The organism is Leptospira borgpetersenii serovar Javanica, assembly GCF_003046425.1.
In the GTDB taxonomy this organism is placed as follows: domain Bacteria; phylum Spirochaetota; class Leptospiria; order Leptospirales; family Leptospiraceae; genus Leptospira; species Leptospira borgpetersenii.
In genome coordinates this window covers 107,501-165,171 of the sequence record NZ_QAJG01000008.1, presented here as the reverse complement: position 1 = coordinate 165,171, position 57,671 = coordinate 107,501, and the positions used below count along the sequence as shown (strand labels likewise).

Annotated in this window: 52 protein-coding genes and 4 pseudogenes (2 of these 56 running past the window's edge); 29 read left to right on the top strand and 27 right to left on the bottom strand. The window is 38.6% G+C overall.

Annotated elements, in window-relative coordinates:
• From CLV95_RS08685 to CLV95_RS19325, 9 genes and pseudogenes are all read left to right on the top strand, one after another.
• Positions 1–189: the final stretch of an NAD(P)(+) transhydrogenase (Re/Si-specific) subunit beta gene (locus tag CLV95_RS08685; protein WP_002721262.1), read on the top strand. Its footprint begins 1,212 nt before the window's first position; only the last 189 of its 1,401 coding nucleotides appear in the window; its start codon lies beyond the left edge, outside the window; its stop codon occupies positions 187–189.
• Positions 190–285: 96 nt separating this feature from the next.
• Positions 286–471, top strand: a pseudogene (locus tag CLV95_RS19775) (hypothetical protein); the annotation flags it as partial.
• A gap of 107 nt (positions 472–578) precedes the next feature.
• The gene (locus tag CLV95_RS19340; protein ID WP_016749259.1) at positions 579–1,115 is read left to right on the top strand and encodes a hypothetical protein; all 537 of its coding nucleotides are present in this window, start codon (positions 579–581) and stop codon (positions 1,113–1,115) included.
• A 183-nt stretch (positions 1,116–1,298) separates the two neighbouring features.
• Positions 1,299–1,457, top strand: a complete 159-nt coding sequence (locus CLV95_RS19335; RefSeq protein ID WP_002727500.1) for a hypothetical protein — start codon at positions 1,299–1,301, stop codon at positions 1,455–1,457.
• 535 nt (positions 1,458–1,992) lie between these two features.
• Complete coding sequence (locus CLV95_RS08665; RefSeq protein WP_002727492.1) at positions 1,993–2,478, top strand: DUF4240 domain-containing protein; 486 nt, start codon at positions 1,993–1,995, stop codon at positions 2,476–2,478.
• A 339-nt stretch (positions 2,479–2,817) separates the two neighbouring features.
• Entirely contained in the window at positions 2,818–3,468 is a 651-nt protein-coding gene (locus CLV95_RS08660; protein ID WP_002734913.1) for a hypothetical protein, read from the top strand.
• Positions 3,469–3,649: 181 nt separating this feature from the next.
• Positions 3,650–4,978, top strand: coding sequence for a WGR domain-containing protein (locus CLV95_RS08655; RefSeq protein WP_002727507.1), 1,329 nt, complete (start codon positions 3,650–3,652; stop codon positions 4,976–4,978).
• A 278-nt stretch (positions 4,979–5,256) separates the two neighbouring features.
• Positions 5,257–5,503: pseudogene (locus CLV95_RS19065) on the top strand (WGR domain-containing protein); the annotation flags it as partial.
• A gap of 250 nt (positions 5,504–5,753) precedes the next feature.
• The gene (locus CLV95_RS19325; RefSeq protein ID WP_002735065.1) at positions 5,754–6,071 is read left to right on the top strand and encodes a hypothetical protein; all 318 of its coding nucleotides are present in this window, start codon (positions 5,754–5,756) and stop codon (positions 6,069–6,071) included.
• A gap of 84 nt (positions 6,072–6,155) precedes the next feature.
• On the opposite strand, the gene CLV95_RS08640 is transcribed toward CLV95_RS19325, so the two are convergent.
• Together CLV95_RS08640 and CLV95_RS08635 are read right to left on the bottom strand one after the other, a co-directional pair.
• Entirely contained in the window at positions 6,156–7,148 is a 993-nt protein-coding gene (locus CLV95_RS08640; protein WP_002734839.1) for a glycerophosphodiester phosphodiesterase, read from the bottom strand.
• An 830-nt stretch (positions 7,149–7,978) separates the two neighbouring features.
• Positions 7,979–8,386: a GFA family protein gene (locus CLV95_RS08635; protein WP_002735030.1), complete on the bottom strand. Its 408-nt coding sequence runs from the start codon at positions 8,384–8,386 to the stop codon at positions 7,979–7,981.
• A gap of 469 nt (positions 8,387–8,855) precedes the next feature.
• On the opposite strand from CLV95_RS08635, the gene CLV95_RS08630 reads away from it, so the two are divergent.
• From CLV95_RS08630 to gcvP, 5 genes are all read left to right on the top strand, one after another.
• Positions 8,856–9,185: an ArsR/SmtB family transcription factor gene (locus CLV95_RS08630; RefSeq protein ID WP_016749267.1), complete on the top strand. Its 330-nt coding sequence runs from the start codon at positions 8,856–8,858 to the stop codon at positions 9,183–9,185.
• Positions 9,172–9,654 (top strand): SRPBCC family protein, encoded by a 483-nt coding sequence (locus CLV95_RS08625; protein ID WP_002727494.1) that lies wholly within the window; start codon positions 9,172–9,174, stop codon positions 9,652–9,654. The genes CLV95_RS08630 and CLV95_RS08625 overlap by 14 nt, the downstream gene beginning before the upstream one ends.
• A gap of 599 nt (positions 9,655–10,253) precedes the next feature.
• Complete coding sequence (gene gcvT, locus CLV95_RS08615) at positions 10,254–11,369, top strand: glycine cleavage system aminomethyltransferase GcvT (RefSeq protein WP_002730945.1); 1,116 nt, start codon at positions 10,254–10,256, stop codon at positions 11,367–11,369.
• Between the two features lie 17 nt (positions 11,370–11,386).
• Positions 11,387–11,779, top strand: a complete 393-nt coding sequence (gene gcvH, locus CLV95_RS08610; RefSeq protein WP_002727504.1) for a glycine cleavage system protein GcvH — start codon at positions 11,387–11,389, stop codon at positions 11,777–11,779.
• 36 nt (positions 11,780–11,815) lie between these two features.
• Entirely contained in the window at positions 11,816–14,710 is a 2,895-nt protein-coding gene (gene gcvP, locus CLV95_RS08605; RefSeq protein WP_107694917.1) for an aminomethyl-transferring glycine dehydrogenase, read from the top strand.
• 462 nt (positions 14,711–15,172) lie between these two features.
• Here gcvP and ppnP read toward each other — a convergent pair whose 3' ends face one another.
• Positions 15,173–15,487, bottom strand: coding sequence for a pyrimidine/purine nucleoside phosphorylase (gene ppnP, locus CLV95_RS08595; protein ID WP_002727510.1), 315 nt, complete (start codon positions 15,485–15,487; stop codon positions 15,173–15,175).
• 204 nt (positions 15,488–15,691) lie between these two features.
• Complete coding sequence (locus CLV95_RS08590) at positions 15,692–16,369, bottom strand: response regulator (protein ID WP_002734827.1); 678 nt, start codon at positions 16,367–16,369, stop codon at positions 15,692–15,694.
• A 1,085-nt stretch (positions 16,370–17,454) separates the two neighbouring features.
• Here CLV95_RS08590 and CLV95_RS08585 point away from each other — a divergent pair.
• Complete coding sequence (locus tag CLV95_RS08585; RefSeq protein WP_002724141.1) at positions 17,455–18,558, top strand: sensor histidine kinase; 1,104 nt, start codon at positions 17,455–17,457, stop codon at positions 18,556–18,558.
• A gap of 151 nt (positions 18,559–18,709) precedes the next feature.
• Here CLV95_RS08585 and CLV95_RS19320 read toward each other — a convergent pair whose 3' ends face one another.
• The 5 genes and pseudogenes from CLV95_RS19320 to CLV95_RS08555 form a co-directional block, all read right to left on the bottom strand.
• A complete protein-coding gene (locus CLV95_RS19320; RefSeq protein ID WP_369746712.1) occupies positions 18,710–18,835 on the bottom strand; it encodes a hypothetical protein in 126 nt (41 codons plus the stop codon).
• Between the two features lie 564 nt (positions 18,836–19,399).
• Positions 19,400–20,728 (bottom strand): phosphatidylinositol-specific phospholipase C domain-containing protein, encoded by a 1,329-nt coding sequence (locus tag CLV95_RS08575; protein ID WP_002727588.1) that lies wholly within the window; start codon positions 20,726–20,728, stop codon positions 19,400–19,402.
• 605 nt (positions 20,729–21,333) lie between these two features.
• Complete coding sequence (locus tag CLV95_RS08570) at positions 21,334–21,669, bottom strand: hypothetical protein (RefSeq protein ID WP_002727559.1); 336 nt, start codon at positions 21,667–21,669, stop codon at positions 21,334–21,336.
• A gap of 146 nt (positions 21,670–21,815) precedes the next feature.
• A complete protein-coding gene (locus tag CLV95_RS08565) occupies positions 21,816–22,097 on the bottom strand; it encodes a hypothetical protein (RefSeq protein WP_002727578.1) in 282 nt (93 codons plus the stop codon).
• Positions 22,098–23,285: 1,188 nt separating this feature from the next.
• Positions 23,286–24,361 (bottom strand): annotated as a pseudogene (locus CLV95_RS08555) (ankyrin repeat domain-containing protein).
• A 380-nt stretch (positions 24,362–24,741) separates the two neighbouring features.
• Between CLV95_RS08555 and CLV95_RS08550 the strand changes: the two are divergent.
• Together CLV95_RS08550 and CLV95_RS08540 are read left to right on the top strand one after the other, a co-directional pair.
• A complete protein-coding gene (locus tag CLV95_RS08550; protein WP_002735072.1) occupies positions 24,742–25,716 on the top strand; it encodes a dienelactone hydrolase family protein in 975 nt (324 codons plus the stop codon).
• 654 nt (positions 25,717–26,370) lie between these two features.
• Positions 26,371–26,787: a YbaN family protein gene (locus CLV95_RS08540; protein ID WP_002727570.1), complete on the top strand. Its 417-nt coding sequence runs from the start codon at positions 26,371–26,373 to the stop codon at positions 26,785–26,787.
• 137 nt (positions 26,788–26,924) lie between these two features.
• Here CLV95_RS08540 and CLV95_RS08535 read toward each other — a convergent pair whose 3' ends face one another.
• From CLV95_RS08535 to CLV95_RS08515, 5 genes are all read right to left on the bottom strand, one after another.
• A complete protein-coding gene (locus CLV95_RS08535; RefSeq protein WP_002734874.1) occupies positions 26,925–28,076 on the bottom strand; it encodes an MBL fold metallo-hydrolase in 1,152 nt (383 codons plus the stop codon).
• Between the two features lie 4 nt (positions 28,077–28,080).
• Complete coding sequence (locus tag CLV95_RS08530) at positions 28,081–28,890, bottom strand: fatty acid desaturase family protein (RefSeq protein WP_002734972.1); 810 nt, start codon at positions 28,888–28,890, stop codon at positions 28,081–28,083.
• 677 nt (positions 28,891–29,567) lie between these two features.
• Complete coding sequence (locus tag CLV95_RS08525) at positions 29,568–30,620, bottom strand: tetratricopeptide repeat protein (protein WP_002734820.1); 1,053 nt, start codon at positions 30,618–30,620, stop codon at positions 29,568–29,570.
• A 35-nt stretch (positions 30,621–30,655) separates the two neighbouring features.
• On the bottom strand, positions 30,656–31,354 hold the full coding sequence (locus tag CLV95_RS08520) for an LIC10301 family lipoprotein (RefSeq protein WP_002736339.1): 699 nt from the start codon (positions 31,352–31,354) through the stop codon (positions 30,656–30,658).
• Between the two features lie 102 nt (positions 31,355–31,456).
• A complete protein-coding gene (locus CLV95_RS08515) occupies positions 31,457–31,747 on the bottom strand; it encodes an STAS domain-containing protein (RefSeq protein ID WP_002727566.1) in 291 nt (96 codons plus the stop codon).
• 121 nt (positions 31,748–31,868) lie between these two features.
• Here CLV95_RS08515 and flgB point away from each other — a divergent pair, with 121 nt between their 5' ends.
• From flgB to fliE, 3 genes are all read left to right on the top strand, one after another.
• A complete protein-coding gene (gene flgB / locus CLV95_RS08510) occupies positions 31,869–32,300 on the top strand; it encodes a flagellar basal body rod protein FlgB (RefSeq protein ID WP_002730962.1) in 432 nt (143 codons plus the stop codon).
• Positions 32,301–32,365: 65 nt separating this feature from the next.
• Positions 32,366–32,827: a flagellar basal body rod protein FlgC gene (gene flgC, locus CLV95_RS08505; protein WP_002627830.1), complete on the top strand. Its 462-nt coding sequence runs from the start codon at positions 32,366–32,368 to the stop codon at positions 32,825–32,827.
• Between the two features lie 2 nt (positions 32,828–32,829).
• The gene (gene fliE / locus CLV95_RS08500; RefSeq protein ID WP_002727580.1) at positions 32,830–33,213 is read left to right on the top strand and encodes a flagellar hook-basal body complex protein FliE; all 384 of its coding nucleotides are present in this window, start codon (positions 32,830–32,832) and stop codon (positions 33,211–33,213) included.
• A 245-nt stretch (positions 33,214–33,458) separates the two neighbouring features.
• Here the strand turns inward: fliE and CLV95_RS08495 are convergent, their stop codons facing one another.
• Entirely contained in the window at positions 33,459–35,129 is a 1,671-nt protein-coding gene (locus CLV95_RS08495; protein WP_002734823.1) for a P83/100 family protein, read from the bottom strand.
• 158 nt (positions 35,130–35,287) lie between these two features.
• Between CLV95_RS08495 and serC the strand changes: the two genes are divergently transcribed.
• From serC to CLV95_RS08475, 4 genes are all read left to right on the top strand, one after another.
• Positions 35,288–36,379: a 3-phosphoserine/phosphohydroxythreonine transaminase gene (gene serC / locus CLV95_RS08490; protein ID WP_042716709.1), complete on the top strand. Its 1,092-nt coding sequence runs from the start codon at positions 35,288–35,290 to the stop codon at positions 36,377–36,379.
• Positions 36,379–36,966 carry a hypothetical protein gene (locus CLV95_RS08485; protein WP_002727636.1) on the top strand — a complete coding sequence of 196 codons (588 nt, stop codon included), beginning with the start codon at positions 36,379–36,381 and terminating at the stop codon, positions 36,964–36,966. The genes serC and CLV95_RS08485 overlap by 1 nt, the downstream gene beginning before the upstream one ends.
• A 152-nt stretch (positions 36,967–37,118) precedes the next feature.
• A complete protein-coding gene (gene rpiB, locus CLV95_RS08480; RefSeq protein ID WP_002727586.1) occupies positions 37,119–37,556 on the top strand; it encodes a ribose 5-phosphate isomerase B in 438 nt (145 codons plus the stop codon).
• A gap of 11 nt (positions 37,557–37,567) precedes the next feature.
• Entirely contained in the window at positions 37,568–39,340 is a 1,773-nt protein-coding gene (locus CLV95_RS08475) for a hypothetical protein (RefSeq protein ID WP_002735033.1), read from the top strand.
• Here the strand turns inward: CLV95_RS08475 and CLV95_RS08470 are convergent.
• Genes CLV95_RS08470 through CLV95_RS08450 form a run of 5 tightly spaced genes read right to left on the bottom strand, consistent with a single transcriptional unit; the run spans position 39,302 to position 43,567 of the window.
• Positions 39,302–39,718 carry a hypothetical protein gene (locus tag CLV95_RS08470; protein ID WP_002727640.1) on the bottom strand — a complete coding sequence of 139 codons (417 nt, stop codon included), beginning with the start codon at positions 39,716–39,718 and terminating at the stop codon, positions 39,302–39,304. The genes CLV95_RS08475 and CLV95_RS08470 overlap by 39 nt on opposite strands.
• Positions 39,715–39,909, bottom strand: a complete 195-nt coding sequence (locus CLV95_RS08465) for a hypothetical protein (protein WP_002627857.1) — start codon at positions 39,907–39,909, stop codon at positions 39,715–39,717. Before CLV95_RS08465 ends, CLV95_RS08470 begins: the two co-directional genes overlap by 4 nt.
• Positions 39,909–40,511, bottom strand: coding sequence for a hypothetical protein (locus CLV95_RS08460; RefSeq protein ID WP_002727637.1), 603 nt, complete (start codon positions 40,509–40,511; stop codon positions 39,909–39,911). The genes CLV95_RS08465 and CLV95_RS08460 overlap by 1 nt, the downstream gene beginning before the upstream one ends.
• Before the next feature lie 18 nt (positions 40,512–40,529).
• Positions 40,530–42,638: a hypothetical protein gene (locus tag CLV95_RS08455; protein ID WP_002734865.1), complete on the bottom strand. Its 2,109-nt coding sequence runs from the start codon at positions 42,636–42,638 to the stop codon at positions 40,530–40,532.
• Complete coding sequence (locus tag CLV95_RS08450; protein ID WP_002727606.1) at positions 42,635–43,567, bottom strand: hypothetical protein; 933 nt, start codon at positions 43,565–43,567, stop codon at positions 42,635–42,637. Before CLV95_RS08450 ends, CLV95_RS08455 begins: the two co-directional genes overlap by 4 nt.
• Before the next feature lie 58 nt (positions 43,568–43,625).
• On the opposite strand from CLV95_RS08450, the gene CLV95_RS08445 reads away from it, so the two are divergent.
• Both CLV95_RS08445 and CLV95_RS08440 read left to right on the top strand, forming a co-directional pair.
• Entirely contained in the window at positions 43,626–44,600 is a 975-nt protein-coding gene (locus CLV95_RS08445; RefSeq protein WP_002727630.1) for an alkaline phosphatase family protein, read from the top strand.
• A gap of 266 nt (positions 44,601–44,866) precedes the next feature.
• A complete protein-coding gene (locus CLV95_RS08440) occupies positions 44,867–45,256 on the top strand; it encodes a pentapeptide repeat-containing protein (protein WP_002734859.1) in 390 nt (129 codons plus the stop codon).
• 495 nt (positions 45,257–45,751) lie between these two features.
• On the opposite strand, the gene CLV95_RS08435 is transcribed toward CLV95_RS08440, so the two are convergent.
• Together CLV95_RS08435 and CLV95_RS08430 are read right to left on the bottom strand one after the other, a co-directional pair.
• Positions 45,752–46,888: a tetratricopeptide repeat protein gene (locus CLV95_RS08435; protein ID WP_002727590.1), complete on the bottom strand. Its 1,137-nt coding sequence runs from the start codon at positions 46,886–46,888 to the stop codon at positions 45,752–45,754.
• Complete coding sequence (locus tag CLV95_RS08430) at positions 46,885–48,474, bottom strand: tol-pal system YbgF family protein (protein ID WP_016749278.1); 1,590 nt, start codon at positions 48,472–48,474, stop codon at positions 46,885–46,887. Before CLV95_RS08430 ends, CLV95_RS08435 begins: the two co-directional genes overlap by 4 nt.
• A 238-nt stretch (positions 48,475–48,712) precedes the next feature.
• Here CLV95_RS08430 and CLV95_RS08425 point away from each other — a divergent pair, with 238 nt between their 5' ends.
• Positions 48,713–49,375 carry a class I SAM-dependent methyltransferase gene (locus CLV95_RS08425; protein ID WP_002727610.1) on the top strand — a complete coding sequence of 221 codons (663 nt, stop codon included), beginning with the start codon at positions 48,713–48,715 and terminating at the stop codon, positions 49,373–49,375.
• 61 nt (positions 49,376–49,436) lie between these two features.
• Here CLV95_RS08425 and CLV95_RS19315 read toward each other — a convergent pair.
• Positions 49,437–50,219 (bottom strand): annotated as a pseudogene (locus tag CLV95_RS19315) (prohibitin family protein).
• A 150-nt stretch (positions 50,220–50,369) separates the two neighbouring features.
• On the bottom strand, positions 50,370–51,707 hold the full coding sequence (locus CLV95_RS08410) for a sugar transferase (protein WP_002734943.1): 1,338 nt from the start codon (positions 51,705–51,707) through the stop codon (positions 50,370–50,372).
• Between the two features lie 75 nt (positions 51,708–51,782).
• Here CLV95_RS08410 and CLV95_RS08405 point away from each other — a divergent pair, with 75 nt between their 5' ends.
• Both CLV95_RS08405 and CLV95_RS08400 read left to right on the top strand, forming a co-directional pair.
• A complete protein-coding gene (locus tag CLV95_RS08405) occupies positions 51,783–52,541 on the top strand; it encodes a response regulator transcription factor (RefSeq protein ID WP_002734997.1) in 759 nt (252 codons plus the stop codon).
• Positions 52,531–54,597 carry a sensor histidine kinase gene (locus tag CLV95_RS08400; protein WP_002735035.1) on the top strand — a complete coding sequence of 689 codons (2,067 nt, stop codon included), beginning with the start codon at positions 52,531–52,533 and terminating at the stop codon, positions 54,595–54,597. The genes CLV95_RS08405 and CLV95_RS08400 overlap by 11 nt, the downstream gene beginning before the upstream one ends.
• 804 nt (positions 54,598–55,401) lie before the next feature.
• Here CLV95_RS08400 and CLV95_RS18815 read toward each other — a convergent pair.
• The 3 genes from CLV95_RS18815 to CLV95_RS08390 all read right to left on the bottom strand — a co-directional run.
• On the bottom strand, positions 55,402–55,551 hold the full coding sequence (locus CLV95_RS18815; RefSeq protein WP_016749281.1) for a hypothetical protein: 150 nt from the start codon (positions 55,549–55,551) through the stop codon (positions 55,402–55,404).
• A gap of 75 nt (positions 55,552–55,626) precedes the next feature.
• Complete coding sequence (gene mtaB, locus CLV95_RS08395; protein WP_002736333.1) at positions 55,627–56,943, bottom strand: tRNA (N(6)-L-threonylcarbamoyladenosine(37)-C(2))-methylthiotransferase MtaB; 1,317 nt, start codon at positions 56,941–56,943, stop codon at positions 55,627–55,629.
• Positions 56,921–57,671 carry the 3' portion of a tetratricopeptide repeat protein gene (locus tag CLV95_RS08390; protein ID WP_002729236.1) on the bottom strand. Its footprint extends 41 nt past the window's final position, so only the last 751 of its 792 coding nucleotides appear in the window; its start codon lies beyond the right edge, outside the window — the gene reads right to left on this strand; the stop codon is at positions 56,921–56,923. Before CLV95_RS08390 ends, mtaB begins: the two co-directional genes overlap by 23 nt.

Below are 57,671 nucleotides of genomic sequence, written 5' to 3'. Positions count from 1 at the left end.
AGCCCGATCGCGGGAATGCCTATTTTGGACGTGGACAAAGCAAAAACTGTCATCGTTATTAAACGAAGTCTAAGCCCTGGGTTTGCGGGAGTTCCCAACCCGCTCTTTATCCAAGACAACGCTCTTATGTATTTCCAAGACGGTAAAAAAGCGACTCAGGAAATCGTAACAGCTCTGAAAGATACCTAAAAGGTTCGTTTTTTTCAAGAACACACTAAAAGCCGGGCTGTAAAGTTCGGCTTTTTTATTCTGACAAATCTCTCCTTCACTAAAATAACTCTTACTATGAGCTATGAAAAACAAAAAATTGAAGCGATTTTGAAAGAAATTTTTGATAATTTCATAACGGAACCGGAAATAAAATTTGGAGCGTGGGACAACTCAAAGGATGACGAAAGACCTTTTAGCTCTGAAAGAAAATTTTATAGCGAAGCTGTTCGGCATTCTGAATTTCATCCATTGATTCTAAAATAGAGTTGTTGAAAAATTAATTCTTCATCTGTTTCCGTTTCATGAAAACGGTCGATTAAAGCAGTTTTGTTAATCTGAATTATGGAATTTTTCAACAACTCTAATATGTGAACACAATTATCGATTATAATATTCAATATTCGATCCTTTGGTCTAGCGAAGAAGAACACGCGGGAACGCATGCTATCATGGCATTAGCTCTTTTTGACAAAAAAAATATCGAAAATTATATCAACTTTTTACGTTCGAACGATCTGAACCATGAAGTGTATCAAAGCGACGATATTAACGCCCTTGTTGAAAAATGGGGATGGTGTCAGGAAACTTTATCTTTAATGGCTGTGCGTTGTTTTCGAGGTCAATTCGGAACCGATCAATTCCATGAAATGATGGAAGCGGGACTTTCCGAATATTTGAATTTGCCCGGCAATATGGATTATTTTTTGCTTAGATTGTGTGAAGAAATAAAAAACGAAATGTGGCATGAGAAACTGGATGTTTCCGAACTCGTATCACAAATCTCTAATATATTTGAAGATTTGGATCTGCGCTATCCCGCAAAAAAAATCCGAATACTGGCGAAAGAGATAGTTCGGCAGAAAAAACTCATCAAGCTCGTTCTCAAAGCGTGCGCGATCGAGTAGAACGGGGTTGGGAGCATGTTCGAAAAGAAGAATATACTCAAGCGGAAGAATCGGTTCGATCCGCTCTTTCGGAATCGCTGCGCTTTACAATTTGATCGGATGTAGTTTTTCCAAGAGCTTTCTCGCAATGAAGAAGCGATCCAAGCCATTGAAAAAGCGACCAAAATTGTCCCGAACGAATCGATGTATATAGCCAATCTTGCAGAGATACATTGGAAAATCGGAAATAAACAAGCTGCAATCGAATACGCTCAAAAGGCGAAAAGATTGGGAAAAAAATCCGAGTTGATTGATGGGATACTCAAAGAGAGTTTAAATGCGAATCTATACAAAAACAATTAAATCTATAAAATAATTTCGTATTTCTGTCAGAACCTGTCCACCAACAGGGCCGGAGTAGAGCTGAACCTTTTGACACAGTAAAATTGAATTTTGGGGCACGTGGTAAAACGTCAACTTCAAACAAAAGATAGATGCAAAATTGACATTTGCAAACAAAGAGAAATGAGCAACTTCCATAGCCTTCCAAAAAACATTTCAATTTCGAAAATTCGATATAAATCCTCAAGTCATTTGGATCAAGTTTGATTTGACAATTCTATTTGATATCAAATTTTTAGTTAGCGTGCGTTTCGTACCCATCCTCCTTAGGAGCACAATTAGACTTAGAACTTGTCCCAAAACCTTGGAACCGTAAGAACTCCAACAAGAGTGCACGAACAATAAAATCTGTTCGAAAGCCCGTAAATTATCAAAGAGCCATGATCCGTGGGAACTCCTACGTTTTCGCTTTATTACGAACTTTTGGGGCCGATTTCTTTTCTCAGGTTTTGGGACAAGTTCTTATTATTATCAAATGAAAGTTATGGAGTAATCTATGAATCTAGAAAAATTTTGGTCAATCATTGAACAGATCAAAGCAAGTGACAAACCTGAAGAAGAAATTAAAGAAATTCTTAAAGAATTACAGCCGGATGAAATTGCTTCTTATCAAGTTCATTTTGATACACTGCATAAGACCGCATACACTTGGGCTCTATGGGGTGCAGCGTATATTATCGAAGGAGGTTGTTCAGACGATGGTTTTATCGATTTCCGTTATGGACTAATCGCAAAAGGAAAATCCGTTTATGAAACCGCTCTGAAAGATCCGGATAGTTTATCCGCACTGCCAAATGCCTGGTTATCTAATGAATTATTTGGCTACTCAGCTCTTGATATTTATGAAGAAAAGACCAGTAAAGATATGCCAAGGAAAGACTTTGAGGCGCCTGATTCACCAGTAGGCGAAGAATGGGATTTCAACGACGAATCAGAGAATCGTAAAAAACTCCCCAAACTGATGGAAATGTATTGGAAGTAATGGTAAGAATCCTCTACACTGGCCCGACCTCGTGTCAAGCCGGTGTTATCCAATACTAACGGACGACAACAAAAAATATCTGCTCCGTGTCGGTCGCTTTAAAAAAACATTTAAAAACCGAATCTGACTTTAATCCGCCCTTGCTCCTAATCTTTTCTTACGCGCGAGTATCAAATTGATCGATATGAAAATTCGATACTTGATCGAATCAATTTTCGGTTGAAAATCAAATACTCGATGCGTTGTTTCGGACAAGAATCAAAACGCGATTTCGTTTAAAGAAGAAATTTTCGATAGATTAGAACTCTCTCGATAAGAAAGACGAAACCATTCTATAACGTGGTGAGAACGAAGACTCTCATTCTGATACGATATTCGAAGGATTTTAGAAAGAAAAACTTTGTTTTAAAAAATGAAGTCGACTTCGTCTTAAATCGAAACTTCACACCAAACAAGGACCGCACGATGAAACAGAATTTAAACAATTCCCGCACCCGAAGATTCATATATTCCGTTTTCTTAATTTTATTTCTGTTTTCTTCCATCACAGCATTCAACGTTTATGCACAAGAAGAGGAAAAGAAAACTCATTCCACAAAGAACATCGATATCACCGTTAAGGATAAGGACGGTTACAATCATTTTCTCGTATTCACAAAAGTGACAACTCCCGATAAGTCGTACATCGCTTACAACGTGGAGTTTTGGGTGAATAATTACGTTTATGCGGGAGGGGAAGAATTCTCACAGATCTCTTTCAAGGCCGGAAAGAAAAGTTCGAACGGAAGTTATTATAAATACGATACCTCTTCCGGCGCCATCGTTCTTTACTTTTATATGGACGAAACCGCGACCAAAGAACTTCTTACGAATTCCGGATCCGTCGATAAAATCACTATATCTCAAAAGAATAAAACAGTTTCGGAATATACACTCGCCACAAAAGACAATTTTAAGAAAGCGTTGAAAGAAATTATGGCCGCTGAATGAATTCACGCGTTTTTCATCGTATAAACCGAATTGGCTCGAAAACGATCGGACGTTAAAAAGTCCGTTTTTTTATTTAACACCGCAGCCTATCTCAATATCAGCTCTACGACATACGACGCTAAAGTTATAAACCTTGAGTTTTAAAAACACTATTTTACTCAATAAATCTATAGGATAAAACATGAAAAACTACTTAACATATCAAGACGACAAGTCCGATAAATTCTGGAACATTGAAGCATCTGGAAAATCCTTTACTGTAACCTATGGAAAAGCCGGTACCGCAGGCACATCACAAACCAAAACTTTCGATAACGAAGAGAAATGCCTGAAAGAAGCGGAGAAGCTGTTGAATGAGAAGTTGAAGAAAGGTTATAGAGAAGATTGGAAAACTTATCACGACCTTATTTACAGGCTTCTGGGATCAAAGGATTTGGTTTCAGCAGCCAAGTTATGTGAGCAAGCTAAACCGCTTATTCAATCGAACTCTCAAAAAGCAGAACTGGAAACTCTGACTGGTCGTTACTTTTATGAATTGGGAGAGTTTCAAAAAGCTAGAGAACATTATTTGATGGCAATAGATGCCAATCCGATGAATTACTCATCCTATGATCATTATACTATTTTATTAAACCATGAAAAAGATTATACTGAAGCAATGTCGATGTATGAAAAAATGATCACCTTGTTCCCTTCATTTAAGACATTTCCAACTTACGGGATAGCTACACTATATAATAAATTAAATGATCCAGAGAAAGCTGTTGCATGGCTAAAGACGTTTCTGCAAGAAAGAGAATATTATCACTTGTTCAATCATGATGACTTTAAGGACATCAAAAACTCAACCGTATACAAAGCACTATTTAAAAAGTACTTTTTTGACATTGAAGATGAAAACTATTTTCCTGAAGATATCCCTGAATCAGAAATGAATTATTTTGTCATAGAACGTGAAAACAATGATTCATACCCTCTCTTATCGTACTACGATGGCATGCGTTTTTTTTATAGATTTAAAGGGAAAAATTTCATCGCACCCTCTGACTTTAAGTTAAAGCTAACGCTGGGAGCTCCGATTCCTAAAAAATATACTTTAGTTGATTATCATAGTTTGCCTGAGCCTGTCGTCTCCCAAAGAATAAAAAAAATAATTGACCAGCTTTCAGTTTGCAATATCAATTTTATTCCTGCTACTATCGACACACAACAAGAAACTTTCTCAAACTACTATGTTCTTCATGTAGCGACAATTCAATGCCTTGATGAAAAAAAGTCCGCCTTGACAACTCACCCAAACGGACAGATATTCGAAGTTGATTCCATTGTATTAGATAAAACGATTTTAAAAAAAATTCCATTTGAAAGACGCGCTATATTCAAGATGTTTTATGGTTGTGAATATTATATAATACATGAAAGAATAGTTTCGGAAATTCAGAAAATTAGCCCTAAGGGTATTCGATTCATTCCTGTTTCAGAATATACAAGCAGTTCAGTTTTTGAGTAGTGACAGGAAATCTCTCAAGTTAAAATAACTAACCATAAAGAAAAAATGAAGATGCTCTACATATTAAATGAAGTATTTTGGAATGCCTAATGAAAAAAAAGAATTTCATTATGGGAACCCTATAAAATAAATTTTAGAACTCTCGAACCGTAAAGCAGTGGTTTCTTATTAGAATTTCTTATACGTTTTGTTATTTTTTGATTTTATAAACATGCCCTTATTTTATCCTTTGTTGGTATTCTCACCAACAAAGTCACAGATAACAAAAAGATAGATAAATGAAACACCACCTCACTTACAAAGACGACAAGTCCGATAAATTCTGGAACATTGAAGCATCTGGAAAATCCTTTACTGTAACCTATGGAAAAGCCGGTACCGCAGGCACATCGCAAACCAAAACTTTCGATAACTAACGAAGTTGAGTGTTTGAAAAAAGCAAAGAAAGTGAAGAACGGTTACACTGAAAGAGAATTTAATATGGAAAATAAAAGCAACAAAAGAGATTATCTTGAAGAATGGAAGGGGATCGTTAATGCAAAAGACCTACACAAAGCGTTAGTAGAACATTTTTCGTATTTGGCGGATACACCAGGTTTTGAAAAAGTATTGTACAGTGATGCAGGGAGCGGTTAAAGCAACCTGCACTAAAGAAAAAATCGTCATAAAATTTCATGAAATAGATTCCTTAATAGCTTTTCCACCTCTTACCAAAATACCCTCCAAATATCCCAAAAGTTATCAAAAAATTCTTTCCAGACACGAGTTAATACGCATGGAATCCGATTATCTTTGGTTGGGTGACCATAAATACTATAATGAAGATGAAAAATGGTGGTTCGCTCTTGGAAAAAAAGCTTCTATTCTCTTAAAAGAAACCCATCCGAAAGACATCATCACTCCTATGTTGGATTCTTCAGACCAATGGTTGTTCCATACTCAAGAAACCAACACGTTTGGAGAGCCTATCATTTATTATCTTTCTCATGAAGGCGGGGATATTGAAGACCCACAGCCTTACAATATCGGCTCACTCTTCCTAAAACGTTTTGCCGAAATCTATGGAATTAATATTGAAATACCTATCGTTTGATTATGTTTAGCTAATAGAATTATAGTTCAGAACCATATGGTTTCTGAAGTTTTTGAAATATCGATTCAAATTTCTATAATATAATCAATTTTTAATTACTATAGACAACCGATCCGGATAATCGCTGATGATGCCGTCGACTCCCGCATCCATCAATTTTCTCATAACTTTCGAATCATTGACCGTCCAAGGAATCACCGATATATTATGGGAATGGACTTCTTGCACGAATTCTTCGGTTACGTATAAAAAGTAAGGGGAAATGACGTCTGCTTTTACTTCTAATGTTTTTTGAAGGGCTTCTCGGCGAGTTCCGTTTCCAAGTCCTAATTTCATCATGGCTCCTTGAAAATAGGTGAGGGAAAAAAGTGCGCTTGTTTTCAATTTTGGATTTACCTCTTTTACAATTGGAAGAGCTGGTAAATAGAAAGATTGAATTGTAGTTCGATCTACAACCTTTGCATCTTCTATCGCTTGAACTAATAAATTTACATGTTCTTTAACTTTTCCTATTGGAATTTGAGAATTGTTGTCGTCCGGAAATTTTGTTTCGATGTTAAATTTTAACTTGGTTCGATTTGGATTTTTCTTTTCGGCGTTTGCGACAAGCGTAAAAAATTCCTCGATCGTAATCAGCTCAGTTCCAGGAACTGGAATTTGTTCGGAGTATTTAGGATTTTTTTTAGCTCCACAATCAAGTTGTTTCAATTCGGAAAGAGTTAGTTCGTATAACGAAGTTGATACGATTTGAGTTCCATCCTTTTTCTGACAAATTGTAGGATTGGTAAACGAATCGTGATGAATTATGATTTTATTATCTTTGGTCAGAACCGTGTCCAATTCCAAGGTGGTCATTCCATATCGAATCGCTTCTTCAAAAGCAGGCCAAGTATTTTCAGGTCTTAAACCTCTCGCACCTCGATGACCTTGTAGGTCTAAACTTTTATTCAAGGGTTTATTGATAATCGGCACATTCGAACAGGAATTTACCCCAAAGCAAAGGATTAGAACGAATAATATTTCTAAAGAATACCAAGTTTTGATTTTTGCATTCATCTTAAACGGATTTTTTTCCATTTTCGAATTGCGGGAAGCATTTTTTAAAAATCAATTTACAGCATGTTCCAAAACTTAATTTTAACGTGAGTTCAATATAAGATTTTATCCCAAAACTGGGACAGAACCTTGCAGCTTAATCTTTCTGACAAAACAGAAAACTAAAACGCGCTCGGGTAACTAAAGCGTCTCGCATCTCTATTGGCGTTCGACGGGATTTTGGGACGCGCTGTAAGAAAGTTTGGGCGAATCCAGCCTTTGCAAGCAAAGGCTAGACCGCGCTTTAACTCAATGTTTCTCCCTAAACTCAGTGAAACGGCTTCCTAAGGGGCGCCGTTTCAGGTCGAAACATATAATCGCTTTCGCATTTGTTAAGCCGAAGTCACGTTATGTTACTAAAGTTGTTTCAAAAATATTCTATGATGTTATACGACAGTATTTTAGAATAAGATAACGCGAGTTCGGCGTAAAAAGATTAGAATCTATCTCAAAAGTACGTTATCTTTGCTTAAATACCGATCCCGACTATTTTGAGATAGTTTCCAGAAAAATCCTATATTTACAAAGATAGAACTTGATCACCCTCTGATTTCTAAATGCCCAAGATATAGGAGTTTCCACGTTTAATTTTATTATTTTGCGAAAGAAGTTAAGTTTTAAAAAATAGGCTCTCTACGCCAAACTCAAGTACCTACTCGGACGAACAAAAATGCTACCCAAAATTAAGGGAACAATTTTTGCAAATATATAATAATTCCTACAAAACGCGCCGAATCCGGAATTGTCGGCTTTTTTTAAGAAGATGTAATATTCCAACTTTTTAAACAAGCTTATTATGATGTATATACCGATCAGAGATGGCGTATTTCAGCAGGTTGTTTCCGCCAGTTGTTATGAAGTCCATCCGCATACCAAAGAGGCGCCACAATCAATTCTTCGAGGTCTATATCATCCAATGTAGCCAAACTTACGCTGATAAAAGCTCCTCCTAGTTCTTCGAGATAGCCTTCTGTAAACATTCTCACCCCGCAGTTTTTACAAAATTTATGGATCGCACTCTTTGTTCCAAATTGATAGGTTCGAAGTTCATTTTCGCCGGAGAGCAGACGTAATGCCTCCGGTTTCACCATAGAACTCCAATTTCTTACTTTGGAACAAAAAGAACAATTGCATTTGCTAGTTCCCTTGGAAAGATCAAGAGCCAACTCGTAACGAATCTTACCACAATGACAGCTTCCGTTGTAATTTTTCAAACTCATATCCTATTTCCTGAATGATTCATATTTCATTATCGTAATTCAAAATGCCTTAGATCCAAACGGCTTCAAGAGAAAAAGTTTTCCAAATCAATAAGATTTCAGTAATAAAACAGAAAGTATTAAGAAAATCGTTAGAAATCATAATAGAGTTGTTGAAAAATTCCATGATTCAGATTAACAAAATCGCTTCAAACATCCATTTCAATGCAGCAGAAACGGATAGAGAATTAATTTTTCAACAACTCTAATATATTTTCATTTGACAAAACAAAATCCAAATAGAGTTGGTTCAAAAAATTCCTTATTGTTTCGATTTCATAAACATCGTATTCCGTAATTCAATCACAAACAATGAAATCGATTGTTCATTATCGATTAGAAAGACATCTGGAAAATAAATGACGGGTTTTTCCCAATTCGCCTATAATTAAGAGTTGACTTAATTAAATAAATGCTTTAATATGATTATATGAATGCTTTCGCTGCTCTGGCAGATGATACAAGAAGAGAAATTGTGAAATTGGTGGCCAAGAACGGAGAACTTACCTCGACTGAGATAAGCCAAAATTTTAAAATGAGCCCACCTGCTATTTCACAACATTTAAAAGTATTAAAAGAGGCGAAAGTGCTTCACATGAAGAAAGAAGCCCAAAAACGTATCTACAGCCTTAACAACTCTGGGATGAATGAAATGGAAAATTGGCTGTTAGATATTAAAAATCTATGGAATAAACGCTTAGATAATTTGGACAAATATGTTTTAAAAATAAAAAAGGAGAAATTCCGTGATAAAAAATAATATTGAGACAATCATCGAAGACAACAAAGTCATTTATAAAAGATACTTCGATGTATCAATCGATCTTCTCTTTGAGATATGGTCATCTCAAGAACATCTTTTACAGTGGTGGGGACCGGACGGCTTTACATTGACGATTCAAAGTATGGATTTTTCAAACGGCGGAATTTGGGACTTCATCATGCATGGTCCTGATGGACACGATTATAAAAACAGGATTCAATTTACAGACATTAAGAAACCTCATTACATTTACTATAAACATCTCGGTGATGGCGAAGGCGCCGAGGATGTCGATTTTCAATCCAAAATTATATTCGAAGAAGCCGGTGAAGGTACAAACCTAACAATGGAACAGATTTTCCCGAACAAAGAAGAACTTGAAAGGGTTAACAACAAATATGGTGCAATTGAAGGCGGTATTCAACATATTGGCAAACTCGGTAAATACTTGGAGACATTTAAATAACGTGAGTTCGATATAACAAATGCGGAAACGATTATTATGCTGCGATCCATAAGTTTGGAAAATTCAGGTGAAACACTTTTTACGAAAGCGTTTTAATTATGAAATTTGCGAGCTGCGACAACGACTCATAGGGAGTCGTTGCATTGAGTTTCTTATTCGCCCGAACTTTCTTACAACGCGTCCCAAAATCCCGTCGAGCACCAATAGAAGCGAGACGCTTTAGTTTTCTGCTCTGTCAGAAAGATCAAGCTGCAAGGCTCTGTCCCAGTTTCGGGACAGAGCCTTATATCGAATTCACCTTAAATAGAAATATAAAAATCGAACACACAATCAGCCGAGAATATCAAAAAAATTGAATCTATTTTCGAAAATGACCGCAAGAAAAACGAAAACGACTATAAAACGAGATTCGGAATTAAAATTGATCTCGATTTTGTCTAAAATTTAAAAAGAAGATATAAGGTTTCGGGACGCGTTGTAAATAATTTACTCGATAAAAAATTCAGTATCTTCGATTTTCAGGTTAGAATCGAAAATTTTCCCAAAAAATCCATTTGTCCGAATACAAAACCCGTAAAAATTGGTACTCGGAAAGCTTTATGTCCCAAATTAAGAGAACTCCACTTTATGAAACTCATCGCGCTCTAGGCGCTAAAATGATTCCCTTCGGGGGTTGGGATATGCCGGTTCAATATTCCGGAATTATCGCAGAGCATAACGCAACCAGAGAGGCCGCAGGACTTTTCGACGTTTCTCACATGGGAGAAATTTTTATAACGGGTGAACCGAAGATAGTTCTTGATTTTTTGGAATTGGTCACTTGCAACTCAGTCGCTTCTCTTTCCGATTTTCAGGTTCAATATAACGCCATCTTGAATGAAAACGGCGGACTTGTGGACGACGTGACGATCTATAAATTCTCCGCTGAAAAATACATGATCTGTTCCAACGCTTCCAACTACGAAACAGTGACCACTCATTTACTCAAATATCTACCCGCATCCGGCGTCAAAGTGAGCGACCAAAGTCCGAACTGGCATCAGATCGCTCTGCAAGGTCCGAAAGCAAATGAGATTTTCTCTAAGTTCTTAGGTAGAGAATTGGATTCAATAAAATACTATCATTTCGCTCTTCTCGACTATCAAGGAGAAGAAATCATCGTCTCCAGAACAGGATACACCGGTGAGGACGGATTTGAAATTTATTCTTCCATTCCTTTCGGTTTAAAACTTTGGAGCGGACTTTCAGAATTCGGGAAACCTCAGGGACTTCTTCCATGCGGGCTCGGCGCAAGAGATACTCTGCGAATTGAAGCAAAATATCCTCTTTACGGACACGAACTAAACAACCAATGGACTCCGATCGAATCGGGGATCGGTTGGATTGTGAAGGAAAAAAAGAATCCTTATTTCTCATCCGGAAAAATTCTTTCTCAAAAGAAAAACGGAACCGAATTCAAAATTGTAGCGTTCGCATTAACGGAAGCGGGTGTTCCAAGAGAAAACTTCAGAGTTTTAGATTTTCAAGGAAATGAAATTGGTAAAACCACTTCCGGCACGTTCTCTCCTTCTTTGAAAAAAGGAATCGGTTTGGCTTCCATTCGAACCGAAAAAATCAAAGACGGCGAACCGATTCAGATTGAAATTCGCGAGCAACCCAAACAAGCTATCATAACAACAAAGCCTTTTATTCCGGGCAGTATCAGAAAAAATTAAATCAGGAAAAACGAATCATGGCAGAAACACAAACTCCCGCAGGTTATCTCTTCTCGGAAAAACACGAATGGGTAAAAGTAGAAGGAGACACAGCCCTTATCGGAATTTCGGATTTTGCTCAATCCGCTCTCGGTGATATTGTTTTTGTGGATCTTCCAAAATCGGGAAAGACCATCAAACAGTTCGAAACCTTCGGTACAATCGAATCAGTAAAAGCTGCGGAAGATTTATATGCGCCTGTCGGCGGAGAAGTAATCGAATCCAACTCTGCCCTTTCCAAAAACCCCGGAGACGTAAACTCGAAACCATTCGATTCCTGGATGATTAAGGTGAAAGGTTTCTCCACCTCCGAATTAGAGAAACTTTTGAGTCCCGAAAAATACAAAGCGCTCGTCGCCAAACTCGAATAACATCAAAGTCTAATATACGGATAGAAACAGATGAATATGAACTCTACGCTCCAGAACCGAAACAGAACGAATTTTGAAAGGATAAGTACGGATCCTTTGGATACTTTTCCAAGAAGACATATCGGGCCAGATTCACAACAGGTCGATAAGATGTTGAAAAGTTTGGGACTTTCTTCTCTGGAAGAGTTGGTCGATAAAGCGGTCCCTGCAGGAATTCGTCTAAAAAAGGAACCGGATCTACCGAAGGCTTCCACCGAACATAAGATCCTTCAGGATTTGAAAAATATCGCTTCTCAAAATCAAGTTTTTCGTTCTTACATCGGAGCGGGTTATAATGCCTGTATTATTCCCGGTGTAATTCAAAGGAACATTCTGGAAAATCCGGGTTGGTATACTGCATATACTCCTTATCAGGCGGAGATTTCCCAAGGTCGTTTGGAGGCGCTTTTAAACTTTCAGACGATGATTATCGATCTGACCGGGCTTGAGATTTCAAATGCTTCCCTTTTGGACGAGGGAACCGCCGCTGCGGAAGCAATGTTTCTCGCTTATTCCATCCGTAAGAACGAAACCGCTAAAAAATTCTTTGTGTCGGAACTCTGTCATCCTCAAACCATAGACGTAGTCGTCACAAGAGCCAATCCGCTCGGAATCGAAATTGTAATAGGAAATCACGAATCGGTGGAACTGAACGAGGATTTCTTTGGGGTCCTTCTTCAATATCCTGCGACCGACGGAAAAATAATCGATTATACTTCTTTTATTCAAAGAGCGCATAACGTTGGAGCGATTTCTACCGTTGCCGCCGATCTTTTAGCTCTGACTCTTCTTAAATCTCCTAGAGAAATGGGCGCGGACATCGCTGTGGGTTCTTCTCAAAGATTCGGCCTTCCTTTAGGATTCGGTGGTCCTCACGCGGGTTACTTTGCGACCAAGGACGAATTCAAACGAAGTATGCCGGGAAGATTAATTGGCGTTTCCAAAGATTCTCAAGGGAATCCGGGACTCAGGCTTTCTCTTCAAACAAGAGAACAGCATATCCGAAGAGATAAGGCTACGAGCAATATCTGCACCGCCCAGGTTTTACTTGCGGTTATTTCCTCTATGTATGCGGTTTATCACGGGCCGGAAGGACTCAAAGATATCGCGACTCGAATTCATAAATTCACTTCAATTCTTGCAGACGCGTTAAAGTCCTCGGGTTTTACGATTTCAAACGACACTTTCTTTGATACGATTACGATTCAAGCAGGCGCAAAAGCGAAAGATATTTTGAATAGGGCTCGTTCCGAAAGGATCAACCTAAGGGAATACAAGGACGGAAGAATCGGGATCGCGTTAGATGAAACTGTAAATTCCGACGATATCAAAGATCTGTTTAAGATTTTCGAAGTAAAAAATACGGACATAGAAAAACTTTTTTCAAATTCGGGAAACATTTCCGATTCCTTCAAAAGAAATACTCCTTATCTAACCCATCCCGTATTTCAATCATTTCATACTGAAACGAAAATGCTTCGTTATATTCGTAAACTTGAATCTAGAGATCTTTCCTTGACGACGTCGATGATTCCTCTCGGCTCCTGCACAATGAAACTCAACGCCTCGACGGAAATGTATCCGGTCACTTGGCCCGAATTCGGAGCGATTCATCCGTTTGCACCTTCTGAACAAACCAAAGGGTACAAGACCATCTTTGAACAATTGGAAAAATGGCTCTGCGAAATCACCGGATTCGCAGGAGTTTCCTTACAACCGAACGCGGGTTCTCAAGGAGAATACGCCGGTCTTTTGGCTATTCGAAAATACCATGAAAGTAGAAAAGAAACCCATAGAAACGTTTGTTTGATTCCGATCTCCGCACACGGAACAAATCCTGCGAGTGCGGCGATGGCGGGCTTTAAGGTTGTGGTCGTTTCCTGCGACCAAAACGGAAACGTAGACTTGGAAGATCTAAAAATAAAAGCGGAAGAACATAAGAACGATCTCGCTGCTTTGATGATCACCTATCCTTCCACTCACGGAGTTTTTGAAGAATCCGTAAAAGAAATCTGCCAGATCGTTCACTCTCGCGGCGGACAGGTTTATATGGACGGAGCGAATATGAATGCTCAAGTCGGATTAACAAGTCCGGGTGAGATAGGAGCAGACGTTTGCCATCTCAACTTACATAAGACTTTTTGTATACCTCACGGAGGAGGCGGTCCCGGAGTAGGCCCGATCGGAGTTGCAAAACATCTCGTTCCATTTTTACCCGGGCACGTACTAGTCGATAATACAACCGGTAACGAACACGGAGCAGTTTCCGCAGCGCCTTGGGGAAGCGCAAGTATCGTTTTGATTTCTTGGATTTACATTGCTCTGATGGGATCCGAAGGTCTTACGAATGCGACTCGGATTTCGATCTTAAACGCAAATTACATTGCAAAACGTCTGGAAAAAGCATATCCGGTTCTTTACAAAGGAAAAAACGGTTTTGTCGCTCACGAATGTATTCTCGACGTAAGACCTTTTAAAAAGTCCGCGGAAATCGAAGTGGAAGACGTTGCAAAGAGATTGATCGACTACGGCTTTCACGCGCCTACAATGTCCTTTCCGGTTCCGGGAACTTTGATGATCGAGCCGACGGAATCCGAATCTTTGGAAGAATTGGATCGTTTCTGCGAAGCGATGCTTCTCATTCATCAGGAAATTTTAGACGTTCAAAACGGAACCTTAGATAAAATCGATAACCCTCTTAAAAATTCTCCGCACACCGCGGCAATGACAACTTCGGATCGTTGGGATCATCTTTATCCTAGAGAACGTGCGGCATATCCGGCTCCTTGGAGCAGGGATCATAAATTTTGGCCTTTTGTAGGAAGAGTGGATAACGTATACGGGGATCGGAATTTAGTTTGCTCTTGTCTTCCGGTGGAAAGTTATCAGTGATTTGTTAAACGAAGTCGTTGCACTTCTTTGTAAAGTAAAGGGGAACCAGTAAACATCGACTTCGAATACGATCGTTCTTGCGTAAAAAAGCCGAGGAATCAGACCTCGACTTTTTTATTTGTGTTTCAATTCTTGATTCGAATATGTCTTTGAGATTGAAAATAAAATATCTTCAATCTTTTGCATGTAATTCATTTCAACATTTCCAAAAATTCCATCACAAATCGAATGCCAATCTAAGAATATTTTATGCCGAAAACCGCGGATCCTGATTTCAGGATCCACGCCTGACTGATTCCATTGCCCCGCCTTAGTAGTCACACCGTCGCTCAACAGAAAAAGAAGAAACAAAGACGGTATAATGCAAAAAATCAAACTGAAATGCGTCTTAAAACGTAAAAGCATTGATATAAAAAGAATTAAGAATGAATAATAAATCAAAAAGAAAGATTTAAAATCAGATCAACCAATGTAAGAACAGCAGTAATCGCTGATTTTTTTTACATTCATTTGAAATCTGGATTTTGCGGGAACTTCAAAAGATTGGCCGCCTTTGATTTCCTTCCAAGAATCCTCACCCGGGAGTTTCACGAGCATATCCCCGTCCAAGATTTCCATAATTTCCTTTTCGTCAGTCCCGAAATCGTATTGACCCGGCATTAAAATCCCCAAAGTCTTTTTGCTTCCATCCTGAAATAAAACGGTTCGACTTGTTACCTTTCCTTCGTAGTAAACATTCGCTTTTTTGATGATCGTTACGTTTTCAAATTGTCCCATGCGCCTCCACTCCTAGCGGTTAATTTCGTTTTAAAAACAAGTTAAAATCCCTTTCTGCAAAGCTTTCAAAAGAAAATATAAAGGATACAATTTTACAGTTCGTTGAAAAATTCAAATCTGAAAATAAGAGCTTATTATTCGTTCAAATGAAATAATACACCTTACGGTTTTGGATTTTACAGTGAAAATTCGAATTTCGATAAATCAATGTTCTGTTTGAATGATAACGTCTTCTTTTCCGATTTCGTATTTAGTCGCTAAACGAACTTTTAGAGCGTAAAGAACCTGAGTCCCATTTTTAAAATAAAAAAATTCCGGATTCACTTTGATTAAAATACTATTAAGTTTAGAAAGTTCTTTTAAAAAGAGGGAAATCTCCTGAACGAGTTTTTCTATATTCTTACCGTAAGGACAACCTTTCAATTCGATTTCCACTCCTTGCTGCGTATGGTTCAGAAGAATGATTTCGAAAGGGTATTCTTTTTTATCAATCAATGAACCCGCTCCGATTTTCAACGCCTGACATATTTTTTCGATTAATACCCGCATATCGATCGGTTTTAAAAGATAAGCTACGAGCTTTTTATTATGAGCGGCTTGGATGATCGTTTCTTTTTCGTTGCTTACAGTTAAGAATATAATCGGAGTCGCTCCATTCATTTCAGGAATTCTTTCCAAAAGATCGATTCCGTCGAATTTCGGCATTCGATTGTCCGTTAAAATAAGATCATAGCGGGTTTTCCTCAATCTTATTTCGGCAGCGACTCCGTCTATGACGTGGTCTACGTCGAAATTATATCTTTCCAAATAACGAATTAAAAGTTCCGCATTATTTTCGTCGTCTTCTGCCAATAAAATAGAATAAGTCGGTGCAACTTTCATAAAAGCATCAGCTCCCTAAATTCCAGGATCATATTCCGATCTCGCCTTATTTTTCCGACATTTTTTCAGGATTGTCAAAAAACGTCTTTCAAAAATAGAATTTAGGCTATAGTACACCATCCCCAAAATACTTCATTTTTACTTACTACTCGGATGTATGAAAATGGCACCAAAAGTTAATGGGAGATTTTTGCAAAGATATAAAAGTTCTAAAAAAATTGCGCCGAATCCAGAATTGTCGGTTTTTTAAGAAGATTCTATATTAGAGTTGTTGAAAAATTCCATAATTCAGATTAACAAAACTGCTTTAATCGACCGTTTTCATGAAACGGAAACAGATGAAGAATTAATTTTTCAACAACTCTATTCTAACTTTTGAAACAAACTTATTAAGATATTCTTTATATACATCCAAGTATTAAATACTGATCATTCCAAGATATTTTCAAGACGACTCCCTTTTAACGCTTTCGTATCCGAAAAAGTGATTCTCCTTTTTCATATTGAAAAATCTCATACGAAAAAAATCCCATTCTCACGTAAGATAGACCTTAATCAGACTACTTTTGAATTTTACAAATAGAAACCGAATATATTATAATTTTAACATGCAATTTCATGAGTTTTAAAAATTATCTCCGTTTATTTGCAAGAAATATATTCTATTTTTACTATACATTTCTTAAGGGATGACAAATGCCTCAATTTTAAATCTGTTTCTAAATTGTGCCCATTTAGTATCGATAGACTCACATATAAGCCGATTTTATCTTTGCAAAAGACTTTTCTGTTTGGTGATCATTTTATTTGGATAGATCGTCTGATATTTATTATGGAATTCTCCACAAAACAAAATTATAAGCTTGCTAAGACTCGTTCAAGAAGAGACCTTATATAAGGGTCTATCAAAAAACATACCGACCGATCTTTAGGGACTCCCACATTTTATTATGAATTTATGGAATGACTGCAATCGATTTCTTTTCAGGCTTTGGGTAGACTATAACAAGCTTATTTTTAATATAGATGCTTCTATATTAAAAATTTAAAGATATAATTTTGGATTAACTTGGGGTTTTAAAAAAATGGAATTGATTCAGGAAGCTTTAAACAACATAGGAGATAAAATCCGTCTCGTGGAATTTATTCCGTATCCTGTGTTGCTTTCGAGAGTAAAAGGAGATCAATTCCAAACTCTTTATCTGAATCGAAGTTTTCGAGAAATCGTCGGTTATAAAGTTAAGGAAATCCCCACCATAGAAGATTGGTTTGTCCAAGCTTATCCAGACGAGAATTATAGAGAGAAGGTCAAATTAGATTGGCTGACCGAAGTCGACAAAGTAAAAAAAAATGAAAAACATAATATTTTAATGAAGACAAAAATTCGAACCAAATCAAACGGAGAAAGATGGTTCCACCTACGAAGCACGGAGTTCGGAGAACTAAATGCGTTTGCATTTCAGGATATTCACGATCTTGAAACTTTGAACTTGGAGCTAATTCGCAGCAATTCCATCAAATCCCAATTACTCTCTATTCTTGCACACGACTTAAGAACCCCCCTAATACAGATCATTTCTCTGATTTCTCTGTTTAAAAATGAGGAAATCCCCTCCATCGATCTTCATCAACATCTTTCAAAATTAAACATTCAAACCCATCTTACGATCGACTTGATCGACAACACGCTGAATTGGGTGAAAACGAACTCTAAAAGTATCGCAGCGAACAAAATCTTTTTTAATCCGATCCCGATCATGCAAGAAATCACAACCCTTTATAACGATTATATCCGACTTAAATGTCTTCAAGTTCATCTGGAGTTTGACGAGGATCTAAAAATATTTAGTGATGTGAATATTTTCAAAGTGATTGTTCGTAATTTATTCGTAAATGCGCTTAAATTTTCAAATTCCGGTGGAAAGATTTTTCTAAGAGGGACAATTTCTCCGGATTATCAACATATTTCAGTAATCGACGAAGGTATAGGAATGTCCGCCGAGGAATTAGAAAAGATTTTTTCCAAAGAATTTTATTCCTCAATCGGAACTCTCAATGAAAACGGATCCGGACTCGGAATTAAACTTTGCAGAGATTTCGCTCAGTTAATCGATGCAGAATTTTGCCTGAAAAGTGAAAAGCACAGAGGAACTTGTGCGAGTTTGATTTTTAAGACGATAAATCGATAGTAATTCATTCCAATATTAGTGGATAGCTCTGACCTTGCTCTTTTTTCCCCACATGCGTGGAGTTATGTAGTCGTCCCTAAAATCAAGTTTACGGAAATCAGACTGCTTGATAAACGAAATGATGAATGATCTTTTTGTATTTAGGGACCTGTTAGAAAGCCATATTTAAAGCATGAATACAGCCTTCCATTTCAAGAGAGTGGTGAAGTTTAAATCCGACAATTTTTCTGGAATACAAATCCGTTATCAAAGAAAGATATGCGAAACCGCTTCCAATCCTAATGTAAGTAATATCGGAAACAAAGATCAGATTTGCTTCGGCTGGAATTAAATTCTGGATTCAATTGGAATATTCGAAAAAGGTGATTTGAATTCGTAGTAGTTCTTGCATATTTTCTTTGTTTTTCCAAAAGAAGAACTTTCTCCGAAAAATCAAATTCTATCGTGCATAAGAAAAAGAATACCAAAAAATAACACAGTAAAGTGCCGGTAAAATCAGATAAATCACCGGCTTACCATCGAAAAAATTAGTTGTATTTAAAATATTTTTCCAAATTGAAAGAAGAAATATATAACGGATTAGATTCTTTTCAAAAGATCTTTCAGTTAGGAATATCCGTTTAGAAAAAGTGAACCGAAGCGATAGGAGAAAGAAAAATACTAAAAAAGTTCACGGCAAACAAAAGGAAAAGACACTTAACCTCTACCTGAGTCCTGACGAATTCAGACTTAATATTTCTTCCTCCGGCCTTTGCGTATATTCCGTTTTTATTTCCTTATCATATGCGAAGTAGATACTACCTTTCTATCTGAGTAAAATAAAGTGATTCATTCCATTTTTTCAAAGTGGCGGAAGAAAGGCATTCAACCGATCATCCGGACCCCAAACATCTTCTCCTTCTTTTTTGAACAGATTGATCCAAACAGGTAGATTATTACCGTTTAATTTTACAACTTCTTGAAGTTTTTTATTTTCATAGGGAGTTTCGGGAGAGGCATATACATATCTGCCAAGGTCTGAGTAATGAAGGCATGCAGCAAGTCCATCACCCCAACGACCCTTACGATTGGTTACGACCCACTTTCCGGTTTTCCTCTCCCTGCATGCAAATTGATGCCAGATATCACAGTGGCAAGTGGACCAATTCCCATCCGACCAAATCCGACCACAATGCTCTTTATCCTCTGCATTGCGTGGCTCACCTTTGCCCCATGACCAGACCGGTTGTTTCGCAAAATTGACATCAAATTGATCAATTCCAAAAACGTTTACTTCACAATCAAGCATGGACTGAATATCGCTATTTGTGAATGAGCTCTGGATCTTTCCATGACCGTTTGAGCTATCTGCGACACGAACTACTTCTGACTGATAAAGTGTTCTGGGAAAAACACAATTACGATTGCGAAATACCTTTGGTGAAAGTTGCACGCTCGGTACTTCCTTTGTTCCTGCAAAGAACTGTGCTTTGAAATACTTACTCCATTCTTCCGAGCCTTGACCGTTCTGACAGCTGTCACTCATCAATAGAATCCTTTGACCTGCGTTAACCATATCTTTCAATTTCGGCATATCTGAGGGGGAAGGTTGTTTTGAACAACTTCCAGAATAACGATATAACCATGAGCCTAAGGAATTTTTCAAAATATTAAGAACTTCGGAATAATGTCCGTCTAAATGATCTTTTATATAAATAAGCAGGACTTCATTTCTATTATTGGGTTTGGAAATCCAATCACGAATTTCTTCCAAACCCTGACGAAAAGTACGATCGGAAATTTTACAACCGGAGTGATTTGCCGCACCACCACAAAGAAGAAGTTCTTTGGTACCTTTTTTACTTCCGGTACTCCAATGGACCTCCAATTCGAGATAACGCACACCCAAACGAAGTTGATCACCAATGGTATATTTCTGGTTCGTATAAAAGGAGCTACTTTTTGTGTAAGCACTACTACTATAAGAATTATGAGTTCCATAAAAAAGTGCCCGAGTTATCGGAAGGTTCATATCAACTTGGGTTTTTCTTTGCAAACTAAGAACCTTATTCTCGTGTGATTTCTCGAAAATGTCGATTGGGTTTTGCACCACTTTTCCGCGATGTGCATGGAGATTTCCCATAGCTTCCAAAAAGAGAAAACTGATGAATACCCTCAGAATTTTTTTCATAATTTTCGCCTCATATAGTATTGTTCGCTATCTCTACAGAGAAAAAGCTCACAATCCATAATAACACATAATAGACTTATTTTTAAATTTTTGTCTTAATAAAGACAAAAATGTCAATATATCATAAATTTGCAATCTTTATTAAACCGACATAACAAGAAGAAGACGATCACTACCACATGAAGAAATTCATGTGATTGAAGGAAAAACTTTAAGGGCTTGCCCCAAAATCTGTCGAACGCCAATAGAAGCGATACGATTTGAATTTAACAAAAACGTAACAACTACTAGAATGTTCCGGCAATCAAGTCTGCTAGAAAGCCCATAAATCACCAATCTGTAGGAATTCACTACATTCAAGAAATAATATAGTGTCGCGACAATACAAGCCCCACAGGAGATAGTTTTGGGGCAAGTTCTAAGTTCCTTCTGTTGGTTTTCTTGTCTTGTGGTAAATGCTCGGCATCTAACACACGATTTTCAAGCCCGGAAGGAGAGCCATTTTATCTTAGTTTGGAAAATAGTTTCCTTAAATATCATTCTCTTAAAATTTTTGGATATAAGATTTCTTTGAAAATTGCAAAACTTAAGACGCCCCTAAGTTATCAACTTCCATTTTTGACTTTGGAGATAAAGTCACCAACGGCTTGCAAAATCTCACCAGTTTTAAACCAAGACATTAAAATGATACCGGAGGTAATAAAGAGACCATAAACGCTAATTCCTCCGAATCCTTCCGAGATCTTTGCATCTGGAAAAGATTTTAAAGTATAAAGGCCTAAAAATAAAAATAAAAGACCCAGAAAAAAAGCACGATTTGAAATACGAAAAAGATTTTTTTCGACTACAATGTAGTTTTCTAAACTTTTCTCCAATCCTTTTGCTTGGGAAGAATCAGGATGAACCGCTAAGATATCTTTTGCTTTGAGTGTTTGTTTCATAGATTTTTACCTAGAAAGAATTTTTTTGGCCATGTTTTTTGATTTAAAACCACATAACAAAGCCGGAAAACTTCGGATTCTTAATCCGAGCTTGTATAGATGCCTCCTTAAAAACTGAAATGAATTCACTCCACTCAAGGCTCACCTCAAGTGGCTTTTGTGATCGTACCACATAGAGAAGAAACTCCTACAGAATATTTTTGGACGTTTTGAACATGAACGTTTAAATCCACTTTATCGTAATTTAAAAGATCAAGTTCATTCCGGACGTGAACCCCGTTTACGTCCCAAAATGGGGAAGTTTGCACTAAGGCTTCGGAACCTCCATGAGAACCTTTAACCGAATAAAGACCTTCTTCGGTTCTATCTTCGCCGTCTTGAATACCGTATTTGAGAAAGATTTCTTTAGAAACTTTACCAGAACCCATTGTCCCTACCCTTGCTTCCCCACGATTTAGCACCTGGATAGATCTTAAAAGAATATTGTTAAAATGGTCAAAAGAATTGTCGTTTAACAAAATTTTTTTATTAATGATACTGATACCCTAATATAGATTAATACGAAATTGATTTCAAATCCAAGTATCGACCACTTCTATTTAAAATGAAAAAACTTAGATTCGGTTTTTTCAACCAAAGCCTGAATAAAACGATCTCATTTCGTATCCGCGATCTTAAATCCGTTCTTTTATAATTGAAATAATTTCTTTTCGGTTCCGTAAAAGGAAACTAAACCTTAGGATAAAGTTCCGCCTACACAACATTGAATTGTCTTTTTAAAAAATATCAAGGCCGATTTTTTTTACAATAAAAATGAAAATATAAGAATCTGTCCGGCCACAGCTTTTGGGATGTGCTGTAAAATTAGAACTGAAGTAACCCTTAGACATCACTTAAGAATCAAATTTCTTCGATTTTTAAATAACCAAAAAATAAACTATACAGAACCCATCCAAAAATCTTACGATAAATCATTCACAAGTTCACAACAAAACATAGAAAGTTCCCATAGATTACGTGCCCTAAGTATCGCATGTGCCGTAGAGTAGTTTTTGCTTTAAGCTCCTCTATAAGTTTTACATGTTAAAGTTTTAGGACAATTTTAAGAGATACCCGATGATCTCATATTTGGAACAAAGGTGAGAAACTTCTCATTGGTAAACATAAAGAAAAACATAGACGCCTGAGTCGTCGAAAGAATCTACAATTGACACAATCAATACGGTATTCTTTTCGTATGTCCGAGTAGTAATTTCTTTAATAAGCGATTTTGAGGCCGACTCTAAATAAGGCCAAAACCTTTTAAAAACGGATTTGCTAAAAACATCCGCACTACCTCCGGCAACTATGGAGCGTCCTCAAGAAACCCATAACCTTACCCACAAGTTAAGAAGGCTTTTGGGATCATAAGGATCAAAAACTGATATTTTTCAAGTGTTCCGACAAGAATGAGGCTTTTTACTTGCAAGAAGTATGATTTTGTGGTAAAGAAAACCTCCCGAGTCTTCCCACCGCCTCTCCCCTCCACCCAAAATCAGGGTGGGGCGTAAGTTTCACAGAGGATTTGTAGTAATTCCGACAGATTTATCTTCAGATCCAAGTATTTGTGGGTAAGGTTATGCAAGAAACCTGAGCGCATCATAATTATTTTTTCTGCCCAAGTTCATTAAATATTTTGCACGTTCCAGAGGAGTTTCCCCGAAGCCGTTTTTCACGGTTGGATCCGCGCCTTGCTGCAAAAGATATTCTGCAATTTCTTTCGAGCCTGCATCATACAGTGGAGTCTCCTGAGAAGCATTCTTACCGTTTACATTGGCGCCGTGTTCTACTAATTGTTTTACAATTTGAATGTTATGTTTTTGCTGTACTGCGTAGTGTAGAGGACTACTCCCGTCTTCCGCCAAAGTAGCATTGACATCGACTCCCCCTTTTCTAAGAGCAGCCTAATAATTTTGAGTCTTCTATCATTTTTTAGCGGAAGATTAGAATAGTGTTCTATAACGTTGAAGAATAGATAATTACAACGACGAAAAGAAATATCGCAATTCTTCACATTTGCATCAGCGCCTTTCTCTAAGAGGAGCCCAACGATTTCACTGTTCTCATTCTCGATAGCAAGATACAATAAAGATTTATTATAGACGGCGTTGTTTTGGAAATTCATATCGGCTCCTTTTTCTAAGAGGAGCCTCACGATTTCAACTTTCTCGTTCTCGTTCTTAATAGCAAAATACAATGGAGATGAACCAATGAATGTGGAATTCACAACCGCATCGCCAGTCTCAATGCAACGGCGAACCCCGGATAGATCGTTGTTCTCGATACTTCCGATCAGGAGGCCTGATTTCCAGGCCTCGGGAACTCTCGAATAGTAATATGCCGTCAACGGAATTGTAATAGGAAGTAAGATTGTATCTACCAAGAAGGACAAAGGAAGATCGATAATACTAAAAGGAAAATTCGTACCTATACCAGCAATTCAGTAGAATCGTGTCCCTGGATAAATCCAGAGAGGAGGATCCAAGGCGCTAAGATTTTTAGATAGTTCTGGAGAAACGGTTTTATCTGCGTATCTTGCCATGGACCAAACGCGTGTGGGTAAAATTTTGGCTTCTCCAAGCATTAGGATTGTGGCGCAATCCATCTGAGCGGCCATCGAAATCGTTATCATCATTCTGAACAAGATTTTCATTTTCTATTGCTCCCGATTACATTGGATTGTTCCATCCAATCCTCCAGTCCGATTCAATCTTTTTTAGCATTTTCATATCTTGTAAGTTCGGTATAAAACTTTCTAAGAAATAAAATAGGGAGGTTGTGTTCGTTCTTATTGTATTTACTTAACGTTGTCTTAATTCATAAGAAAATGAACTTATTCCGAGAACACAAATGTTTTAAGTGCGATCCAGGCCTTATTTTGAGGCCGACTCTAAAATTCCAAACTTTTTCATAAATTTCTTAGAATTTTGATTACGTTATAATACCAAAACTTGCCCCAAAACTAAGCGTAATATCTCAAAATAAATTCTCATTTTAAATGGAAGATTTTCCTCCTACTTTGTTGTATCTTACATGAAGTTATCCAAAATCAATCCGCGATTGCTCCTCTTTTTTCTTCTTTTCTGCTGTAAGAATTCAAATGAAGAATCTCCTCTACTTTTAGCGGGAGCTCTTCTAACAATCACACAACAAGCTGATATTCAAGACTTAATCTCCGGTCCGGTGTTAATCGATCAAGAAACAGAACTTACAAATTACAAATTTAAAATTTATAATCCGACTCAAAAATTCATTCTTGAAGCTTATTTCTCGAAACCGGCAGGGATGGGACCGTTTCCTTTGATCGTCCTGATGCACGGGTGTGCAGGCGCACATTCGAATAGTGACGTCACAAAACCCCCTTCCTCTCTTTACACAGAATGGGCCAACCGAGGAAAAAATTTAGGATATTCTACTCTCTTAATTGATAGCTTTACAACAAGAAACGCAGAACAAAATCAATGTAATAACGGGGCCAACGTAGGAACATCGGAAGTTACGGACAGACCGACGGATGCATACGCAACTTTGAGTTACGTAAAAAGATCTAAAGTTATCAACAACGATAAAATCGTTTTACTCGGATGGTCTCACGGAGGGAGTAGCGTTTTTTCAACAGTGGATACAAATTCGACGACTCAATACCGCTCGGAAAATCCGAGACCGTTTAAAGCGGTTATTTCCTTTTATCCTGGGTGCGGACTCAATAACGCATTCGGTGGAATTTCTGCGAGCCGATATCTTCCGTATACGCATATTAAAATCCTTGCGGCCGGGGCAGACCCGCTTTATACAGTAGGTTATTGCAATACGAGAATTTCAAGGGCTCAAACCTTAGGCGCAAGCGCCGCAACGAACAACTCGATCGCGATGACCGTATATCCAAACACACATCATAGCTTCGACGAGGCCCAAAGTGTTTCTTCCAAATTCGACAATAACGATGTGATCGCAAAACCGAATGCGGACCAAGAAGCGGTTAATTTCTTTCAACTGTATAATCCATAAGGAAAGCTTAATCTTGCTCCAGGAAGATGAAATCCGTTTTCAAGCAATTTTTCTGCGAGGCATTTATAAATAAACAAAGGAAGTCTCGTAAAAATAAAAATCGAGCTTTAGGGCGGCCATAAATTCTATTCTTTGATCCAATAAATGTTTTCACAAAAAAGGAAACAGATACAGTTAAAATAAAAGTTCCAAAACGTAACACTTCAATAAAGAATTGAATTGTTACGTACAATTTCGATTCTATTAAAAACTTATCCTGAAACGCAACCCATAGGAAAGTATAACATTACCCACAAATTAAGAAGGCTTTTGGGATCATAAGGATCAAAAACTGATATTTTTCAAGTGTTCCGACAAGAACGATGTTTTTTACTTGCAAAAAGTATGATTTTCTGATAGGAAAAAATCTCCCGAGTCTTCCCGCCTCCTCTCCCCTCCACCCAAAACGCGGGTGGGGCCGAGTCTGTTTCACGGAGGATTGTCGGAAGAGATCTAAGTAATTGTGGGTAAGGTGATGGTCGAAAAGCGGCAGTTTGAGTTAGCGCGACCCATAGGAAGCAGTAATTCCCGCAAATTACGTTTCTCTGTGGAATTGATAGATATTTAATATTAGACTAGGAGGAGTATCCTAAGATTTTGGGACAAGTTTCTGATATGGAGAAAAAAGATTATAGTGACGAAGTCCATCTGCATAGCTCGAAGATCGTTCGTTTTTTACTTTTTATTGCCGGTTCTATTTCGTTAATTTTAGGGATCATCGGAATTTTTACACCGATTCTTCCGACAACCCCTTTTTTACTTTTATCTGCAGCGTGTTATGCAAGAGCTTCCCATCAATTTTACAATTGGCTCATGAACAATCGGTACTTCGGTTCTTATATCCGCGATTGGAGGATTCATAAAACAATACCTATTAGAGCCAAAATCATCGCGATTTCCATGATTTTTTTGACGATTGGAACCACCGTATTTTTCTTTATTCCAATTTTAGTGGTAAAAATTCTAGTTTCACTGATCGGAATTCTTGTAGTGATTTATTTGATTCGGATTCCTACAAAACCAAGAATCTAAATTTTAGAAAAAGATCATGGACGTAAAATAAGACGTAAGAATCAAACGCATTATTTTTATTTTAAAAAACCTTACTCCCGAATTATTTAGATTCGAACATAAATGCAGATTTTCTAATGCATAAAAACCGAGAATTTTCAGAAAATTCTTCTTGTTAAAGTTTTTTTAAGCCGATTTATCAAATTGGCAAACATAGGAAATCGAAAAGGTACGTTCTCGGGAAAGGATGAAAAACTCCGTAAAAAATGAGTCCTAGAAAATTCTCCAGCACTAAACAAACGCCCCGATTCGTCCGTAAACCAAGTATACCATGACCACCAACTTTGCCACGGAAACAAACAAGCTTCGATTACGGAATAGGGTAACCCGCGCCTTTCGCCTTCCATCACTACATCACGAGCCCATTCCATAAAACGAAGTTTATCCAGGATCATTTGTTTAGGATCCTTACGACGAACTACAAAACGACTCCTTAGAATCGTTTCATCCGAAGTATAAACGTAACCGTGAGCACCAATCATAGTGCGTATATTCAGATTACAATAATTTTGTAATGTTCTAATCCAGTCGGCGCCCGACACATCGCGGTTAGGAGATGTAAATACAGTATGCATAAAAGAATCCCCGGCAAACAAAATACAATGTTTAGAATCATAAAAGGAAGCGTGACCGTCGCAATGTCCCGGCGATTGGATTACCTGGAGTGAAACGTCCTGGGTATCGACCGTAGTTTCCAGAGATTTCATATTCTCCGTATCATTTGAAATAGGTTGTCCGATAAATACTTTGCGCACTATGGAAAGATTTTCAGGGTTCCTTATAGCTTGCAACGTGGCCGAAGTCGCATAAACCGGAACATTTAGTTCGGAAAGAACCGTAGGGACGTTCCCGACATGTTCTTCATGCGCGTGGGTAAGGACAAGCGTATGAATGTCGCTTGATCGTCTTGCGACGTACTTTTTTATTTTTTTCCAACTAAAAATAGGTCCAGGATCAAACAATATATCACGGTAATGAATAGCCGTAAAACGTTCTCCGAAAATCACGGACAGGAATAAAGAAGAAACATTATTCATGTAGATTAATCGTAACGTATCCGAGAGTAAAATAATTTCTTTATTCCAAGTCCATAATGCAGCCAATAGATTAGAAAAAGAAATTCCTATCTGCCGGACCAATATCCAGGGAAGAAAAATAAAAAATAACGTCCAGTAACGTATCCAAAAGTAAATGATTGTTTTTCGGTTATTTTTCGGGAATAACGATGGAACGGGTGGAAACGATCTCATCGGTTTAAAATAAAAATCGAATCGATTTAATTTCTTTTCTTTCGAAATAAGGATCGAGTAGTTTTGCCAACTTCGGCCAATTGTGATGCGGAACCGTAGGGTAAAGGTGATGTTCCAAATGATAGAGATGTTCCATAGCGATAAAGGAAGCGATTCTTCCTCGAAACAATCGAGTTTGTTTTAAAAGATCTTCTTGAAAAGGATCGTGAGGAATGTACGAAGTAAAAAAAGGAATTACCCAACTACCGACGATCATCAAACTTACATAAATGAAAAATATAGGAAACACATTATAAAGAAGCAAAGCGCCTAGAATAATCGAAAAACATAATAAACCTTCCATCAGAACAAGTGTCCTTTTACGCCCGCCCGCTTTGAGCGCCCATAACCAAATTTTGACTTGAAACGTAATTCCACAAAACAAAACGCTTAAAAACGACAATTTAGATGCGTTCCCCTCTATGTCCTTATTTGTTGGAAAAGTTCGATGGTGATGTAAATGCGCCCTTTGATAGGCATGCCCACTACGTAACGCTAAGAGTTCTATTAAGGTCAAAAAAAAATGATTCCAAAATTTCGGAAGTTTTAGCGTACGATGAACTAAATCGTGGGAGACGGAAGCGTAGGTAATGAAACTTAAATATATAAGAATACAAACAGAGAAAAACCAAAGATCCTGTACTGCACAATAGAAATAAACGCCACAACAGACAAAAGGAGTCAAAAGAGACCGAACGATTTTATAAAACTTTACATTCAGTAAAGTCGAACTTAATTCGTTCAGTTTCGGTAAATCGGTAGGGCGACGTATCATTTTTATACTGGCTCAATTCTATGAAGTTACTTCAATCAAAAAAATCGTACTTAAGGTGAATTCAATGTAAGGAAATCTGAACAATAAAAAACTATAACTTGTCCCAAAACTTCGGTGGAAAAATCATCGCAATTTTTTCACAAAACCAAAAACTTCCCAAAGATCGGTCGTTTTACATTATCTTTGTGTTCTTTTGCGGAAAATCTCCATAAAGAACCACATCAAATATACCGTTATTTTCTAAATTTTTTGTACAAAGTTCATTTTAGAAAACGCCGGTTCCACAACACACCTCATAAGAAGCACGGGCTTCAATTTCTGCAACATGATGATAAAGAATGTTCAATAGAATAGAGTTGTTAAAAAGTTCATTCTTCACCCGTTTCTGCTTCACGAAAACGGTCGATTAAAACAGTTTTGTTAATCCGGATTATGGAATTTTTCAACAACTCTATTGAATTTCTCCCGCACTTGGGGACAAACTCAATGAACCGCTTCCCAAGGGAAACAATCCAGGCGAGAAAATTAGAGAGGTTTTTATTTATCAGAAAATCATACTTTTCGCAAGTAAAATCCCGCTCTTATAAAAACAGTTAAAAATGTGCGTTTTCGGTTCTCTTCTTATTCCAAAACCATTTTCAAGGTTACAGTTCTTATGGATCGCGAACTCAAAACGTTCAGTATGGAGATCGCGAAGGAAACATGTGAAATACCTTAGAATCGTTCTCCTTCAAAAGTTCCGCGACATCCAAAATCTCTAGAATCTTACTTCGCTTTTCCGGCTCTTCTTGAAGCCAGGAATTCACAAAAGATTCGAGTCTTTTATAATCTTTAATAAATGAAAGAGAACGGATGTATTCGATCTTGTCTTCTTCTTGGGCGATTTTTAACTGAACGATAGCTTGATACGTTATGGCTGCCGCTCTATAGTTTCCTATATTGTAATAGGCACGAGCTAAAAATCGTTTTTCCTGAAAAGGGAGTTCTCCGTATTGAGTGTAAATTTCAATCGCTTTTCTATAATTTTGATGAATCTCCATTACAAGTCTCGCATGGATCAACATGTATTCCCGAGATATAAAACCTTCCTTAACGAAATCAACACACTGAGAATAAGCATCCGCCTTATTGCCCAAAAGAAAATTGGATTTCAGAAGAAGAAGTTTTGCGGCCCTAAAATTCGGTTTGAGTTCGATCGCTCTTTCCGCTTCGGCCTTCGCTCGAAGAAAGTTTCCGGTTTCAAAATAAGCCAACGCCAAATTGATTCTATAAAACGGATTATAATTGGAAAGCTCCGCCGCTTTCTGAAAATATTCCAAGGACTTTGCCCATTTGGACTTTTGAACAAAGATCATTCCTAATAGATAATAAGACGGGTCGTGACTCGGATGAATCTGAACCGCTTTCAAAAGAAAATCTTCCGCTTGAGGATATTTTCCCTGCGCGTAAAGATAAGAACCTTTCAAATAGTGGTATTCCACCGAACTTGCATCCAACTTTCTGATTTTATCTATGTTGACGGAAGCTTTAGCGAGGTTGTTGGCACGAATGAGATTTACAGTTTCAGTGTTCAAAGCGGTGATTTGAACCCTACGACGGGCCGTGTCGAGATTTCCCGGAGAATTATCCAAATTAGAAATGGGAGAACTATGATTCTCATGTTCGTCATCCGGAAAAATTTCTCCTGCAAGAAAAATCAATAACAGACATGAAAACAAAAGACGATTCATACGATTGTCTTTATCCGAAAAGAATCAAACTTGATTCAATTCTTTTCGCCCGAAGAAGATTTACTGTCGCTTCCAGGTTTTCCGGAATCGCTTTTAGAGTCATTTAATTTAGAGGAATTCGAAGAATTGTTACTGCTCTTCCTGTCTTCTCCCTTCTTAACGACTTTTTTAAACTTCTGCTCTTCTTTTTTTACGACTTCCTCCTCTTCTTGGATCCGCTTTTTTTCTCTTTTACTTTTCGAGATCTGAGTTTTGTTTTTTACGGAGCCCTTATTCAGACCTTGAAACTCTTTATCGGAAATTTCCTTTTGTTTGTTTTGATTTTCTTCTTTTTTATATTTGATTTCTTCTAATTCTTTTTCGTTCTGAAGTTCGCTGAACTCGCCCTTTACAAAATATTCAATACCATCTTCTTTCTTATTGAGGAGTTGTAATTCTTTCTCGTTTACTTTAAGAATTCTATATTCAAGGTCAAACGCAAGATCGGCAAGATTGAAATTAATATCGTCCTCTTTCATTTTATAAGTAAGATGGAAATTATCGTATTTGGCAAGACCATCAGGAAGAATAAGTAGATGACTTCCTTTATCAAGACTTACACATTCTCCTTTTTCGGAACATTTTTTGACTTTTATCCAATCCCCTAAAATCAACTCTTCCTTTTTTTTACAAACCGCGAATAAAAATGGGATCAAAACAAAAATGAGAAAGACCTTTTTCATAGATTCAAACATAGAAATGTGCCCCCCACTGTCCAATGAAAATCATATCCCCCCAAGAAACAAATCAAGAGACCCCAACGGAATGGAAATAATTTTCAAGGATTGAGTGAGGATTTATCGAATGTCCAAATATTCTTTCAAGCTTAGGATTTCGAACGTATTGAGAAGATCGGGATGAATTGCGCTGATTGTACAGGAAATTCCTTCAGAACGAGCATTCTTTAAAAACCAAACGAGAGAACTGATTGAAATGGAATTCATCATAGGAATATTTCCCAAGTTAAGAACGATACTTTTCGGTTTTTTATCGATCGCATCCATCAGCATTCTCCTGAACGTATAGTAATCATTAAAAAGAGTCGTAAGATCGGGAGTGATTTCGATCGTTTCAGGTGTTTCTGACATAAAAATTCATTTCAAAGTTTCCCCATATGCTCCGTAAACTTCGGACAAAAAAACTTTCTCTTGGAAAAAATCTCTCTTGGAAATCGCAAATTCAACCGATTTTTTGGAGGGAGAAGAAATAATGTTCGAGAAAACCCATTTCATGAAAACCCAGGATCTCCTGGAAAGAGGAATGAATAATTCTATTCTCAAAAGAAAAGTAATTTCGGACAACATCGCCAACGCGGACGTTCCTCATTTCAAAAGATCCGAAGTAATCTTCGAATCGATGATAAAAAGAGCGATCGAGTCCGAGAAAATCGAAACTCTGAAAGAAGTACCGACTCAAATTTCGGACGAACGTCATATTCAATTTTTCAAACCTCTGGATTATCGAGAAGTTCAGCCGAAAACAAACATAGATTACTTAACGACCATGAGAGCCGACGGAAATAACGTGGATGTGGAAAAGGAAGTCGTGGAAGCTTCCAATTCTCAAATGCAATACATGATAATGACCGAAAGACTCAATCAGAACTACAGAGATCTAAAACAGGTTATGAGAATGGCTTAAAAGTCTGGATTGAATCTTCTCTCATCCATTTTAATGAGGCATAATTTTACTTTTTAGGAAGCAGCATGGGACTTTTTTCATCGATCAATATTTCCGCAACCGGTTTATCCGCTCAAAGACTCAGAATGGATGTTATTTCCAATAACATCGCAAACTCGACCACGACTCGAAATACAAACGGGGATGGTCCATTTAGAAGAGATCGAGTCGTGATGACTCCGATCAATTTGAGGACCAGATGGAGAAGTCCGGTTTACCCGTTCGGAGTCGCTCCCGGAGAAGGCAAGGGTGTGAAGGTAATGAAAATAGAAAAGGACATGACCCCTCTTCGATTGGTTTATGATCCGACGCACCCGGACGCGATTCAGATCGGCCCCAAAAAAGGATATGTGGAAATGCCTAACGTAAACATCGTAACGGAAATGACAGACATGATTTCAGCATCCAGATCCTATGAAGCGAATGTTCAAATGATCAACGGATCCAAAGCGATGTTCAATAAGGCGTTGGAAATAGGTAGAGCTTAATCATGGAAATCAATTCTAATTCCTCTCTTTGGTATACATATAACTCTGGTTATACGGGAAACAAACCTCATCCACTCAGTCCGAAAGGCGACAAGGTAAACGTTTTCACCACGGAGGATAGACATTACAAAGACGTAAAACAACCGGTTTCTCCCGATTACGTCGCGGAAAGTTTTTCGGAGGCGATGAAAAACGCCCTAACTTCCGTAAACGATCTTCAAGTGGAAGCGGACGAGTTGACTCAAAAGATGGTTTTCGATCCGAACTCCGTAGACGCTCACGAAGTGATGATCGCTTCCGAAAAAGCAAGAGTGGCTCTGACATTCACAAAGACGATCGCCGACGGAGTAGTCCGTGCTTATAGAGAACTCACTTCTTTAAGATAAGGCTTTTTTGTCCTAACCGGACAACCCCACAAATTACCTTCCAAATCGATTTAGGGATTTGTAAAGAATTGGAAGAGTATATTTTGTCCGATCTGTGTTTTGGTTTTTGCATGTAACTTTGCCGCGACACCGTTCTTAGAATGTAGGAACTCCTACAATTTCAAACCGCGATAAAAACACAAAAAGACCGTCGACCTAAAAAAGGCGCGACGGCTGATTTTTTTAAACCCACGGTTTAGTTGAGACTACGGCTTGATCTTCTTAATCAGTTTCAGATCCGCTTTGTTAAAAACGGTGATCTGAATACTACCGGAACTTTCTTCCTTACCGGTAACATAAATTTTTTCACCATAGAAGGTGACGTTCGAATTCGGACTAATCTCTTCCGAAGACTTAGCCTGTTTTTTTAGATCCTTGCCGAAACGTGAAAGATAATATTTTTCCTCAACTTCTTCAAAGGCGTAGATTTCATCACCTTTTACGATCATAGGAGATCTCCAGAAAATATTGTCCGTCGCCGAAAGAGTCGGCTTCAAGGTTTCCTGATCGATCAAAATCAACTTATGATTGGAAGAGTGACCGTCTTCAAAACCTATGACCAAAGCCTTTCCATCCACGATCTCGAAAGTCCTACCGCAGATCTTGTTGAAGTCCCCTCTAAAAATCGTGTCGTCCTTGGTGGGATCTAAAACCTGGAGCTCGTTATTATAATGTCCCTTATCCAGGTATTTCAGAGTTTTTAAGAAAAGAATTTTTCCTCCGACCACATTCTTATCGAATTCCTCTTTTTTCTTTTCTTCCTCCTTTTTGATTTCTAATTCCTTTTTAGTTTCCGCGAGTTCTTTCTTCAACTCCGCCTCCGACTTCTTGTTACCGGAATCACTTCCGGATTTACTATCACCCGAATTACTCTTAGAATCGGATTTAGAGGAACTTGAAGAGTTGGAAGAAGTAGAAGTAGAATCCGTCTTATTATTCTTCCTCTCTTCGTTTTTTTTAACGACTTCTTTTTCCTTTTCCTTTAACTTTTGCTCTTCTTTCTGAGCGGATTCCTTTTCTTTTTGAATCTGTTCTTTTTCCTTTTTCTTTTCTGCGATCTGAGTTTTATTTTTTACCGGATCTTTATTGAGCTCTTGGAGTTCCTTATCGGTTTTTACTTCCCTATCGGAAATTTCTTTTTGTTTATTCTGGTTCTCTTCTTTTCTACGCTTTACTTCCTCTAGTTCTTTCCTGTTTTTTTCGTTTTGAAGATCGCCAAACTTATCCTTTTCAGACTGCCCTTCCTTTTTCTTATCCAACTCCTTATTGACCTCGTCTTCCAATTCGTCCGTATGAACGTCTTTACCGAGAACGTCTTCGACAAGAGGAATCAAAATCTGAGTTTTTCCAGGCCATTCGGAATAACGTCTGGAAATTCCGATGGAATTCGGGTTTACAAACTTAATTACGGAATTGGAATATTTCTTTCCGATATAACTCTTATCTTTCCTATGAATGGCATTGTAATATAAAATATAAGTGGCGAGAATCTCGGAATTTTTGTCGTCATAACCGAAGTTAGATTTTACAAATCCGGCGAGGATTCTTTGAATCGAATTGACATGTCCGTAATCGGAATCTTCCGAAATCGCAAAAACGTCCGCTCCAAATTTCTTTCCCTCGGGAACAATTCTGGTTATACTAATTCCACCTTGTGTATGAGTTTTATCGGGCTCTTTTTTCAGAATGTCCGCAAGACCTGAACCTACTTTTTCGTTGGTTCCCCGCACTTCCTCACCGGCTCTCGCAGAAGATCGATTGATAAACCGAACTCTCTGAGAAGATCGAATTTCCTTTTCTCCGAGTTTGGAATTATCCTGAGAAAATAACGATAAAGAAAAAGCAAAACATACAAATACGAACCAGATTCTGAACATTCTAAAATTCTCCTTTTATTTCCCAAAGTGAAAGACTCGTTTGATCGGAGAATATGTTATTCTCAGGCATTCTATCGAGACAAGGATTTTTCCCGATCCGGAGTTTTCTTTGTCGGAAGAAAGTTGATCCCCAACCTCCCTTTTGTAACCTATCCCTTATGTATTTGTTCCAAGAAAGAATCTACAATTTCGGCGCGGGTCCGGCGATGCTTCCCAACGAAGTAATGGAGATCGCAGCGGCCGAATTCTTAAACTATAAAGGCTCCGGAATGTCCGTTATGGAAGTCAGTCACAGAGAACCTCTTTTTGAAGATGTGATCAAAAAAGCAGAAATTCTTTTGCGCGAGCTTCTCGATCTTGAAGACGATTACTCCGTCGCATTTTTTTCGGGAGGAGCCACTTTACATTTTTCCGCTTTACCTCTCAATCTTCTGAAAGAAGGAGAAAGTTTCGACATAGCTCATACCGGAATCTGGACAAAAAAAGCTTGGGAAGAAGGTCTTAAATTCAACGAAGTCAACGTTATCCACGACGCGACGGAAAATCATTTTACAGATACTCCGGTATTGACCGACGCAAACCTTTCCGGAAAAGGAAAATATCTTCATATTACTTCTAACAATACAATCTACGGATCTCAATATCCCGAACTCCCTAAAATCAAACGGGTCCCTCTCGTTGCCGATATGACGAGCGAACTATTATCCCGTAAAATCAACGTGAAAGATTTCGGAATCATTTTTGCCGGCGCTCAAAAAAACATCGGGCCTTCCGGACTCAGTCTCGCAATTATCCGAAACGATCTACTCGGAATTTCAGGAAGAAAAATTCCGGTTCTTTTAGATTATTCCGTGATGGTAAAGAACCAATCTCTTTACAATACTCCTGCCACGTATTCTATTTATATCGCTAAACTCGTTTTTGAGTGGCTCTTAAAGTTAGGCGGAATCGAAGCTATCGAAAAGGTTAACGAGCAAAAAGCAAACTTAATCTACGACTTTATCGATTCTTCGTCCTTATATACATGCCCGGTTCAAAAAAGATCCCGCTCCAAGATGAACGTGGTATTTTTACTCAGAGACAAGAATTTGGATTCCAAGTTTTTGGACGAAGCGGAAAAGAACGGCTTGCACGGTTTAGGCGGACATAGATTGGTGGGAGGATTTAGAGCTTCGATTTATAATTCCATGCCTCTGGCAGGCGTTCAAAAACTCGTCTCTTTTATGAAGGAATTTGAATCCAAAACTTGATGAAATTTTCACCTTTTAGAAATATCTTTTTGACCTCGATATCGATCGGAATTTATTCCGGAAGTCTTATTGCTTCCGGACTGAATTTCAATACACAATCCCCGATTCAGGATTGTTTTACAAACGAGATTACTTCTTCCGAACTCTCGAACTTATATAAATCCTCTCTTCCCTTGGAAGAGAAAAAAAGGATCGCAGAAACGATCTCGTACAAAGAAGGAAAATCCAGATTTCAATCGATCTCCTGTATTCAAGCCAAGAATCTATCAGAGGAGGATCATGCAAAACTTCTTCTGGATTGGAATCGTCATCTATTCACATACGAAGAACTGAATTCTTACTATGAAAATTACGTTCTTTCGGATGAAAAGACAAGGTCCTTGAATTCGATCGAATGGGAACTTCTCACGACATACCTCAAACAAAAAAAAGAGCTTTTGACCCGGCTCAACCATGCGACCGGTTTCGCACTCAAAGGAGAAAAAATCTCCGAAGAAAATTTTTCGATGATCTATCTTTCGTTATTCCTCCTTCAAGTGGAGTTTTGGGATGCGATGCCTAAAACTTACAAAAATTCCGTTCTTTAAACCGACTTGTCCGCTTATTGTTTTCGTAAAGAACCGACATTGGTATAATTAGCCGACCTTAAAGCTTAGGATCGTTCGATGGGATGATTTAAACATTAAAAGAATTATTTGCTTGAAACCTGAATCAAGTCGGAACATAACCAATATAGGTCATGAAAAAAATCGGAATCGCCTCGGATCATGGAGGCTTTGAACTCAAGGAATTTCTCCGCGACTCTCTTTCCAGAGAATTGGAAATCATAGATTACGGAACCAAAAACGAAACCTCAGTGGATTATCCGATCGTCATTTCGGAAGCCTGTAAAAAAGTTCTTTCCAAAGAAGTAGAAGGTTTAATCGCTCTTTGTGGAACCGGAATCGGAGCTTCCATTGCCGCAAATCGCATGAAAGGAATCCGTGCCGCACTTTGTCACGATCAGTTCACCGCAGAAATGTCCAAACGCCATAATAACGCAAACGTTCTCGTTTTGGGCGGAAGAATCGTCGGCAAGGAACTCGCGCTCAATATCGTTCGTACTTGGGTCAATACCGTTTTTGAAGGTGGCCGTCACGAAAGAAGAGTCAATCAACTCGAATCTTTAAATTCTTAACAAAAAACCGAATGGAATTGATTTCAAATTCTAAAGTCAGCGTTTCTCTCGCCGTTTTACTTCTCTTCCTTTCATCTTTTTCACTTTTTTCCGAAACCAAAATTCTTCCGTTGGAAGACTTACAAAAAAACGGACTCGAACTTTCGGGGAAAAACGGGAACAATAAAATTCTAAAACTACAAACTAGAAATCGTAGCGCCGGTTCCGATCTTTATTTGAATTTTGAGTCTGGGGATCCTTCTAACCTGAAAGATCTATCAGGAAATTATAAAGTTCTTATGTCTTCCTATTTCCCGGATCCGGAAAACGTATTTTATTCGAAAAGAAGCGCGCGTTTTTCTGGAAAACGGACCGGAATTAAAATCGCACATTCCAACTTGGGCCTTTTAACCTCCAAAGATCTAACGAAGGAATTTTATATCAGCTTCAGCTTTCTCCCGGGAACGGTTGAAAAAGACGCAACTTTGATTTCCAAACTTTACGAAACATCCGGAAATAGTTACGGTTGGAATTTAAAGATCGTAGACGATCGACTCAAAGCGGGATTTTATTCCTTCTTTGAAACGGAAGAAAAACGTTTTCTTTCACTGCATCTAACTTCAAATACAACTCTGAAAAAGAACCAATGGAATCGAGTTCTTCTCCATTTCAATCCCGGAGACAGAGAAATTGTATTATATCTTAACGGCAAAGAGTCGGCGAGAGGTTCAATCCCAAACAATCAAAGTTTAATTCGAATCGGATTTCATCCCGATGATACAACTTCCTTTCGAATCGCCAGTTCGTATTATGGTTGGATGGAAAATTTCGCGGTCTTTCAAGGAAAACCGAATTCGGAAGATTCTTCCTTTTCCGCCCAAAATTTTGATCCTGAAACTCATACTTCCAAATCCAAGTTCGGAACCGGAATCTCTCCCGTTTACAAAAGCTCTCATTCGAGTTCCTTTCTGGAAGAGATTCAGTTGAAAGCGGCAATTCCAACTTCTTCCGCAATGGAACTGTATTTCAGAGTATCTCCGACACCGTTTACTCCCAACTCGGAATCTCCCGCATGGATTAACCTAGACTTAAGAAAATTAGAAAATTATAAAATACATTCCCTCGAACCCGATCTCTACAGGATTCCTTTGAAAAATTCCCTTAAGAAGTTCTTAGGGATTTCGGAAGACAAAGAAGACCTACTTCCATTCCGATACTATCAATGGAGAATTAAACTCAAAGCCGATCCGAACGGAAATCAAACCCCCGAATTAAAAAACATATCCCTAACATTTCGAGAGACGAATCCTCCCATACGCCCTCTCGGCTTAAAAGTTGCGGAAGATGGAGTGGACGATTTCGGACCGAGCGTATGTTTGAGCTGGAAATCCAATCCGGAAAGAGACGTAATCAACGGCGGCGGTTATTTTATTCATTACGGAATCCATCCGGATCGAATGGTAGGAATTATCCGTGGAACCTTCTCGTCGAACGAAGTACCGAATAAAAAAAACCGCCCCAAACACCCGGCTTCCGATTATCTCGATCCGATCACGGGACTTCCTCCGGGAAAAAATTCGGGTAATATTCAAGAATATTATAATAAACTCTCGGCCTGTGTGGACAATAGAACCATTTCCTTGAACTCGGAAATTCTTTTGGAAAAGAATCAATTGTTTTTAAAGAAAGGAACGACCTACTTTTTTAGGATAAGCGCTTACAACAAGTTCTATCATTTCCAAACCGGAAAAGATCAAATTTCCGCCCTAAGCGATCCCGTCGAAGTTTACTTCTTGAGCGAGTAAAACCTTAATCATTTTCTGATCAGGTAAGTTTTTATCCACGGTGATAAAACCGTCCAAATCCTTTTCGATCGCGATCGCAATTTCGTTCCAAATTAATTCCAAATCTCCGAATTCTTTGGAAAGTTTTTGTGCCAAGGAAAGATTTTCGGATCTAAAATCCAAAATGTCCAAACAAAGCCGTTTCGTTTGATTCCAAAAGATTTCTCTTTTGATAGGGTCTTTTTCTTTTTCCAGTAAAGGAAGAATGGAAATCGTACCTGTATAAAAAAAATGTTGTTCCTTGATCAATCTTTCGACCGAATTTGTGACAATCGTTTTTAAGCCGGAAGAATCCCAAACAAGATTTTCCAATAAGGACTTGGAAAGATAATATTTCATTCTTCTTTTAGATTTGCAAGAATACGGAGAGCTTCCAACCTTTCGTAAGAATCAGATCGATACACTTCGTTTCTCAAAGATAATCTCAACATCTCACCGGCTGAAAGTTTCCTTTTTTCCGCTTCTTTTTTGAGAAGTTCCAGCTCTTCCTCCGCCATGAGAAGCTGAAATCGTTTGTCCACTTTCGCCATTAGTTCTCTTCTCTCATCTCTCTATCATTTTTAAGATACATTCTAAAATAGATATCTGCGTCCTTCAATTGACCCAGACCTTGATGGATACATGCGATATTATAGTTCGCTTCGTTCAATCTAAAGTCGTATTTAAAAGATTTCTTAAAAATCTGAATCGCCCTATCTTCTCTTCCGGCGTACCACTCCGACATCGCCCATAAAAAATGCCATTTACCTAGATCGGGATCTCTCGGAGTCGCTTTGGAAAGATATTCCAAAACTTCCTCGAACGTTTTTGCCGCGAGAAGATAATTTCCTTTAATCTTCTTAAGTTTTTCCATCCTAGAAAAAATATCCTCTGCATATCCGGGGATTTCCAAATCCTTACGATAGAACAAAGCCCGCGCATACCAAAGTTTAACGGTCAAATCTGCGGGATTTTTTTCCACGAACTTTTGGAGATAAGGAATCGATTCCGTTTCTTCCTGCGCTTCGTTCATCTTGAGAATTTTTTCTTTAACCGCACGGTTCCATTCTTTCCGATTTTCTTCGTTTGCAAAAATCGAAGAACAAAAAAACGTTAAGAACAAAAACCAGATTGATAAACGAATAAAAATCATAATGAAATCGAAAAAAACTTACAGGTATGTGAAAAGATTCTTTCCGCTTTCCGGATAAACGTCCACTATAAAATCGTAGGCGTTTCCGGTTTGATCCGCCAAAGAACGTATCCGTTCTCCCAAATCCTTTTTTGTGTATAAACCGAACGCTCCGACTCCGATTCCGAAACACATATCTTCGGGATCGATAATTTCGAAAATCTGAGACATCATTTTTTTGCGTAGAGATTCGAGTTTTTTAAAATCCTTTCCATGAAATTCCATTCGAAAAGATTTCATAAGTCCCCTTTCACCGTCTGTTGCAATTCTCATCAAATGAATTCGGGAAGAAACGACGTCTCGTTTGTCTCGAAATAACTCTCCCAAAATTTTTCGATCGTGTTCCTCGAACGCGGGAATAACAGGCTCCAAAGAATGAAAAATCAAATTTTCGATTTCCTGAGCGTTCTCTTCCATAAGCGAATCTTTGAAAAATAGAAAAAATCGAAACGGAATTCCAAAATTGGATAAGGGAATCGTAAGAATGGAAATACAAGATTCCAAATCAATCGGATCGAATTTCTTTCTGAAAAAACGATCCATCTTTTTTTCTTCGGTGATTTCAATGCAAGAATACGTTCCTAATTCTTTTCCGATATATTGATCGTCGTAGAGAAAAATCATATTTTCGGACGTGCGTTCTTTCAGTCCGTAAGTCACGAAAGGACTATAACTTCCGTTTCTCCTATCGTAATAGTGGATCGAAAATCCGAAAAGTTTAAGGCTTGAAAAGACCGAAGTATAGTATTTTAAAATAAACGAATATTCAGATTCCAACCCGTAACTAAGTTCGTCCAAAACTTCCAAAATTTTTCTTCGGTCCCGAATCTGAAGAGTACCCAACCACTTCATATAACCCGGACCCAACTCCAAGTTGCGGGAACGAATCATCGGCTTTGAGTCCGATTTAGCGGTTTCTTCCACCGGAGAAGGGGATTTTTCACGGACAGGTTCGCTCACTTTAGAGATCAAATCCTCTAATTCCGGAGTAAAAATTTCGGAACGTTTTTTTTCTATTTCTGGCGGAACAACCGTATGTGTTTTGAATTTTTCGGGATCTCTTAAAAAGGCGGGAGAAATATAACCTTCTTTTTTTAACTCAAAAGGAAGGACAAAAATAGAAGGGCCGTCTTCCCGCTTGACCTCCTTTAAACTGATCGAAGAATTATTTAAGTCCAAATCTACCTCTTCCGAGGTTAAAGTTTGTATCTCTTCTATCTTTTCCTTTTCTACCGATTCCAGAGCTTCTTGTTTGGCAGTTTGAAGTCTGTCGATTCCCTTCGAGATCCGTCCTACAATCTCCTGGATTTCTTTTCCTTCCTTACTCGTAAAAAGATTCCGTTTTATCCTTAGAATTCGGATCATTAGATCGATCAAAAATAGTATGGCGAGAAATACAGAAAGGAATAAAAAGAAAAGTCCTTCACTTCCCGGTTTTAAGATGAGAATCCCCTTTAAAAATCCGTAAGAATTTTCAGGCATCGCGTAATAATACCCGATAAACGGAATGGAGCCGATTTGAATCCGATGAACAGCACTTTGGGATCGATTCATCTCATCGATCAAAAGAAAAGAAATCCGACCCTGATTCAAGCCGTCATATCGTTTTCCAGGTTCCACATAACTCCCGAATTTCAAGTCCGGAATCAACATGGATTCAGCTCCGGAAAAAGAAACACGAAACAAATCCTCTCTGAACTCGGCGAGAATCAATTTTTTCTCCCTAAGATTGGGAAGACAAAATACTAAAGAGGGTTTCAAAAATAATAAACGACTTGTCCCCGCTTTTAAGGTTTCCGCCAGAAGTTTTCCTTCTGCATCTTTGCGGGAAACGAGATCCGACTCCGAGACAAACGTTAAACCGGAAACGATCGGAAATTCCAACTGTAGATTTTCCAATTCCGAAGAAGAGTTTACTTTGCTAAGCCCCGCTTCAAGACGACGAAACTCTTCGTTCAGATTCGAAAAAACGGATTTCATTTTAATTTTATAATATACTCCATCCGGAAAATACGGAATGAACACATAGTAAAAAAAAGAAAGGACCGATACGGTTAAAATCGCGATTCTTAGCTTGAGTCCGGTCATGAAAAATCCCTTTTCAGAAGCAGTATAATCCTCAGGAAAACGTCCCTCAACTTAAGAACTTTCTCCTTTCGATCAAATTCCTTTTCCACTATGATCGAATGAATCAAAGTGGAGGATATGATTCCTAATCCGCAGCTCCCAAGTAAAAAAGACACGAATACAAGAATCTGAAACAATTGTTTTACTCTGGATCCTTTGTCATACGAAAGAAAAATCACGTGATCGCCGATTTTATTTTTTTCCCAAAGAGGACGATCTTTCCATTCAATTGCAGGTTTATTGAACTCTGCCAATATTTCTTCCAGATTATCCGGATAGTTAAGCGACCTAAGATCATTCGAAGCGATTAAAGAATTATTCCCTATACTTTCGGATTTAAAAATCCAATAGACTTGTTTATCTCTGATGTTAAACGGAAGCGATATATGTTTCCCTAAAATAAAACCTTTCATCCAAAGAAACCATTCTCCGTTTTTACTTCGATAGATCGGAATTCCGGAACTGTCGAAATTGATTTCGGAAGGTAAAATTTTCAAGTCCCCTAAACGAAGATCCCCGTTAAAAATTTCCTTCGTCTCTTCACTGGAATATACGAGACGATACGATGAATCATATACTTTGATCGATTGTAGTCCAAAATTTTTTAACAAACTTTCGCCTAACTCCTTTGCGTCTCGTGGAAGGGAAAAAATTCGAATTGTATATTCTATTTTAGAACCCACTTCTAAAAGAGGAGCTTTCCGGGCTTGCGACCAAACTTTTAAAAAATCATCCCGCTTTAAAAATCCTTCATTTCCTACCGGGTTCAAGGAAAACTTCATAGAAGATTCTTTCCACTCTTCCTTGAAAAAAGGGATAGAAATCGGAATCAGCCCTAATAGAATTAGAGTCAAAACCAAGGCGATTTTTCTGTGAAAATTGGACGTCACTGCTCTTAGTATCGGCCCTTTTGGTCTAACCTGAAAGAAGAAAACCGGACAGAATATTATGATCTTTTATATGTTTATCGATGGGATCGGATTCGGACCCGATGATCCGGAAACAAATCCATTTTCCAGATATGCGAATTCGTTCTTCCTACCGCTTGCGGGGAAGTCGATTCCGGACAACGCTCCCGAATCGCTTAAAAATACAATTTTCCTAAAAACGGATGCAAGCATGGGAATCAAAGGCCTTCCTCAAAGCGCCACCGGTCAGACTTCTCTTTGGACGGGAATCAACGCTTGTAAGGTACTTCAAAGACATCTAAGTGGATTTCCTACATTTACCCTCAAAAAAATCATCAGTAAATATTCCATCATTCGAGTTTTGGAAGAACACGGTTTTAAAGCAGATCTTCTGAATTGTTACACTCCCGCATTCAGTGAACACGTGAAAAAAAATCCCCGTCACCTTTCGGCTTCCACTTTAATTCAAATGGCAAGTGATAAACCGCTCAAGGGAATGGAAGATCTTCGTCAAGGCAAAGGCCTCTACATGGACATTACTCACGAATATCTGAAAGAATTCTCCAAAGGTTATTTGAACGATTCCGACGAATTGTTTCAAATTCGAGATCCGTATAAAACCGGGAAGTCCATTATCCGTAATTGCAAAGAGGATAATTACACTCTTTGTATTTATGAGTTTTTTCTAACGGATAAAATAGGTCATAAGATGCATTGGGAAGCGGCTGAAAAATATATCGGCGAGTTGGAATCTTTTTTGATAGGAGTATTAGAAGAATTGAATTCGAAAGAGGATCAACTAATCGTTACTTCTGATCACGGAAACTTAGAAAATTTGAGCGTGGATGTTCATACTCTTAACCAAGTTCCAACGATTCTTTACGGAAAATACACTTCACAAATGGAAAAAAAGATTCGGTCGATTGTGGACATTCCTTCCGCAATCTACGACGTTTTAGGAATCGATATTGAACTCAAAGATGAGGAATTCATGAAGAACGAGACGACTATTTAACATAAGGAATCTTTATAAAAGAGATTTTAGAATTCTCGAATGTCGTAAAACAGCGGTTTCTCATAAGAATTCCTTATAACGCCCCGTTGTTTTTTGATTTTATAGAGGTTCCCATAAATTAGAAACTAAACTTTTATAAATTTGAATTTTTTCATTTGGAAATTCATCTTTGAACAGCGGCTTTAAGCAAAAATTGAATTCAAGAATTTTTGTCTTTGTTTTATATTGGCATTAAGACAAGGCTTACATTACAAGGTCTATAAAAAATGACTCATGATATTTCCGTTCAAAAATTGGTTCAATTTATCAAAAGAAGAGAAAGAAAATTTACGAACGTATCCATCGAGGATTTTAATTTTACTCTTAGGGACTATGATTTAGAGGACGTAGAATTTGAAAATTGTTTCGTAAATTTTAATTTAGAAAATTGTAATCTTAAAAATGCTAGATTCAACTTTTGCAATCTAAAAACTATTTCCATTCAAAATTGTTCCATGAAAAATTGTTATATTTCCTCTTGCCACATAGAATCAATTACAATTACCGGAAGGGGTATGGATCAAATCGTATTCGGAACGAATTATGCTTACGGAATAACTTTAAATCCGGATCAATCGGCGTTGTATGTAAAAAGTGGAATTCTGAAGAATCGATGAATTCGAATTCATTTTAAAGCGGCCCCAAAACTCAATTTTACTGAATCGAAAATGTTACGCCGATAAATCAGTGTCTCACTTCTATTAAGAGTCTGTCCCAAAACCTTAAAAGAAATCAGTTACAATCATTCGTAAGTCGGTTATAGAATATAGGAGTTCCCACAGAAAGCGCCCTTTGGTAGTTTGAACGGATTTTATAATTGTTAAACTCTCGTTAGAGTTCCTACATTGCGAGGTTTGGGACAGACTCTAAGTCGCTCGATAGTTTCTTACGGAATATCAAATGAATTTTTCATTTGATGACGATAGAGTAGAGATAATAATTCACGCGCAAATTTTGATTTGAATACTACGATGTTCGAACTTTAAGTCTTTTGAATATACTTAAAATTCAAACTGTTCGGTAAAAATTTTTAAAAAAGCAGTAGTTCGCACATTTTTAGGCTTGCGGACAAAGTCTTAAATGTTCGGAAATTATCATATATTCTCAATCTTTCAATCCAATCTTTCAGTTTCCAAATCCTCTTTACTTTTCGCTTTGTCGGATTCCTTATAATGAAGATTATCTTCTATTTGATCCAAAGATTCCTTTTTCCAAGCGCTCGCTTTCCTTCCGACCGGAGAATCCGGATATCTATCCGAAGCTTCTTGAAATAAAGCCGCCGCCTTTTCATATTTTCCGCTTTTGAAATAGATCGTACCTTTGCGGAAAAGAGCCGTTTGATCCAAAGAACCGTCTTGGTTTCCCAAAACTCGGTTCAAGTATTGAAGAGCAGAATCGGATTTACCGACTGCTTCGTAACTTTCAGCAATGTAGAACAAAGCCTGCTCTTCGGCTTTGGGACTAATTCCCATTTCAAGAGCTTTCTTGAAAGTATCAATTGCCCCATAATACTGTTTACGAACATAAAGTTGTCTTGCCTTCTCTAAGATTCCGCTTCGAAATTCCGAAGTGACTTTTTCTTTTTCCGGATCAAAATAAAACCCTGCTTGAGCGTAGTCATCGTATACGTCGTAAGCGGACCAATCCTTTCCCATTCTGCGGAGGGATTTTCCCCAACGAACGCGCGCCTTTACATTTTCAGGATCCTCTTGTAATGCAAGAACGTAGTTTTTACGAGAAAGATCGTAATTGCCTTTTTTCATATAATAGTCCGCAATGGCGGATAACGCGTTAGAACGAAATTTTGAATCCGCGGAAATTCTGAGAACTTCCTCAAGATGTCCCTTTCCTTCCTCGTCTCGATTGAGTTGTAAAAGAAGATTTCCCATCGAGTAAGCGACTTTAGAACGTTCGTCTCTGGAAAGACCTTCTTTCTGATTCAATTCACGATAAATCCCAAGAGCTAAAAGACTGTCTTGGTTTCTTTCCAGAGCCCTTCCCATATCATATTTCACTCGAAATGAATATTCCTCGGGAATCTCTTTCGCGGAAAGTTCGGAGAAGATGTCCACCGCTTTTTCAGTCGCACTTGGGTTGGTTTGTTTTAAGTATTCCTCTCCCTCTTTAATTCTTTCGAGAACCGACGTCCGTTTGGAATCCTCGTCTTGAACCGTGGTCTGGTAAACTCCGATTAAAAGACCGGCGCAAATGAATAAAAATCCAGTAATTAAAATGATGGAGCGGTTCATGGATTTCCTCCGGAGATCCGAGACAGACAACGTTTCGACCAAAATTCCGAGCGTTCTGTGTTATAAAATTTACTATCTTTATTGATGAAATACTTAAGGGCTTCTTGATAATTCCCTTTTTTATAGTAGGAGAGTCCAGTGAAAAATTTAGCTTTCCCTTTTAAGTAAACGGAATTTCCGTCTCTAGCATACGATTTCAAGTAGTGAATCGCGTCCGAATATTCCTTTTTCCAGTAGGTTCTCTTCAAGATCTTATCGAGTTCGTCATCGGTTCCGGAAAATTCTTCCTCTTCCTGTTTATCTTTAGCATTCTCTTCCGGTTCTTTCTCTATCGAACCTTCTTCCTGTTGTTTATCTACCGAATCCTCCTCCTGATTATCTTTTACTTTCGACTGTTCGTCTTCTTCCGGATTCTGAACCTTATCTGAATTGATCGCAACAAAAGATTCATTTTCAACGAGGTTGAATCCTTCCTTATCTTGATGTTTTACCGTAACTCCGAAATAGATTTTCGAATCCAAAGATTTCATCCGAACCTGCGCGATCGTATCCGGGTGATTTATCTCGCCCAATTTACGGACACTTCCCCCGAGAAAAGTAGCGGTTCCGCCGCTCAAGGGTTTGAGAGCCTGATATATCGTATAAACCGTATTCGCATCCGCCTTTTCAGGAGCCTTCCATTCGAGTTTTACGTCAAGGCCTTCAACGGTCGCCTTAATATCTTTTACATGCATTTCATCTTCCGAATATTCAGAAGATGGAATATTTTCAGAACCATCCTTACTCGGATTTCCGATATAAAAGAATCGAGTGAAGGATTGTCCGTTTATCAGGGGTAAAATTTCTTTTGCACCGGATCTCACACTGACACCGTAATAGATCGTTCGAGATTTGTTCAGATCCTGGTCCAAAAACGTGGATTCGGGATGACTCAATTCGGTTAACTTTTCCGCTTTTCTCATCAAAGATAAGGAAGACATGGGTTCCGAAGAACGATAAACCGTATAAACGGTCGCGTTCGGAATGGCCTTTTCATACGGAGTCCAATTCAATCGAAGATATTTGCCTTCTTTTTTAACCGTCAGATCGATCACCCTTGCGTCATCCGGAATTTCAGGAATTTTATTGTCCGCATTCGCCCCTCCCGGCGCAAGAGCGTGTTCAATGACGACAGGAATCGTTGTGAAGTTTTTTCCAGGAATCAATTTAATCATATTCTTTTTAACACGATGCGCTAAAACGACCGCGTAATAATAAGTTCCCGGTTTGAGATTATAATCGAAAATCTGGGTCACTCCGCCGGCAATTCCGCTCGGATACTTGCCCAACGAATCAGCAATCATACATTTTTCCGGAGTATCAATCATAGATGAAGCGCGAGCAACGATGATCTCGCCGGTTTCTTTCGGGGCATCCCAGAAAATTCGAATCGAATTTTCATCTTTTTTTAAAATTTCCGCATGGATGGAATTTGCCACGCTATAATTCTCCACCTGATTCTGGTTGAACGTGTTCTCCTGAGCCTTTGGAAAGGAAACCAACGTTATAAATGAGAATAAGAGCAATATACGAGTACGAATTTCCATAAAAGAATTATCTTTGGTACTTATATCGACAATCTCAACTGAGTAATTTAACACCGATTCGAAGAGAAATCGGTTTTAAATGTGTAATAATATAAGGCTCTGTCCCAGTTTTGGGACAGAGCCTTGCAGCTGATCTTTCTGACAAAGTAAACTGGAATTTTGGGACGCGCTGTAAGATTCATTATTTCGGATTTGACATTTTCGAAACGATCAATTAGACATAATCCAAATAAGAATTATGAGCGATCTGGATTATTACGAAAACCCTGAGTATCAGAATTTTTTGATTTCCAGCAAACGCCGCGAACTCACTCCTCCAGAAGTCGTATTCAAACATTTTAATCTTAAAGAAACGGTAAATTTGGTCGATTTTGGAATGGGACTCGGTTACTTTACCCTAGAGTTAAAAAAACAACTTCCGAAAGACGCTTGGATCTGGGGTGCAGAATGCCAACAAGACTTAATCGACGAAGTCCTTCATTGGAAAAACCGAGACGAAATTTCCAACTTCACTCCCTTTTTTATCGAAAAGTCGGATCACCCTCTTTTACCGGAATGGATCCCAACGCCTGACGCCGTTTTTGCATCTTTAGTCTTGTCTACATTTCCGGATCCAGGACTTGCCATGGATGGACTTATACGTTCGACAAAAAAAGGAGGAAAGTTGATCGTTCTAGATTGGGTGAAAAATGAATATACAATCGGCCCGAAAATCAACGATAAGATCTCCTTGGACAAAATGAAATTCTTAGCCGAACTGTATCATTTGGATATCGTAAAGAACATAAGAATTTCCGAATACGTTTACGGTTTGGAGGTTGTCGCAGGAAAAGACTTCGAATATAGTTTTTATGACCTCAGAGAGGAAGACGATACTACGGAAGAATTTATCCGTTCTTAATAATTCAAGTCGCTTAACAATTTAGAAAAGAAGCCGGAAACAACCCGGCCCTATTTGCGAACTATTTTAGTTGAAAAAGCGTGTTGGAACCGCCGCCCAAATACGTATCGGGGTATTTACCGTCCCATTTCTTAATTTGTTCCATCTCGACCATCATCGGTGTAATTTGTTGCGATTTCAATCTTAACGTTTCCGCTTCCGCTCTTGCGTTCGCGATCTGTTGTTCCGCCTCAATCTTAACCCGTTCCAATTCGTTCTTAGCTCGAAGCGCGTCCTGTTCCGCCTTTTGTTTTAGTTCGATCGATTCGGAAAACGTTTTGGAAAATTCAAAATCCTTCATAGACACTTCGTCAACGAGAATATAGAACTTACCCAATTTTGCATGAAGAAGATCGTGAATCTTCAAAGAGACACTTTCTCTTTTGATCACAAGATCCGAAGCGGTAAACTGCGCGGTCACGTGTTTCATCGTCTCAAGGATCGCCGGAACGATAATCGTTTCCTCAAAGTCCATTCCAATTTCTTAATATAACTTATTTACCTGATTCGGAGAAAGGTGATACGTCAGAGTGATCATGGTATGAATCTCCTGCAAATCGCTGGAAGGAGCCGTCGAATTGGCATCTACCTTCTGAATCCGAACGTCGATACTTTTTACCGACTGTAAAATCGGAGCTACGAAATTAATTCCTTCTCCAAGAATTCGGTCCGACACGGACCCGAGATTTGTTACGACCCCTCTGTGACCGGGACCGATACAAACGACCGGATTTACGATTAGTAGTAAAAGCAAAACCGCTCCTTTTAACCAATGTTTTTTTAAAATTGCGATAATTTGTTCCATAACAGATTCCCCCTTTTTAAGTTCACTGGATTCTCCTCAAGAGATATGTCTAACATCAATCGAAAAAAGGGTTCTTTAATAACCAAAGTAAAGTTTCTTTTCATTTGAAAGTCTAATAAGAAATGAAAATACTCCTCGAATATCAAAATTCTATTTGAGTAAGATCGGTAAACGATTTCCGTTTAACTTCCAGCTCAACCCTTCCAAAATAAAATCTTCCGTTGAACGGGCAATTTCTTGAAATTTTTGGAATGTTTTCCAATTCGAAATTCCTAATATACGAAACGTCTTTCTATGATCCAGTATGACCGCTACACACGCAGCGAACGAAACCATTCTCCACAAATAGCGGAAAAGAAGTTTGGCAAAATAGTTCCGCACTCGAATTCTAAAAAAATCTCCGTGAAATTTCAGATGTTTCTCCTCGTCCTTTACCACTTCGAGAAGCGCGTTTTTTACGAACCCGTTCGGAATCCGTTCAGCGATCTTTTTGTAAAAACAGATTCCTACAACCTCGGCCGCGAGAAGAACCATCAACTTGAGTCGCACTCCGAGCAATCTTCTTCCGAAGTAAAATAATCTTTCGGTCCAGTTGGATTCGATCAATTTGCCCTTAAGTGCGCGGACGCATTCTCCCAAAATGCGGGCGTGTCTTCCTTCTTCCTTGACGAAAAGTTTTAGAGCTTCCCTATAAAAACCGTCGATTCCGAAAAGGATCGTTTTGTCGATCTCTTTGGCGATTCCGCCTTCTCCCGCTTCGCCTAACTGAAATATGGCGAGAGAATACGCGATCGATTGCATCTCGTTCGGACGAAGATCCAAAGTTTCCGCGTCGATCTTGGGCAACGGACGATTTTCGTTTCCTCGGAAATGTTCTCTCCATCCTTTCCAACGTACTCCGATTCTTCTGCTTTTCAACGAACGCTTGAGCAGTCCGCGGATTCTTGCCTTGCCGAAAAGATTCATCGCAAAAGTAAGAAGAATGATTTTTACATCGAGACCGAAACTTCTCGATTTCATATAGGAACGATCAAAACAAAAAGAAACTCGAGCGCCCATTCCCATATACAACTGGGAAAGACCGGTGATTCCCGGAATAACCGACCAACGTAAGTCGTAGTAGTTCTGATCCCATCCGAAACGATCCACGTCGAGTCGTGTCAAAGGTCTCGGGCCTACGACGCTCATATCTCCGATCAAAACGTTGCAGATCTGTGGAAGTTCGTCGAGACCCGTTCTTCTCAACCAATAACCGAAACCGGTAACTTGTCCGTCTTTCATCGTTCTGAATTTCAGAATTCGAAACGGTCTTTTAAAAAGACCGAGTCTCTCCTGACGAAAAAAAATAGGACGACCGTCCGCGACGAGGATCAAAAAACCCACTGCGATCAAGACGGGAGAGAAAATGGTCAAAGCGATTGCGGACAAAGCCGATTCAATGATTCGTTTCATGATTGGAAATATACAAGAATCACGAACGGACTTCATCCTCTCGAGTGCGGATTCGAACGCACTCAAGTGCTTGACAGGGACCTTGATAAAAACTTAAAGTCGGGTCTCCCTATGAAAGATAAGGTTCTGAATTTACTCGTAGTCGAGGACAGCGAAAAGCTGAGAAAAGCGGTAATCGCCGGCCTCCAGGAACTCGGCAAATTTTCGATCCTTTACGATTGTGCAAGCGGAGAGAAGGCGGTCGAATTTTCCTTAAAGACGGAATTCGACGTTCTTTTAGTCGATGTCCGATTAGCAGGAACGTTAAACGGAATCGAAACAATAATAGCCATACGAAAAGAATTTCCGAGAAAACCGGTCGTGATCTACTCCATACAAGACAGCGACGAATACTTTCGAACCTTTCGCAAAGCCGGTATATTAAGCCATTACGCTTACGTGCGGAAATCGAATTATCTTTTACCACAGATGATCGCTCCTTTGATTGAACTCGCATACGAAGGTAAAAGTTTTATCGATCCCGAAATCGAATCCAGAATCGTCGAAGTGAAAAACCAGGACGAGAATTCTCCGATGGCGATTCTTGAACCGAATGAAAAGGTCGTAGCCAAGATGCTGGCCGCCGGACAAAACAACGAACAGATCGCAGCCCGTCTTGGATTTAAGGATAAAAGAACGATCAGCAGAATCAACGGACAAATCTATGCGGCTTGGGATCTGAACGAATCCAACTCGGACGAAAAAGTCGCCCGAACCAGAGCGGCCTTGATCGTTAGGGAGAATCGTTTTTTACAATGGGAAGAAGACGGAAGCGCCTATTACAAGAACGGCACCGAATGGATTCGCTGGGAACCGAACGTTGAATTTTAACCCGGAAATTTTTATCTGCGGGGTTTTTCTCTTTTTGTCTTCGATCCTCTTTTGGCTCGCGTCGACGACGATCGTCAATTTGGAAAGAAGAGATCGATCGGCGACGTTTACGATCTTCATTCTGATTTCCGTATCCGCGTTATTCGGTTTTTTTTCCTGGGTCGGCCAATCGGGTCTCATCCGCGTTTCCAGCTATTCGGCCGTCTATTTTTTTCCGGGCATTTTCGGACTCATCCTGATTCCCTTCGGCTGGTTTTTTATCGTAGTTTGGTTCTTGGGTTTTTTAAGGGAAAAAAGAATCTATAGAATTTTCTTTTGGCTTCTTTTAGCTTCTCAAATTTTTGCGATTGTTTTCTTTTTTTCTTGGAGCCGTAAATTCCCCGCGAACATATCTCTATTCCATTTTTGGAATATAGTTCCGTTCGTATTTCGACTTTCCTATCTTATTTATATCCTATTTTGCATCGTAATCCCGATTTTCGCCCTTTTTTCGTTTCGGGTTTCAAAACGGATTCTTCCCGAAGTGGCGAGAAACAAGGCGGTTCCTTATCTCAAAGCGGTTTCGCTTTTGTTATTCGGAGTTTTTCTTCTGGTATTTTTTCTGTTCTTGGGAGGAGGAATCGGAGTTATCAAGGATCCGGTTTCCGGATCCGACAACGACCCGGGATCCTTTTATCTTTTTTTAATCGGAATCCAGACGTTCGTGGCGATCGCCGTTTTGGTTTTGGGACACGCTCTGATCTCGTACGAAATTTTTACGGGAAGAATTCTTCCCAAGATCAGTTTAAGAAGAGAATGGAGAAACGCGATCCTCGGTTTTTCCGCGCTAACGATCTCGTATTTCATTTTGAAGATATTCGGTTTTTCTAAAATAGAACTCTTTTTGACGGGCTCTTACGTATTTTGTATTTCCAGAACGATTCTACTGAAAAAAAGCAAAGACCTCCGGCTCGTAAAAAGTTCCGTGCTGAGTTCCATTGTTGCGTCGGAAGAAACTTCCGAGAACTCGCTGACGAACTCGAATTCCCTGAAGGAAAAATTCCGAAAACCTTTCGACATTCTTTGCTCGGAAATTCTGGAAACTTCTTCCGCCCTATTCATCAACGAAAGTCGGATTCCTTTTATCGAAGATGTGGTTCTTTATTATCCGGGCCGCATCGAGACCAATGAAAATTCCGATCCAAACACATTCAAAAACATGAATTTAATTTTTGAAAAGGAAAACATCGCATATTTAGAGGATGAGAACGAATTCGCGCTTTGCCTCAAGGTGAAAAGTGACCATTCGGGAGACGGACTTTTATTCTTAGGCAAAAAAGTAAACGGCGGATTGTATGCGGAAGAGGAAATCGAAACCGCGCGGGCGGCCGTGTCCTGGATGCTTTCCTCTTTGTTTACGGAAAGTAATTCTCTTACGTTGAGTTCTTTGCAACGAAGACACATGGAAGAGCAGAGAATCTCCGATTACAAAACGAGACAAATTCTTCACGATGAGATTCTTCCGGAAATTCATTCTTCCATTCTGATTCTTTCGCAGCTGCAAAACGAAACGGCTCTAACGGAACAAATCGCTCTTCTTACAAATCTTCACAAACGTGTGTCGAGTTTTTTGAGGGAACTTCCCGATACGAGTTTGGAAATTACCAGGCTCGGTCTGATCGACGCGTTGATCCGAAGAACAAGTTCCGAATTCGAGGCTTCACGTTTCGAATGGAGTTACGATCCAACGCTCAAGGAACGATTTCCGATTTCCAAACCGGAAGCTTTGGAAATTCTTTTTTACGCGTGTAGGGAATCGTTTCGAAACGCGGTAAAATATTCGGGGGAAATCGGCGCAAATAAAATCTCCGTTTCCTTTTCGGAGAATCATGAAACGAAAAAGGGAATTTTAGTACGAATCAAAAATCGGATCGAAACCGATCGAAATCCGACTTTGGAATCTGCCGGACAAGGTTTACGAATTCATAGCGCCTTATTGAAAATTTTCGGCGGTTATCTTACTTTAGAATTTTTGAATACGAACGAAGCGCTTGTAGAGATTTTTCTTCCGGAATAAAGTTATAAAGAAATATTAGAATTGTTAAAAAATTCCATAGTTCAGATTCACAAAACTGCTTCAACCGATCGTTTTCATGAAACAGAAACGGATGGAAAATTGATTTTTCAGCAACTCTATTAATAATTTCCCTTACTTTTTACATATTTTTATCAATCTACTTTAAAAATATTAGAATATGAGGACATTATGAAAATTAGAAGTAGATTTATTACCGGTTCGATCTTAATCTTTTTCTTATTTGTTATAACCATAGACGCAGGAAATCGAAAAGGAAGTAAGAGAGTTGGCGGAACTAATAGTAAAGGTAAAGGAAGCCATTACGTTGGCGGAAAGAAAAAATAATCAGAAGAAGATTAACGGTACCTCAAGTAAGCTCTTGTAATTCGATCAGGAGAACCTCTATAAAATAAATTTTAGAATTCTCGAATGTCGTAAAACAACGGTTTCTCATAAAAATTCTTTATAACGTTTCGTTGTTTTTTGATTTTATAGAGGATCCCTTAGATTATTTGAACATTTCAAATTAACCGCTCTTCTTACGACTTACTTATATCAAGACTTTAAAAAATAGAAACGATAATTCCTTTAAAAATCTCTAATAAGTAGGTAAATTCTATGTTTTAAAGTTTTATCATAACATCCGGACCTCGTAGGAGTTCCTACAAATTACGTCACATCGGGTCATCTACGGACTTTAAAATAACTTTTTATCACCCGATTCTGTATGAGTTTGTACATTTTGAAAGTTTTACCGAAATAGTAATGTAGGAACTCCATCTTTTCTTTTTCGAAGGAATCCATTTAAAATCCGGCAAGTCCCACGCCAGCGATCGGAGCGACGCAGAATGCGGTCACGAAGTGACCGGAGCCGTTAGGCGAAGTCGCGGAAGAGCGCGGTCCTTTGGATCGTAGATCCAAAGGAGGCGTCCTGTTGAATTTGATGACCCACAACTTTATTGTCTGAATTACGCTTAGAACACGATTCGTAGAAAACGTTCAATCGATTACTTTTTTACTCAGACGATTTTATCTTGAAACCCGGCCGACGAATACTCCTTCTTTATCCGGAGCCGTTTCATACTGAAGAAGTTCCACGTTCAAAAATTGACCCACTTTGAGCGGTTTCAATTCGGTTTTATTCAACTTCACTTTGAGATAATTGTCGGTTACGGCCGTTCCACCTTGTTCTAAAATCGCTTCCCGTACTTGTCCGATGACAGATAAGGAATAATTTTCATGAAGTTTTCTGGACAAAGAATTCAGCGAATGAACCCTTCCCTTTTTGATTTCTTTACTAACCGAATCCGGAAATGTTTCGGCTAATGTATTTCTTCTGACGGAAAAAGGGAATGCGTGGATCTTAGCAAAACCTAGATCTTGAATCATTTTTACCGAATCTAAAAACATTTCCTCGGTCTCACCGGGAAAACCTACGATTAGGTCCGTTCCTAAAAACAAATTTGGAATTTTTTCTTTGGCAATTTCCACACGTTTTCGAAAAGTTTCCGGCGTGTACGTGCGTTTCATCTTTTTAAGAATTTCGGCATTCCCACTTTGTAATGGAATATGAAGAAACGGAGTAAAACGAGGATGAGTCATCAACTCCACAAGCTCGTTTCCGACATCGGGGGGCTCTATGGAAGATATTCGAATTCTCGAATATTCTAAAATCTTTAAAATATCCGCCAGGATTTTGTTGAAGGCTTTTTTATTTTCGCCGTCCCGATACCAGCCTAAATTCACACCGGTCAAAACGATCTCGCCAACCCCATGATCTTGTAAAAAATGAACTTGATCCAATACGTCTTGATATTTTCTACTAACTCCAAGTCCACGTGCCTGCGGAATTTTACAATACGAACATCTACGATTACACCCATCTTGGATTTTCAAATAAGCGCGCGTATGACCGTTCGGCAAAACGTCCGAATAAGAAAAACGATCGTAAGAAAATTGAATCAGTTGATTCGAATCGATCAAACCTTTCTTTTCCAAGATCATGACTGGAAGTTTTGATTTCTCCGTATTTCCGACAACTCCAGCCACACCTGGAATCGCTTCGATTAACTCACGATCCGTTTCGGCATAACATCCGGTAACCCAGATTTGAGAACCCGGAAACTTTTTGATCGCATTTCGAATTGTATTTCGATTTTTAGAATCAGCCTTATTGGTCACGGTGCAAGTATTGATGATGACTACTTCAGGATGTTCCCCTACTTCTACGGAACGAAATCCGTGTTTGCTCAAGGACGAAAATAAACCGTCCGACTCGAAAAAGTTAAGCCTGCACCCTAAAGTATTAAAAAGAATCGTTCTTTCAGCTATTGGTGACGAGGACATTAAGCTTAGCTTCAATTCTTTTTAGATTATCTTTAAAGTGGGGATTTTCGGGCTCGAGTTTCAGTGCGGATTCGATTTGTTCTTTTGCGGAATTTAAAAAATTCTTCGCGTTACCGAATTTGCCTTTTTTACTTTCCTGACTGGAAGCCTTCTCATAAACCAGCGCAAGGTTATTTAACACGTTCGCATTATTCGGAACAAGAGAATTGGCCCATTTCAGACTTACTTCCGCTTTTTCGATACTTCCGAGATAATAATAAATCTGTCCTTCCAACACCAAAGGACGATAGTCATTGGGATCTTCCGCCTTTAATCTTTCAGTGATATTAAGGGCGTCTCTCGCTTTCCCGTTATAAAGAAGTGCAGTTCCGAAAAGAAGACGAATATCCTTATTACGCGGATTAAGTTCGAACGCGCGAGCAATCACTTGCAAGCCGTCGAATTCCCTTCCGTTGTTTAAAAGATATTTTGTATAATCCAAACTGACCGCCGCATCCCCGGGTTTGATGGAAAGGGCTTCGGACCAATGAGAACCAGCGGACTTAGTCCTACCTAAAGCAAAATGGCAATGGCCCGCAAGATAGTGAGATTCATAAGAACGTTTTCCTTTTTCATGAAGGGAGCGAATCATTTCTAAAGATTTCTCGTAGTTCTTCGCTTCGAATTCCTTGAGAGCAGAGGTATAGTATTCCTCATTCGATTGCGCCGATAAGGAAAAAGACAAAATG

Coding starts and splice junctions, on each gene's coding strand:
- gcvH (WP_002727504.1), top strand. CDS start 11,387: ATGGCAGAAACACAAACTCCCGCAGGTTATCTCTTCTCGGAAAAACAC.
- CLV95_RS08630 (WP_016749267.1), top strand. CDS start 8,856: ATGAATGCTTTCGCTGCTCTGGCAGATGATACAAGAAGAGAAATTGTG.
- CLV95_RS19325 (WP_002735065.1), top strand. CDS start 5,754: ATGGAATCCGATTATCTTTGGTTGGGTGACCATAAATACTATAATGAA.
- CLV95_RS08435 (WP_002727590.1), bottom strand. CDS start 46,888: ATGAACCGCTCCATCATTTTAATTACTGGATTTTTATTCATTTGCGCC.
- CLV95_RS08525 (WP_002734820.1), bottom strand. CDS start 30,620: ATGAATCGTCTTTTGTTTTCATGTCTGTTATTGATTTTTCTTGCAGGA.
- CLV95_RS08515 (WP_002727566.1), bottom strand. CDS start 31,747: ATGTCAGAAACACCTGAAACGATCGAAATCACTCCCGATCTTACGACT.
- CLV95_RS08485 (WP_002727636.1), top strand. CDS start 36,379: ATGAAATTTTCACCTTTTAGAAATATCTTTTTGACCTCGATATCGATC.
- CLV95_RS08440 (WP_002734859.1), top strand. CDS start 44,867: ATGACTCATGATATTTCCGTTCAAAAATTGGTTCAATTTATCAAAAGA.
- fliE (WP_002727580.1), top strand. CDS start 32,830: ATGGAAATCAATTCTAATTCCTCTCTTTGGTATACATATAACTCTGGT.
- CLV95_RS08565 (WP_002727578.1), bottom strand. CDS start 22,097: ATGGGTTCTGGTAAAGTTTCTAAAGAAATCTTTCTCAAATACGGTATT.
- CLV95_RS08455 (WP_002734865.1), bottom strand. CDS start 42,638: ATGACCGGACTCAAGCTAAGAATCGCGATTTTAACCGTATCGGTCCTT.
- CLV95_RS08585 (WP_002724141.1), top strand. CDS start 17,455: ATGGAATTGATTCAGGAAGCTTTAAACAACATAGGAGATAAAATCCGT.
- CLV95_RS08640 (WP_002734839.1), bottom strand. CDS start 7,148: ATGGAAAAAAATCCGTTTAAGATGAATGCAAAAATCAAAACTTGGTAT.
- CLV95_RS08665 (WP_002727492.1), top strand. CDS start 1,993: ATGAATCTAGAAAAATTTTGGTCAATCATTGAACAGATCAAAGCAAGT.
- CLV95_RS08470 (WP_002727640.1), bottom strand. CDS start 39,718: ATGAAATATTATCTTTCCAAGTCCTTATTGGAAAATCTTGTTTGGGAT.
- serC (WP_042716709.1), top strand. CDS start 35,288: ATGTATTTGTTCCAAGAAAGAATCTACAATTTCGGCGCGGGTCCGGCG.
- CLV95_RS08410 (WP_002734943.1), bottom strand. CDS start 51,707: ATGAAGTCCGTTCGTGATTCTTGTATATTTCCAATCATGAAACGAATC.
- CLV95_RS08405 (WP_002734997.1), top strand. CDS start 51,783: ATGAAAGATAAGGTTCTGAATTTACTCGTAGTCGAGGACAGCGAAAAG.
- CLV95_RS08475 (WP_002735033.1), top strand. CDS start 37,568: ATGGAATTGATTTCAAATTCTAAAGTCAGCGTTTCTCTCGCCGTTTTA.
- CLV95_RS19335 (WP_002727500.1), top strand. CDS start 1,299: ATGTATATAGCCAATCTTGCAGAGATACATTGGAAAATCGGAAATAAA.
- CLV95_RS08570 (WP_002727559.1), bottom strand. CDS start 21,669: ATGAAACAAACACTCAAAGCAAAAGATATCTTAGCGGTTCATCCTGAT.
- CLV95_RS08445 (WP_002727630.1), top strand. CDS start 43,626: ATGATCTTTTATATGTTTATCGATGGGATCGGATTCGGACCCGATGAT.
- CLV95_RS08495 (WP_002734823.1), bottom strand. CDS start 35,129: ATGTTCAGAATCTGGTTCGTATTTGTATGTTTTGCTTTTTCTTTATCG.
- CLV95_RS08425 (WP_002727610.1), top strand. CDS start 48,713: ATGAGCGATCTGGATTATTACGAAAACCCTGAGTATCAGAATTTTTTG.
- gcvT (WP_002730945.1), top strand. CDS start 10,254: ATGTCCCAAATTAAGAGAACTCCACTTTATGAAACTCATCGCGCTCTA.
- CLV95_RS08465 (WP_002627857.1), bottom strand. CDS start 39,909: ATGGCGAAAGTGGACAAACGATTTCAGCTTCTCATGGCGGAGGAAGAG.
- ppnP (WP_002727510.1), bottom strand. CDS start 15,487: ATGGGACAATTTGAAAACGTAACGATCATCAAAAAAGCGAATGTTTAC.
- CLV95_RS08590 (WP_002734827.1), bottom strand. CDS start 16,369: ATGAAAGTTGCACCGACTTATTCTATTTTATTGGCAGAAGACGACGAA.
- CLV95_RS08540 (WP_002727570.1), top strand. CDS start 26,371: ATGGAGAAAAAAGATTATAGTGACGAAGTCCATCTGCATAGCTCGAAG.
- CLV95_RS08550 (WP_002735072.1), top strand. CDS start 24,742: ATGAAGTTATCCAAAATCAATCCGCGATTGCTCCTCTTTTTTCTTCTT.
- rpiB (WP_002727586.1), top strand. CDS start 37,119: ATGAAAAAAATCGGAATCGCCTCGGATCATGGAGGCTTTGAACTCAAG.
- CLV95_RS08655 (WP_002727507.1), top strand. CDS start 3,650: ATGAAAAACTACTTAACATATCAAGACGACAAGTCCGATAAATTCTGG.
- gcvP (WP_107694917.1), top strand. CDS start 11,816: ATGAACTCTACGCTCCAGAACCGAAACAGAACGAATTTTGAAAGGATA.
- CLV95_RS08530 (WP_002734972.1), bottom strand. CDS start 28,890: ATGATACGTCGCCCTACCGATTTACCGAAACTGAACGAATTAAGTTCG.
- CLV95_RS08535 (WP_002734874.1), bottom strand. CDS start 28,076: ATGAGATCGTTTCCACCCGTTCCATCGTTATTCCCGAAAAATAACCGA.
- CLV95_RS08575 (WP_002727588.1), bottom strand. CDS start 20,728: ATGAAAAAAATTCTGAGGGTATTCATCAGTTTTCTCTTTTTGGAAGCT.
- flgC (WP_002627830.1), top strand. CDS start 32,366: ATGGGACTTTTTTCATCGATCAATATTTCCGCAACCGGTTTATCCGCT.
- CLV95_RS08430 (WP_016749278.1), bottom strand. CDS start 48,474: ATGGAAATTCGTACTCGTATATTGCTCTTATTCTCATTTATAACGTTG.
- CLV95_RS08460 (WP_002727637.1), bottom strand. CDS start 40,511: ATGATTTTTATTCGTTTATCAATCTGGTTTTTGTTCTTAACGTTTTTT.
- CLV95_RS08520 (WP_002736339.1), bottom strand. CDS start 31,354: ATGTTTGAATCTATGAAAAAGGTCTTTCTCATTTTTGTTTTGATCCCA.
- flgB (WP_002730962.1), top strand. CDS start 31,869: ATGTTCGAGAAAACCCATTTCATGAAAACCCAGGATCTCCTGGAAAGA.
- mtaB (WP_002736333.1), bottom strand. CDS start 56,943: ATGTCCTCGTCACCAATAGCTGAAAGAACGATTCTTTTTAATACTTTA.
- CLV95_RS08635 (WP_002735030.1), bottom strand. CDS start 8,386: ATGAGTTTGAAAAATTACAACGGAAGCTGTCATTGTGGTAAGATTCGT.